50 protein-coding genes and 2 tRNA genes (1 of these 52 running past the window's edge) are annotated in these 57,671 nt (G+C 57.8%); 35 read left to right on the top strand and 17 right to left on the bottom strand.

Features of this window, described 5'->3' with window-relative positions; all coding sequences use genetic code 11:
- The 13 genes in view from AKL27_RS22450 to AKL27_RS22390 are tightly spaced (at most 12 nt apart) and all read left to right on the top strand, a layout consistent with a single transcriptional unit that may run on beyond the window.
- Nucleotides 1-2,110, top strand: partial view of a hypothetical protein gene (locus tag AKL27_RS22450; protein ID WP_050465101.1) — the 3' portion only. The gene continues 41 nt to the left of window position 1, outside the view; the window shows 2,110 of its 2,151 coding nt (coding positions 42-2,151); its start codon lies off the left edge, out of view; its stop codon occupies nt 2,108-2,110.
- Entirely contained in the window at nt 2,103-2,546 is a 444-nt protein-coding gene (locus tag AKL27_RS22445) for a GNAT family N-acetyltransferase (RefSeq protein WP_050465100.1), read from the top strand. Before AKL27_RS22450 ends, AKL27_RS22445 begins: the two co-directional genes overlap by 8 nt.
- Before the next feature lie 2 nt (nt 2,547-2,548).
- Complete coding sequence (locus tag AKL27_RS22440) at nt 2,549-3,028, top strand: hypothetical protein (protein ID WP_050465099.1); 480 nt, start codon at nt 2,549-2,551, stop codon at nt 3,026-3,028.
- Entirely contained in the window at nt 3,028-5,049 is a 2,022-nt protein-coding gene (locus AKL27_RS22435; RefSeq protein ID WP_050465098.1) for a hypothetical protein, read from the top strand. Before AKL27_RS22440 ends, AKL27_RS22435 begins: the two co-directional genes overlap by 1 nt.
- Nucleotides 5,039-6,868: a hypothetical protein gene (locus AKL27_RS22430; protein WP_157057056.1), complete on the top strand. Its 1,830-nt coding sequence runs from the start codon at nt 5,039-5,041 to the stop codon at nt 6,866-6,868. Before AKL27_RS22435 ends, AKL27_RS22430 begins: the two co-directional genes overlap by 11 nt.
- Complete coding sequence (locus tag AKL27_RS22425; protein ID WP_157057055.1) at nt 6,838-9,366, top strand: hypothetical protein; 2,529 nt, start codon at nt 6,838-6,840, stop codon at nt 9,364-9,366. Before AKL27_RS22430 ends, AKL27_RS22425 begins: the two co-directional genes overlap by 31 nt.
- A complete protein-coding gene (locus AKL27_RS22420) occupies nt 9,363-9,734 on the top strand; it encodes a hypothetical protein (protein WP_050465095.1) in 372 nt (123 codons plus the stop codon). The genes AKL27_RS22425 and AKL27_RS22420 overlap by 4 nt, the downstream gene beginning before the upstream one ends.
- Nucleotides 9,731-11,332, top strand: coding sequence for a phage terminase large subunit (terL, locus tag AKL27_RS22415; protein ID WP_050465094.1), 1,602 nt, complete (start codon nt 9,731-9,733; stop codon nt 11,330-11,332). The genes AKL27_RS22420 and terL overlap by 4 nt, the downstream gene beginning before the upstream one ends.
- Nucleotides 11,333-11,341: 9 nt before the next feature.
- Nucleotides 11,342-12,751 carry a hypothetical protein gene (locus AKL27_RS28550; RefSeq protein ID WP_050465093.1) on the top strand — a complete coding sequence of 470 codons (1,410 nt, stop codon included), beginning with the start codon at nt 11,342-11,344 and terminating at the stop codon, nt 12,749-12,751.
- A gap of 12 nt (nt 12,752-12,763) precedes the next feature.
- Nucleotides 12,764-13,027: a hypothetical protein gene (locus AKL27_RS22405; protein ID WP_050465092.1), complete on the top strand. Its 264-nt coding sequence runs from the start codon at nt 12,764-12,766 to the stop codon at nt 13,025-13,027.
- A gap of 2 nt (nt 13,028-13,029) precedes the next feature.
- Nucleotides 13,030-13,317 carry a phage holin family protein gene (locus AKL27_RS22400; RefSeq protein ID WP_050465091.1) on the top strand — a complete coding sequence of 96 codons (288 nt, stop codon included), beginning with the start codon at nt 13,030-13,032 and terminating at the stop codon, nt 13,315-13,317.
- Complete coding sequence (locus AKL27_RS22395; protein WP_050465090.1) at nt 13,317-13,715, top strand: DUF5675 family protein; 399 nt, start codon at nt 13,317-13,319, stop codon at nt 13,713-13,715. Before AKL27_RS22400 ends, AKL27_RS22395 begins: the two co-directional genes overlap by 1 nt.
- On the top strand, nt 13,712-14,176 hold the full coding sequence (locus tag AKL27_RS22390; protein WP_157057054.1) for a hypothetical protein: 465 nt from the start codon (nt 13,712-13,714) through the stop codon (nt 14,174-14,176). The genes AKL27_RS22395 and AKL27_RS22390 overlap by 4 nt, the downstream gene beginning before the upstream one ends.
- A gap of 44 nt (nt 14,177-14,220) precedes the next feature.
- On the opposite strand, the gene AKL27_RS22385 is transcribed toward AKL27_RS22390, so the two are convergent.
- Complete coding sequence (locus AKL27_RS22385; protein ID WP_050465088.1) at nt 14,221-15,159, bottom strand: tyrosine-type recombinase/integrase; 939 nt, start codon at nt 15,157-15,159, stop codon at nt 14,221-14,223.
- 113 nt (nt 15,160-15,272) lie between these two features.
- Nucleotides 15,273-15,365: transfer RNA gene (locus tag AKL27_RS22380), tRNA-Leu, on the bottom strand.
- A 249-nt stretch (nt 15,366-15,614) separates the two neighbouring features.
- On the opposite strand from AKL27_RS22380, the gene AKL27_RS22375 reads away from it, so the two are divergent.
- The 4 genes from AKL27_RS22375 (at nt 15,615) to AKL27_RS22360 (ending at nt 19,326) form a co-directional block, all read left to right on the top strand.
- Complete coding sequence (locus AKL27_RS22375) at nt 15,615-16,481, top strand: alpha/beta fold hydrolase (RefSeq protein WP_050465087.1); 867 nt, start codon at nt 15,615-15,617, stop codon at nt 16,479-16,481.
- Nucleotides 16,482-16,522: 41 nt separating this feature from the next.
- Nucleotides 16,523-16,873, top strand: a complete 351-nt coding sequence (locus AKL27_RS22370; protein WP_050465086.1) for a RidA family protein — start codon at nt 16,523-16,525, stop codon at nt 16,871-16,873.
- 6 nt (nt 16,874-16,879) lie between these two features.
- On the top strand, nt 16,880-19,138 hold the full coding sequence (locus AKL27_RS22365) for a RelA/SpoT family protein (protein WP_050465085.1): 2,259 nt from the start codon (nt 16,880-16,882) through the stop codon (nt 19,136-19,138).
- Nucleotides 19,139-19,249: 111 nt separating this feature from the next.
- Nucleotides 19,250-19,326 (top strand) — tRNA-Val (locus AKL27_RS22360).
- Nucleotides 19,327-19,519: 193 nt separating this feature from the next.
- Here AKL27_RS22360 and AKL27_RS22355 read toward each other — a convergent pair.
- Entirely contained in the window at nt 19,520-20,476 is a 957-nt protein-coding gene (locus tag AKL27_RS22355; protein WP_050465084.1) for a polysaccharide deacetylase family protein, read from the bottom strand.
- A gap of 954 nt (nt 20,477-21,430) precedes the next feature.
- On the opposite strand from AKL27_RS22355, the gene thrS reads away from it, so the two are divergent.
- The 8 genes from thrS (at nt 21,431) to AKL27_RS22315 (ending at nt 29,412) form a co-directional block, all read left to right on the top strand.
- A complete protein-coding gene (thrS, locus tag AKL27_RS22350; protein WP_050465083.1) occupies nt 21,431-23,338 on the top strand; it encodes a threonine--tRNA ligase in 1,908 nt (635 codons plus the stop codon).
- 56 nt (nt 23,339-23,394) lie between these two features.
- A complete protein-coding gene (gene infC, locus AKL27_RS22345) occupies nt 23,395-23,931 on the top strand; it encodes a translation initiation factor IF-3 (protein ID WP_083439218.1) in 537 nt (178 codons plus the stop codon).
- Between the two features lie 215 nt (nt 23,932-24,146).
- Nucleotides 24,147-24,344 (top strand): 50S ribosomal protein L35, encoded by a 198-nt coding sequence (rpmI, locus tag AKL27_RS22340; RefSeq protein WP_007882755.1) that lies wholly within the window; start codon nt 24,147-24,149, stop codon nt 24,342-24,344.
- A gap of 20 nt (nt 24,345-24,364) precedes the next feature.
- Nucleotides 24,365-24,727 carry a 50S ribosomal protein L20 gene (rplT, locus tag AKL27_RS22335; protein ID WP_050465081.1) on the top strand — a complete coding sequence of 121 codons (363 nt, stop codon included), beginning with the start codon at nt 24,365-24,367 and terminating at the stop codon, nt 24,725-24,727.
- A 136-nt stretch (nt 24,728-24,863) separates the two neighbouring features.
- On the top strand, nt 24,864-25,880 hold the full coding sequence (pheS, locus tag AKL27_RS22330) for a phenylalanine--tRNA ligase subunit alpha (RefSeq protein WP_050465080.1): 1,017 nt from the start codon (nt 24,864-24,866) through the stop codon (nt 25,878-25,880).
- Nucleotides 25,881-25,945: 65 nt separating this feature from the next.
- The gene (gene pheT / locus AKL27_RS22325; RefSeq protein ID WP_050465079.1) at nt 25,946-28,372 is read left to right on the top strand and encodes a phenylalanine--tRNA ligase subunit beta; all 2,427 of its coding nucleotides are present in this window, start codon (nt 25,946-25,948) and stop codon (nt 28,370-28,372) included.
- A gap of 245 nt (nt 28,373-28,617) precedes the next feature.
- Nucleotides 28,618-28,971 (top strand): integration host factor subunit alpha, encoded by a 354-nt coding sequence (locus tag AKL27_RS22320; RefSeq protein ID WP_050465124.1) that lies wholly within the window; start codon nt 28,618-28,620, stop codon nt 28,969-28,971.
- Between the two features lie 3 nt (nt 28,972-28,974).
- Complete coding sequence (locus tag AKL27_RS22315; RefSeq protein ID WP_050465078.1) at nt 28,975-29,412, top strand: MerR family transcriptional regulator; 438 nt, start codon at nt 28,975-28,977, stop codon at nt 29,410-29,412.
- Between the two features lie 75 nt (nt 29,413-29,487).
- Here the strand turns inward: AKL27_RS22315 and AKL27_RS28690 are convergent, their stop codons facing one another.
- Complete coding sequence (locus AKL27_RS28690) at nt 29,488-31,539, bottom strand: methyl-accepting chemotaxis protein (protein ID WP_198156057.1); 2,052 nt, start codon at nt 31,537-31,539, stop codon at nt 29,488-29,490.
- A gap of 95 nt (nt 31,540-31,634) precedes the next feature.
- Between AKL27_RS28690 and AKL27_RS22305 the strand changes: the two genes are divergently transcribed.
- Nucleotides 31,635-32,144, top strand: coding sequence for a GNAT family N-acetyltransferase (locus tag AKL27_RS22305; RefSeq protein WP_198156056.1), 510 nt, complete (start codon nt 31,635-31,637; stop codon nt 32,142-32,144).
- A 23-nt stretch (nt 32,145-32,167) separates the two neighbouring features.
- Here AKL27_RS22305 and AKL27_RS22300 read toward each other — a convergent pair whose 3' ends face one another.
- Nucleotides 32,168-34,651, bottom strand: coding sequence for an aldo/keto reductase (locus AKL27_RS22300; protein ID WP_198156055.1), 2,484 nt, complete (start codon nt 34,649-34,651; stop codon nt 32,168-32,170).
- Nucleotides 34,652-34,676: 25 nt separating this feature from the next.
- Nucleotides 34,677-35,621: a glycosyltransferase gene (locus tag AKL27_RS22295; protein WP_050465075.1), complete on the bottom strand. Its 945-nt coding sequence runs from the start codon at nt 35,619-35,621 to the stop codon at nt 34,677-34,679.
- 256 nt (nt 35,622-35,877) lie between these two features.
- Here AKL27_RS22295 and AKL27_RS22290 point away from each other — a divergent pair, with 256 nt between their 5' ends.
- The 3 genes from AKL27_RS22290 to AKL27_RS22280 are packed head-to-tail and all read left to right on the top strand — an operon-like array spanning nt 35,878 to nt 39,316.
- Nucleotides 35,878-36,669: a WecB/TagA/CpsF family glycosyltransferase gene (locus tag AKL27_RS22290; protein WP_232311069.1), complete on the top strand. Its 792-nt coding sequence runs from the start codon at nt 35,878-35,880 to the stop codon at nt 36,667-36,669.
- Nucleotides 36,666-38,072 (top strand): undecaprenyl-phosphate glucose phosphotransferase, encoded by a 1,407-nt coding sequence (locus AKL27_RS22285; RefSeq protein ID WP_050465073.1) that lies wholly within the window; start codon nt 36,666-36,668, stop codon nt 38,070-38,072. Before AKL27_RS22290 ends, AKL27_RS22285 begins: the two co-directional genes overlap by 4 nt.
- 29 nt (nt 38,073-38,101) lie before the next feature.
- Nucleotides 38,102-39,316 carry a GNAT family N-acetyltransferase gene (locus tag AKL27_RS22280; RefSeq protein ID WP_050465072.1) on the top strand — a complete coding sequence of 405 codons (1,215 nt, stop codon included), beginning with the start codon at nt 38,102-38,104 and terminating at the stop codon, nt 39,314-39,316.
- Here AKL27_RS22280 and AKL27_RS22275 read toward each other — a convergent pair.
- The 10 genes from AKL27_RS22275 to AKL27_RS22230 form a co-directional block, all read right to left on the bottom strand.
- Entirely contained in the window at nt 39,264-40,028 is a 765-nt protein-coding gene (locus AKL27_RS22275; RefSeq protein WP_050465071.1) for a polysaccharide deacetylase family protein, read from the bottom strand. The two genes, AKL27_RS22280 and AKL27_RS22275, sit on opposite strands and share 53 nt — an antisense overlap.
- A 13-nt stretch (nt 40,029-40,041) precedes the next feature.
- Entirely contained in the window at nt 40,042-41,154 is a 1,113-nt protein-coding gene (locus tag AKL27_RS22270) for an acyltransferase family protein (protein WP_050465070.1), read from the bottom strand.
- Nucleotides 41,151-42,488 carry a hypothetical protein gene (locus tag AKL27_RS22265; protein WP_232311068.1) on the bottom strand — a complete coding sequence of 446 codons (1,338 nt, stop codon included), beginning with the start codon at nt 42,486-42,488 and terminating at the stop codon, nt 41,151-41,153. The genes AKL27_RS22270 and AKL27_RS22265 overlap by 4 nt, the downstream gene beginning before the upstream one ends.
- Entirely contained in the window at nt 42,481-44,898 is a 2,418-nt protein-coding gene (locus AKL27_RS22260; RefSeq protein WP_157057053.1) for a glycoside hydrolase family 5 protein, read from the bottom strand. Before AKL27_RS22260 ends, AKL27_RS22265 begins: the two co-directional genes overlap by 8 nt.
- On the bottom strand, nt 44,895-46,247 hold the full coding sequence (locus AKL27_RS22255) for an O-antigen ligase family protein (protein WP_050465068.1): 1,353 nt from the start codon (nt 46,245-46,247) through the stop codon (nt 44,895-44,897). The genes AKL27_RS22260 and AKL27_RS22255 overlap by 4 nt, the downstream gene beginning before the upstream one ends.
- Nucleotides 46,231-47,169, bottom strand: a complete 939-nt coding sequence (locus tag AKL27_RS22250; RefSeq protein ID WP_050465067.1) for a glycosyltransferase family 2 protein — start codon at nt 47,167-47,169, stop codon at nt 46,231-46,233. Before AKL27_RS22250 ends, AKL27_RS22255 begins: the two co-directional genes overlap by 17 nt.
- A complete protein-coding gene (locus tag AKL27_RS22245) occupies nt 47,166-48,449 on the bottom strand; it encodes a lipopolysaccharide biosynthesis protein (RefSeq protein ID WP_050465066.1) in 1,284 nt (427 codons plus the stop codon). Before AKL27_RS22245 ends, AKL27_RS22250 begins: the two co-directional genes overlap by 4 nt.
- Nucleotides 48,422-49,315 (bottom strand): polysaccharide biosynthesis tyrosine autokinase, encoded by an 894-nt coding sequence (locus AKL27_RS22240; protein WP_232311067.1) that lies wholly within the window; start codon nt 49,313-49,315, stop codon nt 48,422-48,424. Before AKL27_RS22240 ends, AKL27_RS22245 begins: the two co-directional genes overlap by 28 nt.
- A gap of 65 nt (nt 49,316-49,380) precedes the next feature.
- The gene (locus tag AKL27_RS22235) at nt 49,381-50,763 is read right to left on the bottom strand and encodes a Wzz/FepE/Etk N-terminal domain-containing protein (RefSeq protein WP_050465065.1); all 1,383 of its coding nucleotides are present in this window, start codon (nt 50,761-50,763) and stop codon (nt 49,381-49,383) included.
- Nucleotides 50,764-50,785: 22 nt separating this feature from the next.
- Nucleotides 50,786-51,685: an SLBB domain-containing protein gene (locus AKL27_RS22230; RefSeq protein WP_050465064.1), complete on the bottom strand. Its 900-nt coding sequence runs from the start codon at nt 51,683-51,685 to the stop codon at nt 50,786-50,788.
- 524 nt (nt 51,686-52,209) lie between these two features.
- Between AKL27_RS22230 and AKL27_RS22225 the strand changes: the two genes are divergently transcribed.
- Nucleotides 52,210-53,259 (top strand): LLM class flavin-dependent oxidoreductase, encoded by a 1,050-nt coding sequence (locus AKL27_RS22225; protein WP_050465063.1) that lies wholly within the window; start codon nt 52,210-52,212, stop codon nt 53,257-53,259.
- Between the two features lie 123 nt (nt 53,260-53,382).
- Here the strand turns inward: AKL27_RS22225 and AKL27_RS22220 are convergent, their stop codons facing one another.
- The gene (locus tag AKL27_RS22220) at nt 53,383-54,534 is read right to left on the bottom strand and encodes a glycerate kinase (protein WP_050465062.1); all 1,152 of its coding nucleotides are present in this window, start codon (nt 54,532-54,534) and stop codon (nt 53,383-53,385) included.
- A 262-nt stretch (nt 54,535-54,796) separates the two neighbouring features.
- Between AKL27_RS22220 and AKL27_RS22215 the strand changes: the two genes are divergently transcribed.
- The 5 genes from AKL27_RS22215 to AKL27_RS22190 all read left to right on the top strand — a co-directional run bounded on the left by AKL27_RS22215 (nt 54,797) and on the right by AKL27_RS22190 (nt 57,644).
- On the top strand, nt 54,797-55,015 hold the full coding sequence (locus AKL27_RS22215; protein WP_050465061.1) for a hypothetical protein: 219 nt from the start codon (nt 54,797-54,799) through the stop codon (nt 55,013-55,015).
- A gap of 192 nt (nt 55,016-55,207) precedes the next feature.
- Complete coding sequence (locus AKL27_RS28685) at nt 55,208-56,068, top strand: hypothetical protein (protein ID WP_269749267.1); 861 nt, start codon at nt 55,208-55,210, stop codon at nt 56,066-56,068.
- 116 nt (nt 56,069-56,184) lie between these two features.
- A complete protein-coding gene (locus AKL27_RS22205) occupies nt 56,185-56,460 on the top strand; it encodes a hypothetical protein (protein ID WP_157057052.1) in 276 nt (91 codons plus the stop codon).
- A gap of 178 nt (nt 56,461-56,638) precedes the next feature.
- A complete protein-coding gene (locus tag AKL27_RS22200) occupies nt 56,639-56,896 on the top strand; it encodes a hypothetical protein (RefSeq protein WP_050465059.1) in 258 nt (85 codons plus the stop codon).
- Between the two features lie 415 nt (nt 56,897-57,311).
- On the top strand, nt 57,312-57,644 hold the full coding sequence (locus AKL27_RS22190) for a hypothetical protein (RefSeq protein ID WP_050465057.1): 333 nt from the start codon (nt 57,312-57,314) through the stop codon (nt 57,642-57,644).
- Nucleotides 57,645-57,671 lie beyond the last annotated feature (27 nt).

Raw genomic sequence — 57,671 nt, 5'->3', positions numbered from 1 at the left:
CGAACTGTCGCCACGCATCGCGATGGGTCGCATGGATGTGGCGAAATATGGAAACGGCCTGAAGCGCCTCGAAAATTGCGTCGTCACAATTCAAGGTGGCGCATATCGGCGGCCCGGTACCCGGTTCATTGGCGAAATCAAAGGGTCAGGGATCGGTCGCCTGGTCAGCTTCGTCTACAGCCGCAATCAGGCATACATCCTGCTGATGGGGGCAGGGTACATGTGGATGTACAAGAACCGCGCCCGCATTGGTGCTTTCGAAGTCGCCACACCTTACACCGTCGACCAGTTGGGCGCGATCAGCTACGTTCAGAAATCCGATACCGCGTTCTTTGCTCACGCTTCCGTTTATCCCCAGCGCCTGCAGCGCTTTGGTGACGCATCGTGGAAGCTGGCAAATACGCCATTCATCACAGAGCCATTTTCAGAAGTGGGTACCACGCCGGCGATTGCTCTTACGTTGAACTCGCTCGCTGTGGGCGCCGCCGTCGCTACCGCCGCATCTGCTGTGTTCCTTGCCGCCGATGTTGGACGCCAGTTTGTGTCTGGGTCGGGGGTTGCCGCTATCACTGGCGTTACCAGTGCCACGGTGGCGGCGCTCAATATTACGAGCAGCTTTGATGCACTGGCATTGCCGGCAAATAGCTGGACGCTGACCGGTTCGCCAAATGCGACGATCACGCCGTCCGCTGCCGGTATTCCCGATGCAGTGATCAGCCTTGGGCTGTCGGTGGCGGGCTGGCGCGCGGACGACGTGGGTAAATATGTATCTCTCAATTCCGGCCTGGTCAAGATCACGGCGTACAACTCGCCAACGAGCGTCACTGGCGTTGTGTTGACTGAAGTCACTACCGCCGTCGCAGCGCCGCCCAGCGCTTGGGAGTTGCAGGCCAATTCATGGAACGCGGTCCGAGGCTTTCCCCGGGCGGTGACCATCAACAAGCAGCGCCTGTATTTTGCAAACACCTTTGCCTATCCTCAGACCGTCTGGGGCAGCATCATCCGGGGTTATCTGAGTTTCCAGATCGGCGTTGCTGATGATGATGCCTTTGCGTTCGAGCTGGACGGCGCCAGCAATAGCCCGATCGTGCACCTCGCACCGTCGCGGAAAATGTTGGTGCTGACCGAATCCGACGAAATGAGTCTCACCGGCGGCCAGGACAAGGCGATTACGCCAACCAACATCGACAAAAACGATGAATCCAGCGCGGGATGCTCACCGGTGCGACCAATCAAGGTCGGCAACGAACTGCTGTTTTGCAGCGCAGACGGCCTGAAGGTGCACGCGATGGGATACCGATACGACATTGACGGCTTTCCCGCGCCGGACCGCACTGTCTTTGCCGAACACATCACCGCCACCGGATTGCGTGAATTTTCATTCGAAAAGAAAGATTCGACGCTGTACGCGGTCCGTAATGACGGCGTGATGGCGGTTTGCGCATATGACATCGATCAAGAAGTCATCGGCTGGGGCCGCTGGCTGACTCAGGGCAATTGGGAGTCCGTCAGCACAATACCCACCGCCACCGCTGAGGATACCTATGTGATTGTCTCCCGCAAGATTGGCGGTGTGACAAAGCGATATCTCGAAGTGTTCGACCGTGATGTCTTGCTTGATTCTTGCGTGGTCGGTTCCGACCCGGCCGGTAAAACCGTTTGGAGTGGGCTGGCTCATCTGGAAGGCAAAACGGTGCACGTCCGAGGCGACGGCGCATACATGGGCGAGCATACCGTTACTGCCGGCGCCGTCACGTTGTCGCAGGCTGCAAGGAACGTGCAAATCGGGCTTGGTTACAAAGCGGTGATCGAGTTGTTACAACCTGAACTGGGTAGCCAGGGCACCACAGCGCAGGGCAATCCGGTTTCGGTGGCATCGGTAATTATCCGCGTGCTGGATACACAGGCCGCCGTCGTCAACGGTACCCCCGTCGAGTTCCGCAAGTTTGATACCAACGTGCTCGACCTCCCGCCGCCGACGGTAGAGGGGGACTTCGCGACCATGACGCTGAGCGATGAAATCTACAAAACTCAGCAATTGATCGAGCAGCCGTACCCGGCGCCGTTCCATGTGCTGGACGTTATTCGAAAGGTGACTATCAATGATTAGAGCCGCTACCCATGCTGATGTTGAGCGAGTGGTCGACCTCGGACAAATTCTGCACGCATCATCCGATTTTGCGCCGATTTCGTACGACCGGGACAAGGTATCAAGCCTTATGCATAGCCTGATCAATGGTGCTGGCGTGCTGTTCGTCGCAGAGCGCGAGGGCGTGGTCATCGGTGGTATCGCAGGCGCAATTACGACATATTGGTTTTCTGAGGAATTCGTCGGCTTTGATTATTCCTTTTTCCTTGAACCAACCCAGCGCAACGGATTTACGGCTTTGAAGTTGATCAACGCTTTCAAAATCTGGTGCAAAGGCCGCGGTGCGACGCGGCTAAAAATGGGGATCACTACCGGATTGAACGTAGAAAAGATCAGCCGATTTTATCTGCTGGCCGGCTTCAATTATGCAGGCCCACTTTTTGAGATGGAGTTATAGACATGGGAACAGGTGCAGAACTGGCCGCCTACGCGGCGTTTGCTGCCGCTGCTGTTGGAACATATTCGGCGATCGAGCAGGGCAACGCCGCCAAAGATCAGAAGGACTACCAAGCGGCCCAAGCGCAAGCCGACGCCGACGCAGCAGCCGCGCAGTCTGAGGTTGAGGCAAACCAAATTCGGAAGTCGGTACAGAAGCAACGCGCTCAAGCACGCGCGGCACTGGCCGAATCTGGGGTGAATGTGGATGTTGGTACCGCAGAGCTGGTGCAGTCCGATATTGAGCAAGAGGGCGAAAAGGACGCTCTTACCACCATCTACAACGGCACCACCAAGAAACGCCAGTTACTGGCGCAGGCGCAGGGCCTGACCATCGCTGGCGCCAACGCGCAGAACGCGGGCTATTTCAATGCTGGGTCGTCTGCACTATCTGGCATTTCCAACGCGTCGGGCTGGAAGTCTAAAACCAATGGGGCGAAGTAATGGCAAAAATTCCACAGGGGGCGTTTGGCAACGTACTGCCGCAAGTGCAACAGACTGCTACCGTGAACACCGACGGCGGGATGGCAGCAGCCCAGCAGCACCTGTCCCACACCGTACAAGGAATATCGGATCGGCTGAACGCGCAGGCAGATTTCGAAAAGCGACAGCAGGATGCGGCAGACAAGGCCGAGGCGATCCGGATTTCCGATCGTAACGAGAAAGTGGCGACTGTTACCGCCCATTCGAACATTCAAAATGGCCTCGCCGATTCCTTGGACCAGATCACCAGCGACGTTACAGCCGGCAAAATTGATAACCTGGCTGCGATGGCTGCATGGAAAGATGTATCCAGCAAGGTAATTGAAGACAATTTGAAAGCGGTACCGGAGGCATTGCGGCCGGTCGTCAATGCCGACGTCATCAGATTCGCGGGTCAACTCAACAACAAGCTGACGGATACGTTCCGCGCCAACGATCAAAAGCAGGTTGGAGCGGGAATCCAGACCTATCTTGAGCAACAAGAGCGGCTGGGTCGTAGCGATCCGGCATTGGCCATCGAGCAGGCGCATAAGTACATCGATCAATTTGGCGGCGATGCAGGTATGAACCCGGAGCAACAGGCCAAGACAAAGCAGGCCATCTCCGAGAAAATCCGGTACACCCAAGCTTACAGTCTGATCAGCAGTACTCGCGACAGCATCGGCGGCTTGGAGGGATTGCGCAAGCGCCTGTCTACTGATGAATTTCTCGATGTGGATCCACAAAAACGGGCCGCGCTCGACAACACCATCAACACCCGGATTACTACGCTGGGTCAACGGGCGGAAGCGCAGGCCGCTGCCGCCGATCGGAAACGAGCTGCAGCATTTACGTCGTTCAATACCTTCATGGAGTCCGGTCGGGTGCCGACACCTGAATATGCGGTGCAGACCGCGACAATGTTCAAAGGGACGGCTTACGAGGGGGCAGTTCAAGCCATGCTGAAAGATGGTTCAGAAACTGCCGGCTTCGCTTCTGCATCGGTACAGAAACAGCAACAGATACTGTTGAGTGAATCGTCGAAATTGAATGCAGGCGGCAGTGACCCGACACTGAACAAGCGATTCCAGAAGCTGCAAAGCATTCATGACGCCACGATGGCGGCAATCAAGGAAGACCCGTTGACGGCGTCTGTCGACCGCAACGTCAATTCGACGTTAGCACCCATTGCGCTTGATCTGAAGACCTTGCCGCAGCAATTGCAAATACGCCAGGATGCCGCTGACCGCGCATCGGCATGGACCGGGAAGCCTGTGGCACCGCTTACGAAGGGCGAAGCGGAACAACTGGCGACCATGCTTGAATCGCTGGGGCCGCGCGAAAAAGCTGCAGCGCTCAAGGGCGTTTCGGATGTTGTAGGCGGTAAATCCATGCAGGCATTGGCGGTGTTGATGGGTGACAAGCATGCCTACCTGGCGACTGCTGTGGGCCTGGCTGGCTCGTACACAACACAGGGGCGGTACGTCGCGGAAATCTATCTGGATGGGAAAAATGTGCTGAAAGAAGGTCGGGCCAAGATGGACGCGGCCAAGGAAACCGGCACCAAGGCACAGATTTATACCGCGCTGGACGGCGTGTACCCCACACAAAAAGCCAAGGACCAAGCAGCCGATGTGATTTTCAGCGTGTACGCCAGCAAGAAAGCGACCGGTGACGACAATCTGAACGAGGCCATCAAACTGGCAACCGGTGGGGTGACCAAGTACAACGGCGCCAACGTGGCCCTGCCTTGGGGCAAGTCCGAAAGTGATTTGCGCGATGCGATCAAAGCGGTGACGCCGGATACGTTGCGATCACAGGGCGACTCTTTCCGTGTCGGTGGTGCCTCGCTGACACCCGAGCAGTTGGCAAAGCAGTTGCCGAACTTGCCGTTGCAGACGGTCGGCAACGGCGTGTATGCCGTCCGGGTCGGTGGCATCCCTGTCATGCGTGAGAACGGCCGGCCGCTGGTCTTGAATCTGGGAGGTGGCGATGTACGATGAAGACGGCGCCCTTGATGCGCTGACCGCGCAAGGACAATTGCTGAAGCCAGAAGCACCGGCCAAGCCGGGACTGTTTCAAGGATCATGGGCAGCGGCTGCGAAAGCTGTGCCAGCTGCTGCAGTCGAAACCATGCGAATGCTCAATCAGGTAAAGCGACCTCCGTTACCGGACGAGGTGCGGCAAGGCCTGGACCTTTCAGCGTCAGTAGTCGAACCCGCCGGCGCTCGATCCACTGATGACCTGAACGAAAGCGCGTCCGAACTTAATCGCCAGCTTGGCGCTGCTGGCCGGTCACTAGCGCCAGACCCGCAGGCATCAGGTAAAGCTGCCCAACTCATCCACGGCATTACCAAGGGGCTGACCAAGATTGGCATGTATGGTGCAGTAGGTGGACTCCCGGCGATTGTTGGTGGGTTTAGTGTCGATGAGGGCGTCAACGAATCCTTGCGCCTGCAAGACGATGGCGTTGATCCAGTCACAGCAAACAAAGTCGGGCTTGTCCGAGGGGCAACAGCAGCAATTGGCGCTGCCATTCCCGGTGTCGGTAGCACCATTATGCGAACAGCTGGGCTTGTTGCAGCAGCCGGTCCGGCGACATTTTGGACCGACCAATCGGCAATCAAGCATATTCTTGATAGTGCCAACTATCACGACAAGGCCGCCGAATATGACCCGTACGATATTACTGGTCTGCTGCTGGCATCGGTGCCGGGGGCGGTGGTTGGCGGTATTTCTATGCGCGGAAAGATTAAGGCCAACGCAGCCGCTGCCGTTGAAGTAGCGCGCACAGCGCAAGCTGCGCGCGAACTCGGCGCAGCCAATGATGCGGCTGCGGTGACAGCGATGGCCGATCGCGAAGCAGCGGCCAGAATCATGCAAACCGATACGCTGTTGCAGCGCAAGGCATTGACGCCGCATGACGATCTGGTGGGGCAGATATACCACCAGAACGCCGTTACTACCGCACTGCGCCAGCTTGATGATGGTGCGCCCATCGACGTGCGCGGTGTTCCAGGGCGGGCGGCGTCGGTGGAACATGTTCCACTGGAAACCCTCGCTAATTCGCGCATGCTTGACGAGACTGGCGCCAGACTGGAAGCGGAGCGAACCGACTTGCTGCCAACTGCCGGCAACGCTGCCAAGCTGGGCGATATCGCGGTGTTGCGCGAGCAGATGACAACGCTCGAGCAGAGCCGGGCAGCATTGACCGACGATGCGATCAAAGCGCGGGCTAAAGAAATTCAGGCGGATGATGGACTGAGCTATAAACAGTCGCTGTCCCAGGCGAAGAAAGAGCTTGGCACCCAAGGTGCTGACCTTGATGCACGTATGCGTGCGCTGGAAGATCAGATCAATACGAACCGTCAAGCCTCCCAGGCCGCACAGCGCTTGTCCGCAATTGATGAGCAGTTGCGCCTGGTGCGTGAGGAACGCGCCGGACTGGATACGCCGACACCTACTCGCGCGGCCTTGGCAGTCAAGCAAGCACTTTCTGATTTTGAAATGGTGCGACCGGAAAGTGCCAAAGCTGGCACCAAATCTGTTACAGCCCCGCTTGCTTCCGATGCTGCAAAGGCCACCGAAACCGCAACTGCAAAGCCTTCCGTACTTGATGAGCAGAAACCGACGCAGGTTATGCCAGACGATATTCCAGATACACCGATCGTCATCGGCCACGCTGATGACGGCACGCCAATTACCACCACCGCCCGCGCACTGATGGATGAAGCCAGAGCGCAGGAAGCCGTTGCACACACCGAATCAAAGGCATTTGAGGCAGCAATCGAATGCTTTATTTCCACTGGGGGCGTACTGTGAAAGATAAATGCAAACAGGCGGTATCGCAGGCCATTGGCCGCAATATCACGCAAGCTGAAGCAAAGGGCATTGAGGATCGTATCCGCGACAACATGCGGCAACTGGCGCGCACTGAACCGAACTGGTCGGGCATGTCTGCCAATGATCGACTGCGCGCGGCAGCAAAGACAGCCAGTCAGCAATTAATCGGTGAAGCAGCACTGAAGGTACAGCGTACACAGCAGGCCATCCAAGCGCTTGCCAGGGCGCAGGATTCACTCACCAGTGCCGCCGCCAGCGGTGAGCGCATGTTTGCCGGGCTTGCCGACGATATGCGCAAGTCTGAGGTGTATGTCAAAGGTGTACAGCGTGAGGCATGGTCTGGCATGCTTGATGCGATCAACGCCGCCGAACCTCGATTTCTTGGCATCTTGGAAAACACAGCGGCAGTCCGTGACTTCGTACATGAGGTGTTCCGGCCTAGTTCAACTGGTAATCAGATAGCTACCAAAGGGGCCAAGGCTTGGGCCGATCAGGCCGAATTGCTGCGCCAACGCTTCAACAGTGCCGGCGGCGATATTGGCAAGCTGGATTATGGTTATCTGCCGCAGCCGCACGATAGCGCTAAAGTCCGTGGCGATGGATCACCAGTGGCAAAACAGGCATGGGTTGATTTTATTTTGCCAAAGCTCGACCAGCGTCGCTATCTGAACGAGGATGGAACCCCATTCACACAGACCCAATTGAGCAACATGCTCAACGAAGTACACACGACTATCTCGACCAATGGCGCCAACAAGATTGCCCCCGGTGCAGGTCCGCAAGGGTCATCGATGCTTGCCAATCGCGGCAACAAAACCCGAGAAATCCATTTCAAGGATGCTGATTCATGGCTGGAATACATGGGCGAATACGGACGCGGGCAGTTGTTCGATTCGATGCAGTCACATATACACCGGGTTGCCAACGATATCGGGTTGCTGGAACGGTACGGACCGAATCCGGACCGGGCGTATGACACGCTGCGGCAGATTGCCAGCCAAGACGCCCAGTTAAAGGGGCAAAAAACTACAGACATGGTGAACATCGGCGGCGCTTTCTTCGCCTCTACCGATTCAATGTGGCACAACCTGACCGGCAAATCCAATGTGGTCAAACCTGAATATGCCAGCTTCGCCGCGGTGAATCAGGGTGCACGTAATTTGGCAGTAGCGGGCATGCTGGGCCGTGCGGTGTTTTCTGCACTCGGTGACTTCAGCACCTATTTTCTGACAGCGCGGTTTAATAAACTTCCCTTTACTGATACGGTGATCAATCTTGTGCGTGCTCAAGGGAAGGATGCAAGGGACTTTGCGAACAAGGCAAGTCTTATTCAGGAGGGATTCGTCGCCGATATACATACCACTGCGTCGGACAATATCACGCATGGATGGACCGGCAAGGCTGCCAGTAACACGAATAAGGCCACACTGCTGACCGGATTAACCGATGCTGTCCGGCGTGCCTTTTCCATGACCTATATGGGCGCGCTGGGCAAACTGTCGCGTACGGACTGGACGGCCCTTCATGCTAATGACCGCGCACGGCTGACGAAGCAGGGCATTGATCAAGCCGATTGGGATGTGGTGCGGCAGGCCGTGCCAGAAGATTGGCGCGGGTCGCAGATGCTGACGCCTGAATCAATTCGCGCCATTGCCGGTGTGGATGACGCTGTTAAAAACCGAGTTGTCGCCAAGGTGGTGGGCTTGATCACGGATGAATCCGAATACGCCTCTGTTGCCCCCGATCTCTATGCGCGGTCAATCGTTCTCGGTAAAAGTGAAAAAGGCTCCTACGGCGGCGAATTTCGACGCCATCTAATGTTGTTTAAGGGGACGCCGATTGCAATGGTTACGCGCCATTTGGAACGAGCATTGACCGCCAACGACTCGGGGGCATCGCGTGCTGGATACGCGGCACAGTTGATTATTGGTGGGACGATTGTGGGTGCAGGCATTATCCAATTGAAGGATATCCAGTCCGGTAAAGACCCTAAACATATGGACGACCCTAAATTCTGGCTGGCAGCAGCAGCCCAGGGTGGCGGCATGGGTATTGCCGGGGATTTTCTATATCAGGGCTTATCAGGCAAGAACCGGGCAGGCAATTCGATGATCGGCCAGATGGCTGGTCCCATTCTCGGCCAGGTAGAACGCGGCTGGGACACCTTGGGGTTTCTGGTCGACGGCATCAGCGAGTCGAGTAAGGGCCATACCCTCAAGGGCGAACAGAACATCAAGCATGCTGGTGACCAACTGTATCGGATGATTCGATCGATGACGCCAGCCGTCAATATCTGGTACGCGCAAACCGTTCTTGATCACGCCATCCTGATGGACATACAAGAATACCTCTCACCCGGATACGTCAGCCGTCTGAAGCAGCGCGCGGTAAAGGACGAGGAGCAACAGTATTTCTGGGAACCGAACGAGATCGCGCCACGCCGTGCACCGGACCTTGAAAGGGCTTTCAAAAAATGACTGATGACCAATACCAACGGCTGCAAGCGCTGACCGAAAAATTGATGGACGTGTTCCTCTCTGAAGCCGATCCCGATAGCTGGCCGGGTGCTGGCATCAAGCCGAATGCTATGGACAAGGAAACCCGAGGCAATCGCTACTGGTGCAAGAAAGATGCGGCGGCCACGTTGACCCTGAACATGCGCGCCATCACGATGATCGATGCGATCCACCGGCGCACGCCGGAGGACGGCGAACCGCTGGGTGCTGGTGCGCCAGAAGGCGCTGACGCGGAGGATTCGCTCGATTCCGATATCGCACGCGCCGAAAAGCAAGCAGAAAAGCTGATGGAAAAAATGCGCAAGAAAGGCCTGCACCCACAAGCATGAGCAACCGAAAAGTCAGCTTTCTCGTTTTCTTCCTGATATGGGCCGAGCACCAAGGGTGGGAGGTGCCGCTGCTGCACGTGCGCATTTGCATTTGGCTGGATGAATGCAAGTCCCTTGAGCGCGTGTTGATGGTGTTCCGTGGCGCTGCCAAGTCAACCATCTATGCGGTGTACAAGGCTTATCGACTGCGCTATGACAACCAGCTGCGGTCGCTGGTCTGGTCGGCAGACGGCCCCACCGCTGAAATGCTGACCTCGGATGTTATCAACGTTGTTCGGAATCACCCGCTTTGCGGTGGGATGCTGCCTACCAAGCCGGGGAAAAAGAAGTTTTGGGTATCTGGTGCGCGCGATCGCCGGAACGCAAATATGCGCGCCTCTGGCGTGGAATCGAACGTGACGGCAGCACGCGCCGACGATATCGATTTCGATGACGTCGAAGTGCCGGGCAACATCGAAACACCTGAGGCGCGTAAAAAGCTGCGCGACCGCATTTCAGAATCGACACACATTGGCGTACCGGGTTCACAGAAGACCTACATCGGAACGCCTCACCATCACGAATCGATTTATCCGGAGCGCATCGCCGCCGGGGCTGCTGTCCTGAAAATTCCTCTGTTCGAGCATGTCATCCGGCACCGCAAGACGGACAAATTGACGCGGTACCGTATCGGCTTCAAGCCAGATACGGATGGTCTGTATGTGATGCTCGGGATTTTCACGCAGGCGCGAATGCTGGTCGAGGGTGTTGATTACCGCGTAGAAGGTGACTTTGTTGTTTTTGATAAGCCGCCCGGTGCTGTGCTTGATATCTGCGCCGGCTGCGCTTGGCCTGAACGCTTCACCCGCGCCGATATCGCCCAGCGCCGCAAGGAAACCCGGACGCTCAACGCCTGGGATTCGCAGTATCAACTTGAAGCTAAGCCGATTACCGATGTTCGCCTGGATCCCGAGCTGATGATTGCATACGATGCGGTCCCAATCGTCAGGATCATTAACCGCCATCCGGTGATGTACCTAGGGAAAACACAGATTGTCGGTGCCGTTGCACGATGGGATTGCTCGATCGGAAAAATCACATCTGACACGTCGGCGTTCTGTCTGATATTGACCGACGCGCGCGGGCGGCTCTATTGGCAGTTTGCTAAAAGTATGACCGGTGATCTTGATGAGCAATGCGCAGGCGTCAAGGCGCTGGTGTTGCAATACCACATCCCAAATGTGACCGTCGAAACTAACGGCCCGGGCGGTTTTGTGCCGGCCACATTGCGTAAACATCTGGCCGGAACAGGCTGCGGAGTTACTGAAGATTTCGCCACCACCAATAAGAATAAAGACATCGTAGATGCGTTCGATGCGCCTCTATCGAACCGGTTTATGTGGGCGCATGTCGATGTGTTCGACGGTCCAGCGTTTGCTGAAATGCGGGATTTCAATCCCGGCGCCAAGAAGCAGGCGGACGACTACATCGACGCCGCCGCCCGCGCCATCAAAGCCACGCCAGTACGCATTGAGCAATTTGTCGGGATTCAGACAGATGACCGCCGCGATAATTGGAGGCCCCATTCTGAGGCGTACGAAGTCACAACCGAATACTGAGGTAACAGCATGTCAGTCAACAACACGCCGCCGGTTATCCAGCACGATGGGAACGGTGTCACAAAGTCGTTTAATTACCCGTTCAAAATCCTGAACGGGGCTGACCTTGTCGCGCAAGTCGGCAATGCAATCCTCGTCTATGGTGTCGACTACGTCGTGACTGGCGTCGGCGATGACGTCGGCGGCCAGGTCATTTTTGTAGTGGCGCCAGTAATTGGGGTGGCAAACGTAACACTGTTCCGACAGATCACATTTGATCGTTCGACGGATTATCAGTATCAAGGGCCATTGCCCTCGCTGGTCGTGAATCAGGATTTTGACCGCTTGACCATGATGTTGCAGCAGGTCGGCCAAGATATTAAGCGTTCGTTCAAACTACCGTTTGCCACCTTCACCAATCAGGAAATCAACCAGGCGTCGGCGCTGCGGGCGAACAAAGTAATTTTGTTCGATGGGGACGGCAACCTGAACATCGGTACCGACAATTATGTAGATCAGACAGCCGCTGTCGCTGCCAGTGCAGCAGCAGCGCTGGCGAGTAAACAGGCTGCTGCAGGGTACGCATCTGCATCGCAGGACGCCGCCACAGCATCGGCAGGGTCGGCGAATGCTGCGGCGAACAGTGCGCAGCAATCAGCCGCGAGTGCGGATACGTCAGCACAGAATGTTTTGCTTGCTGCAAAGTGGGCGACTTACCTTGGCGGCCCAGTCTCGGGCGGCGAGTACTCGGCAAAATATTGGGCGGGAAAAGCCGCCGAAGCTGCATCAGGCGATGCGATAAATATCAAATTCACCCCAGACGGGAATGTCTTCAGTACGAACGTACAGGCCGCAATTCAAGAACTCGATACCAAAAAGGCGAATGTCGCTGACTTGTCGGCTGCAATCCCCGTCGGTATGCGTGGCGAGTTTTTTACCAACACCGCGCCGGACAACTGGATCAAGGCAAATGGTGGCGCCATACCGGTAGCTTCATATGCCGTCTTGGCCGTGGTGCTCTATTGCGGCGACGCCAACAATGCAACGGCGGCATGGGGCTACCGCTGCACCAGTGCTGCCACACCGACCACTACGCGCAGCACGACTGGCGCATACATCGTATTACCGGATGCACGCGGCGAATATTCGCGAGGTTGGGACGATGGCCGGGGCATCGACGCCGGGCGCTCGTTGTGGGCGTGGCAGGCCGGCCAGGTGCTGTCACATACGCATACGGCGTCACAGGCGGCGCACAGTCATACAGTAAATCTTGTTGGTGGCGGCAGCGGCGGGGCTTTAGGCATTTCATACATGGTCGACCTTTTTCAAGGAACAACGCCCACATCAGCCGCACAACCAGCCATCACGGTAACAGCCACAGGCGGCACAGAAAACCTTGTTCGAGGGCTGGCAGCACTGGTCTGCATCAAATACAAATAACGGAAAGCACACATGCGCATTTTTCATTACCACCCGTATGCACTGATTTACATCGGCCAAGGTCTGGCAGACGCCGACCGCGAAACGCCGGGCGAATGGATCGTGCCGGCCTATGCCACGAAGATCGAACCACCTCCGCAAATCGAAAACAATCTGATCGTTTTTGATATCGAAGCTCAAGCATGGAAGTATCAGCCTATGCCCATCGTGGTCGTTCCGGATCCTGATACGAACGGCGAGGAAGTTCAACCACCCGAAGCCAGCGCCGAAGGATAAGCATGCAAGATCCTGAAAAAAGCCTGTGGACTCTGGTTGCAATGGGCGCTGTCATTGGCGTTGGAAAGCTGCTTGCAAGCGACGAGAAGCTTTCAATCCGGCTGGTGATCGGCCGCACCGTGCTGGGGTCCGCTACTTCGATGCTGGCCGGCGTGGTGTTGTTGCAGTTCCCGGACATTCCCCACCTGGCATTGCTGGGCATCGCGTCGGGTCTGGGCATTCTCGGATCGCAAACCGTTGAAGTTCTGTTGAGGCGCCGTGCAGGCAAGTTCATTGGTGGGGGTAAATAATGGAGATGTTTCTACAGCGCGGTCGCAGCACCAGCAAGAGCACCCCGGGCAAGTTGTTCATCGATGGCCGGTTTGAGTGCTACACGCTTGAGGATGTTGTCCGGCCTGCCGGCATCAAGGTCTACGGTGAGACAGCCATCCCGGCCGGCAAATACAGAGTGCAGCTCACCATGTCGCCACGGTTTAAGCGCGTGCTGCCGCTTCTGCTGGCCGTGCCCAACTTCGAAGGCATCCGGATTCATCCGGGCAACACCGACAAAGACACGGACGGCTGCATTCTGGTGGGTGATTCGGCCACACCGGATTTTGTCGGTCAAAGCCGGGTAGCATTCGACCGGCTATTCGCCAAGTTGCAAGGCATCAGCGATATCAGTATCGACATTCGGGCGGCATCGTGAGTGCCCTCGATCCCCGCTTGTGGATGGCATTCCTTCTGGCTATCGGCGTCGGCTTCGGCGCTGGCAAGTGGGACGAGCATCGCGTTTCTGCTGCGGCTGGCAAGGTGGCAGCGGCGACACTGAAGACGGCAACCGACCGGGCCGATCAGGCCGAGCTCAACATGAAAACCATAAAGAAAGCCAAAGATGAAGAAAAGACAAAATCTGATGCTGCTGTGCGCAGGCTCACTGCTGATCTTGCAGGGCTGCGGGACCGGGCCGAACGTCGTGCAAACGCCGATACCGACGGTGCCGGAACGGTCGGCGAGTGCGCGGGCGCCAGTGGTGCCGAACTTTCGCGACCAGACGCAGAGTTTCTTACAAGGGAAGCGGCCAGAGCAGACGATGCAGCCGAGCGATTGAACCAGTGCAACGCTGATTACGATACGGTGAGGGCGGCGATTAATGGGCTGGCGCGGTAAGCGATACCGGTATTCCGGCATCGGAGCAAAATCAAGGACTTAGGTTACAGCTTTGCTGCTATCGAATCCGCTGTTTCTCGATAGTAGACCCGGTGCAGCAAATTGATATCCTTGTGCCGGCTGATCCGTGCCAGAACCATGACGTCTACTTTCTTGGCAAGGTGGGTGAGGGCGGTAGCACGGCTGTCATGAAACGTCAGTCCTTGAATCATCAGTTGCCGGCAAAGCTTTGAGAACAGAACGCTGCCCTCGTTGGCCTCCACGGTGAACACATATCCCTTGAGCAACTTGGCCGCGATACGGCCAATCGGCACCTCGTCGCGTCCGGTTGTTTTTGTGCGGGCCAATATCACCACCCGGCGCCGCTCGTTAAAATTGTCCGGTGCTGCCAATACTTCAGACATACGCATTGCTGTGCGCAGTGCAATATGAAAGGCATGTGTGATCTGCCCGATTTTGCCGCCGGACTTTTCCCCAGCGCGAAGCACCTTTTTGATATCTTGCCAGCCCCAGAGTTGATAGCGCGATTCGTTATGTTCCGGAAGCCGAACACCCTTGAATGGGTGGCGATCCATCCAGCGCCATTCATCGACGGCGACGGTGAACAGGTTGCGTAGGAGGTTTGCCTCGCGCTGGACAGTGGATCCGGTGACAGTCTTCAGGCGTTCGTCGCGCCATTCGCCGATAACGGCGCTGTCGATGTCGGTAATTTTGGTCTCGGGTCCGAAGTGATCGAGCATGGCATCAAGCCGACGGCCTTCCCATTCAGGGCTGCGCTTTGTGATGCTGACGGTGTTCTTGTATTTTTCGACCGCATCAAGGAAGGTTTTGCCGCCACTACCTTTGAGGGCATCGAGTTCAGATTCCTTCTTCAGTGCCCATGCTTGCGCCTCCCGCTTTGTGTCGGTGACGTGGGTCGCGCGGTGACCGTGGCGCTGTACTTCTGCGCGCCACTTGTCACGATACTTTCTGATGTATGCCATCTTGTGCGGGATTCCTGTGCGGGCGTTGTGCGTGGGGCACAGTATAACGCAGGATGCAACAAGGGTATTTACATAGAGCAGACGGTAATCAAAAGTAGCTTAAATGTCTGTCTTGGTGCCTGAGACCGGAATCGAACCGGTACGCCCCTTTCCAGGTAAGCGGCGGATTTTAAGTCCGCTGTGTCTACCAATTTCACCACTCAGGCAAATCGTGAAGCATGTTCCGGCGGTGATTGCCGAAAGCGGAACGCATTATAGCAGCGACTTCGTGCGGATTGCGTTGATTAAAAGATCATTATTGCAATTTTGCATGAGGGCCGGTCATTGCTCGCGCCGGGTGCCGGTGTTTATCTTGCTGCGAGGGCTTATTGCCGGGCAGTGATTGATTGCGGCGCTGCGATTTCGCTCTGAGGGGGTAAAATGTGCGCATCCATCAACCCGAACATTCAGAAACCATGACACAAGCCGTATTGAAGTCTGTGCAGTGCATTTCTCCCGCCGGTTTGCATTCGATGGCCTATAAAGAGTGGGGCGATCCGCAAAATCCCAATGTATTGGTGTGTGTGCATGGCGTGACGCGCGTTGGCGATGACTTCGACCGTGTGGCGCGCGAGCTGTGCGATGTGTATCGGGTGATTTGCCCGGATGTGGTGGGGCGCGGCCGTTCCGGACGTTTGCGCGACCCGCAGTATTACGTGATTCCGCAATACGTCAGCGATATGGTGACCTTGCTGGCGCGGGCCGATGCCGAAACCGTGGATTGGTTCGGCACCTCGATGGGCGGCCTGATCGGCATGGGGCTGGCATCGCTGCCGGACAATCCGATTCGCCGCCTGCTGCTGAATGACATCGGTCCCTCGCTCAATGCCAGCGCACTGGCGCGCATTGGCGAATACATCGGTCAGGATATCCGCTTCGCCACCTTCGACGAGGCGGCACAATATATCCGTACGATTTCAGCGACCTTCGGCCCGCATACTGACGAGGAATGGCACAAGCTGGCCGCTGACGTGCTGCGGCAAGATGCCGAAGGCAAGTGGCAGCGTCACTATGATCTCGGGCTGGCAGTGCCATTCAAGAGTTCGACGCCGGAAGCAACGGCCATGGCCGAGCACATGTTGTGGGCGGCTTATGATGCGATCCGCTGTCCGACGCTGGTAGTGCGCGGTGCCTTGTCCGACCTGTTGTTGCCGGAAGTGGCACAGGCCATGACGCAGCGCGGCCCCAAAGCCAACGTGGTGGAGTTGCCCGGCGTCGGCCATGCACCTACCTTCATGCATGAAGATCAGATTGCCGTCGCGAAAGAATTCTTTTTGGCGTGACGGGTGTTAAGTGAAGCAAGTGAACAAATAAAGGAAATATCATGTCAGTCCAACGTCTCCATGTAGGAAAGCGTCTTTCGGAAGTTGCCATTCATAACGGTACGGTTTATCTGGCAGGTCAGATTGCCGAAGATGCGACTCAGAATATCGAAGGTCAGACGCGCGAAGTGCTGGGGCATATCGATCGCTTGCTGGCGGAAGTCGGCAGCGACAAGACGCAGATTCTGTCGTGCCAGATTTATCTGTCGGATGTCAAAGACTTCGCCGGCATGAATACCGTCTGGGACGAATGGGTTGCGGCTGGCAACGCACCGCCACGGGCTACGGTGGAAGCCAAGCTGGCGCGTCCTGAATTGCTGGTCGAAATTATCATTGTTGCTGCTCAAAAGTAAGGTTTCATGGTTTCTGTCGCTGGAGTTCAAGGTGAGGGTACGGCCGCTATCGTCGCCGGTTTGAGTGCCGAGGACAGCGCGCGCGTCAGTGCCGCGCTGGCCAAGGTTGAACCCATGTATGCCGGCAAGCCGATTCCGTCCGGTCAGGATGCCTGGCAATTTGTGCAGGGAGTGGTGACGGTGCTGGCGTCGCTCAATGCCGACGCCGAAACGCGGATCGCCGGCCTGCTGTTCGAGTTGCATGTGATCGCGCCGGATGCGGTGGACGATATCGAGACCAATTTCGGTCGCGAGATCGCTGATCTGGTGGCCGGCGTGCGCCAACTGATGCGCTTTCATGCCTTGACCTTCCAGCAACCGCAAGAAGTCTTGCGTGGCAAGAATGCGGCGCAGCAGGCCGCGGCGCAGATCGAAACCTTGCGCAAGATGTTGTTGGCCATGGCTTCCGATATGCGAGTGGTGCTGGTGCGGCTGGCGTCGCGCGTCAGCACGCTGCGCTATTTTGCCGAACAGAAGCTGGAAAACGAAGCCACGGCGCAGTACGCGCGCGAAACCTTCGATCTGTATGCGCCGCTGGCAAATCGTCTCGGTATCTGGCAAGTGAAGTGGGAACTGGAAGATCTGTCATTCCGTTTTCTGGAGCCGGCGACCTACAAGCGCATCGCCAAGATGCTGGAAGAAAAACGCATCGAGCGCGAAGGCTTTGTCGCCAGCGCCATCGAACATCTGCATGCCGAACTGGCGGCGGGTGGCATCAAGGCCGAAGTGTCGGGCCGGCCCAAGCATATTTACAGCATCTGGAACAAGATGCGCGGCAAGGCCATCGACTTTTCGGAGTTGTACGATGTACGGGCATTCCGCGTCATCGTGGATGACGTGAAGACGTGCTATACCGTGCTCGGCATCGTCCATAATATCTGGACGCCGATTCCCAAGGAATTCGACGACTATATTTCCCGTCCCAAACCGAATGGTTATCAGTCGCTGCATACGGTGGTGCTGGCGGAAGACGGCCGGCCGCTGGAAGTGCAGATCCGCACGCGTGAAATGCATCACTTTGCTGAATACGGCGTGGCGGCGCACTGGCGCTACAAGGAAAGCGGCGGCTCCAATTTTGCGGCACAAAAGTATGACGAAAAGATTGCCTGGTTGCGGCAGTTGCTGGCGTGGAAAAGCGAAGTTGCCGGCGCCGTGGTCGAGCAGGAAGAAGTGCGGCGCGATTGGGTCGAGAAACTCAAATCGACCACGCTGGATGAACGCATCTATGTATTGACGCCGCAGGCGCGCGTGATTGAATTGCCGAATGGCGCCACGCCCATCGATTTTGCCTACCACTTGCACAGCGACGTTGGCCATCGCTGCCGCGGTGCGCGCGTCGATGGCGTGATGGTGCCGCTCAATACGGTATTGAAGAACGGTCAGACGGTCGACATCATTACCGTCAAGGCCGGGCAGGGTGGTGTCGCTGCCGGGCCGTCGCGCGACTGGCTCAGCCCCGGCTATGCCGCCAGTGCGCGTACCCGTTCCAAGGTGCGCGCCTGGTTCAATGCCATCGAACAGCAGGAAACGCTGGCGCAAGGACGTTCGATTCTGGAAAAGACCTTGCAGCGGGTCGGCAAGACCGCCGTCAATCTGGAAGAGCTGGCGCACAAGCTGGGCTTTCCCAAGGTGGATGATTTGTTTTTGTCGCTCGGCAAGGATGAATTCAGTCCGCGTCAGATCGAACAAGCCTTGCAGGTCGACGAGACGGAAAAGAATGTCGAGCCGGATGAAGCGTCGATCACGCGCAAGAGCCGGGCCTCGAGCATCGTGCAGGGCGCCAAGTCGGGTGTGCTGGTGGTCGGCACGGAAGGCTTGATGACGCAACTGGCGCGTTGCTGCAAGCCGGCGCCGCCGGATCAGATCATCGGCTTCGTCACGCGCGGCAAGGGAGTCTCGATCCATCGGCTCAACTGCAAGAACTTTACCGAGATGAGCGCCAAGGCACCGGAGCGGGTGATTCAAACCACCTGGGGTACGCCGGTGCACGACACGGTGTACCCGGTGGATATATTTGTACTGGCCGGCGATCGCCAGGGTTTATTGCGCGACATTTCTGAAATCTTCCTGCGCGAAAAAATCAATGTGATCGGCGTCAGCACCCAAAGCGTGAAGGGGCATGCGCGCATGGCTTTTACTGCTGAAATCGGTTCGACGGCGCAATTGCAAAAGGCGCTGACCGTGATTCGCGAAGTCAAAGGCGTGCTGGAAGCCAGGCGCCAATAGGGTTTGCGGCGGTGTTGCAGGGTGAATTTTGCGGGGCATTAAAAAATCTTTAAATTTCTTTTAACGAATACTAGCCAAAAGAAAAAAATGCTCCTATAATCTCGCTTCTTTAGGCGCGTAGCTCAGCTGGTTAGAGCACTACCTTGACATGGTAGGGGTCGTTGGTTCGAGTCCAATCGTGCCTACCAATATTCCTGATGTTGTTGAATATTGGTATCGAAGCAGATGCAAGTGCTTCGCAAAAACAGCATCAAAAAAGCAAAATGAATAATGGAAGCGCAGTCCCGGCTTCCATTTTTGCTTTCTGCGTTCCGTGTTCTGCGGAGCGCTTTCTCTCTTTGCTTGTTTGTCGGGTGTACCGCTGGTGCAGTATGCGGACGGTTATTGCTTCGGCGTCGATGGCCACAACATGTTCCAGATGCCGGGGAAATGCGCCAGTTGCTGTTCGCTGCGAATGGCGCGCGCCAATAATGCGCGTTGCAGTTCGGCCTTGTCGTTGTAGAACGGCAGGGTGGCTACCTTGAGTTGCAATTCACTGGCGCTGTCGAGCAGAATTTGCAGATACTCCTGCATGTGGCGCGCGGTATAGCGGTTGGTGTCGTGGAAAGTCACGATGACCGGAATGCTGCCATCGATGGCCGGCAGTTCGTGGCGGCTGATCTGCTGGCGGACTTCGGCCAGCATGCGCAACATGTTGCTGCGTCGACGCAGGCTGAAATTGACGCCGTAAATTTTGCCGTCGTTGGCGCTGAGGTCGGTCAGGATGATGTGCAGTCCGTGGCGCTGATAGGCTTCGAAGGTGCGGGCATCGTAATGCCAGAACGGCGGGCGTAGCAACACCGGTGCGTGGCCGGTGAAGCGGGTGACGTCGGCAATCCCGTCTTGCAACATCTGTTCAAGCTGTGCCGGCGCCATATGTACCTGATCGGAATGGCCCGGGCTGGCGTTGTGCAGGCCGAGCAGATGTCCGTGGCTGGCTTCCTGTTGCATCAGTTGCTGACCCAGTGGGGTGCGGCCGCCATTGGTGGCGCGGGTCTGCACGAAAAACACCGCCTTGATGCCGGGCTGTACCGGATTGTTGTCGAGGTCGCGCAATATCGACTCGGTCGGGTTGGCATACTCGGACGCGCTGGGGCCGTCATCAAAACTCAATATGAAGCGGATTGGCGCGGTAACGCGTTGTTGCTGCTCGCTGAGTGGCGTGTAACTGGCGGGGATGGTGTTGCAGGCGGTCAATAGCAATGCTGCGCTCAGTGCCAGCAAGCCCAGTAAACTGCGGCTGTGGCGGCGTTGCAATGAGTGCAATGTCGAGATTCTGTTGGGGCTGGATGAATGCATGTCGGGGTCGCGCTGATCAGGGCGTGAGTGTATCCCGATGTGGATGCGCAGGAAGTAAGCAATCGTTTCAGGTAATCGAGAAATAAAAGCTTGCCATTGTTTTTGGTGTTGTGCTACATTTCGTGCCTGGTTGTTGCTGTGCAGTGATTTTCTTCCGGATTCCAGTAAAAAAATACAATGAATCCGGTTGGCAAAGAAAGTTGCAGAAGGTTTTGGTATTTAGTTGTTCTCCACATTGTGTTCCTCAAGCGAACATGTCTGTAGTAGCAATCCACCTGTAAATCTTCCTGTGTTGTCGTTCGTCATGCTTCTGCATTTTGCGGATTCGTGCACGTTGCTGGCATCCTCATGCGTAGTCCCACCCGGCGTGCTGATACAAGAGCAGGTTCACCTTTTGCCGTGGCCACTTCCCAGATAGGGTTGGGTTGCGGGAATCTTCTCTGGTATCGGCAGGTCAATAACATCAGTGTGCAATGTTGTGTGTCGATACCAGAGTGGGTTCACCTTTCGCCGCAGCCACTTCCCAGATAGGGTTGGGTTGCGGGAATCTTCTCTGGTATCGGCAGGTCAATGACATCAGCATGCCATATTGCGTGTCGATACCAGAGTGGGTTCACCTTTTGCCGCAGCCACTTCCCAGATAGGGTTGGGCCGCGGGAATCTTCTCTGGTATCGATATGCGCTTGCGGGCGGTTGCATGGATATTAATTTTGCTATAATGCGCGAATCCGTCGCGAGCTGTTATCGCCGATGGCAACGATTCATCACATCTGTAAGAGCGAGAAAGGCAATCCGGTTATGACACCGCGAACTACCACCGAGGTTGACACGCGACACTAGTCGGGTACTTTTTCGTCTTCAGGAAAAAGCGCGGCTAGCCGCGTTTTTTTTCGTCCGCATTTTCCCAATATCAATATCAGCTTCGGCACCTTGATCGCCGAGATGGAGCATTAAATGGTTTCAGTCAGACTTCCCGATGGTTCGCAGCGTCAATTCGATGCACCCGTTACTGTAGCGCAAGTTGCCGCCAGCATTGGCGCCGGTTTGGCCAAGGCGGCGCTGGCCGGCAAGGTCGATGGCAAATTGGTGGATACCTCTTTCGTGATCGAGAGTGATGCCGATCTGGCGATTGTGACCGACAAGGATGCCGATGGTCTGGAAGTGATTCGTCACTCGACCGCCCACTTGCTGGCCTATGCCGTCAAGGAATTGTTCCCGGATGCCCAGGTGACAATCGGACCGGTCATCGAAAACGGCTTTTACTACGACTTCGCTTACAAGCGTCCGTTTACACCGGAAGATCTGGTCGCTATCGAAAAGAAGATGGCTGAGCTGGCGAAGAAGGATGAGGCTGTCGTGCGCAAGGTATTGCCGCGCGATGAGGCGGTGGCGTATTTCAAGTCGATTGGCGAAGATTACAAGGCGGAAATCATCGCTTCGATTCCTGCCGATCAGGATGTCTCTCTGTATAGTGAGGGCAGCTTTACCGATCTGTGCCGCGGGCCGCACGTGCCATCCACTGGCAAGCTCAAGGTATTCAAGCTGATGAAGCTGGCTGGTGCCTACTGGCGCGGCGACTCGAACAATGAAATGTTGCAGCGGGTATATGGCACTGCCTGGGCCAAGAAGGAAGAGCAGGAAGCTTATCTGCACATGCTGGAAGAGGCGGAGAAGCGCGATCACCGCAAGCTCGGCCGCGCGCTCGACTTTTTCCACTTTCAGGATGAAGCGCCGGGCCTGATTTTCTGGCATCCGAAGGGATGGTCGATCTGGCAACAGGTCGAGCAGTACCTGCGCCGCGTCTATCAGGACAATGGTTATCAGGAAGTCAAGGCGCCCCAGATTCTGGATCGTTCCCTGTGGGAAAAAACCGGCCACTGGCAGAATTACCGCGAAAACATGTTTACTACCGAATCGGAAAATCGCGCTTATGCGCTGAAGCCGATGAATTGCCCGGGCCATGTCCAGATTTTCAATTCCGGTTTGCACAGCTACCGCGACTTGCCTTTGCGTTACGGCGAATTCGGTCAGTGCCATCGCAATGAGCCGTCTGGCGCGTTGCACGGCATGATGCGGGTGCGCGGCTTTACTCAGGATGACGGGCACATCTTCTGTACCGAAGATCAGGTGCAGGAAGAAGTCGCAGCGTTCGACAAGATCGTGCGCGAGGTCTATACCCATTTCGGTTTCGTGGATGTGCAGATCAAGCTGGCCTTGCGTCCCGAAAAGCGCATCGGTGAAGACGAGGTGTGGGATAAATCGGAAAGTGCATTGCGCGAGGCGATCCGCGCTTCCGGGTCGCAATGGGAAGAATTGCCGGGCGAGGGCGCATTCTACGGTCCGAAGATCGAGTATCACCTGAAGGATTCGATCGGTCGCTCGTGGCAGTGCGGCACCATGCAGGTTGATTTTTCCATGCCGCAACGTCTGGGCGCGGAATATGTTACGGAAGACAACAACCGCAAGGTGCCGGTCATGTTGCACCGGGCTATCGTCGGTTCGCTCGAGCGTTTCATCGCGATTCTGATTGAAAATCACGCCGGTGCCATGCCGTTGTGGCTTGCTCCGGTGCAAGTTGTCATTCTGAATATTTCCGATGCACAGAGCGAATACGTCAAAAACGTTGCGCAAACGCTGAAGAAACAAGGGTTTAGAGTGGAAACCGATTTGCGTAACGAGAAGATTACCTATAAAATACGGCAGCATTCGTTGCAGAAGCCGCCTTATATACTGGTGGTCGGTGACAAGGAACGTGATGCAAATACAGTGGCCGTGCGAGCGCGGGGCAATGTCGATCTGGGTGTAATGCCTGTCGATGTATTGGTGGAACGCCTCAGATCAGAGGTTGAAACCAAGGCCTGAACGGGGAAGCCGAGTGCTTCCTTGCAGCGCAAGAGCACGGCTTAATTATTGGATTTATTAAGGAAACTGCAATAGCTACTGACAAGTCGCATCGCATCAACGGTGAAATTACAGCACCGGAATTGCGTTTATCCGGGGTCAATAACGAGCCGCTTGGCATCGTGAATTTGGCAGAGGCTTTCCGTCTGGCGGAAGAGGCGAACGTGGACCTGGTGGAAATTGCACCAACGGCCCAGCCGCCCGTCTGTCGATTGATGGATTACGGCAAGTTCAAGTATCAGGAGCAGAAGAAAGCTCACGAAGCCAAGCTGAAGCAGAAAGTCATTCAGGTCAAGGAAGTCAAATTCCGCCCTGGCACGGATGACGGCGATTACAACATCAAGCTTCGTAACCTGATCAAATTCCTTGAAGAAGGCGACAAAACCAAGATCACACTGCGTTTTCGCGGTCGTGAAATGGCGCATCAGGAAATCGGCATGCGCGTGCTTGAGCGTCTGAAGCTGGATCTGGAGCCGCATGGCCAGGTCGAGCAGTGGCCGAAAATGGAAGGGCGCCAGATGATCATGGTCCTGGCGCCGAAAAAGAAAAAATAAGGAGTCTCTGGAGTCCTGTGCGCAATGTCTCTGACCTTGCGCATTCCGATTCATTGTGAGGTCCGGAATTTTGCGGGATGCAGCCGTCGGGCATCCGGCAAAAGCAGCGATGAAAATCTGCTGCCAATAAGTGAGAGCAGGCATCAAAGAGTAGCGTATTGCTGCCACCTGCAATCATCAAAAAATGGAGCTGTCCAAAAAGGACAGATAGTGTCATGCCAAAAATGAAGACGAAAAGCAGCGCCAAAAAGCGCTTCCGCGTCCGTCCGGGCGGTACCGTCAAGCGTGGTCAAGCGTTCAAACGCCACATCCTGACCAAGAAAACAACCAAGAACAAACGCCAATTGCGCGGTGCAGTGGGAGTCCATGAGACTAACATGACATCGGTACGCGCAATGTTGCCGTTCGCTTAACCTCACACTAAGGAGCTACTATGCCTAGAGTTAAACGTGGGGTAACAGCACGTGCCCGTCATAAAAAAGTCCTGGCGCAAGCCAAGGGTTACCGTGGTCGCCGCAGCACCGTCTACCGTATTGCCAAGCAAGCAGTCATGCGCGCTGGTCAATATGCGTACCGTGACCGTCGCAACAAGAAGCGCGTATTCCGCGCATTGTGGATCGCCCGTATCAACGCTGCTGCCCGTGAGCATGGCGTGACATACAGCGTATTCATGAACGGCCTGAAGCGTGCCTCGATCGAACTGGACCGCAAGGTTCTGGCCGATATGGCCGTGACTGACAAGCCAGCGTTTGCTGCGATTGTCAATCAGGTGAAAGCCAACATCGCTGCGCAATAACAAGCTTTGTTGAAGCAGTTGCCGCCTGCACGGGCGGCGCTGCGAAATCCTGCGGGGCAGAGGTGAAATACCTGTGCCCCGTATTGTTTTTGATCTTCTTCTTTTCGACTTCGTCGTCAGATTCGAGACATATCGCATGAATCCCCTAGAACAAATCGTCGTACAGGCTCGCACCGATTTTGCCGGCGCGCAGGATGCCGCCGCACTGGAAAACGCCAAAGCGAAATACCTTGGCAAGACCGGTCAGATTACCGAGCAGATGAAGGCACTGGGCAAGCTGGCACCAGAAGAACGCAAAATCCAGGGCGCGGTCATCAACGCCGCCAAGGTGCAGATCGAAGACGCGCTGACGGCGCGCCGTGACGCACTGGCCGATGCGCAGATGCAGACCCGCCTGAATGCCGAAGCGATTGATGTGACATTGCCAGGCCGCGGTCGCGGCGTTGGCGGTATCCATCCGGTCATGCGCTCATGGCAGCGGGTTGAAGAAATTTTCCGTTCGATCGGATTCGATGTGGCCGACGGCCCTGAAATCGAAACCGACTGGACCAATTTTTCGGCGCTCAACAGCCCGGAAAATCATCCTGCGCGTTCGATGCAGGATACCTTTTATATCGACGGCAAGGACAGCGACGGCAAGCAACTGCTGCTGCGCACGCATACCAGCCCGATGCAGGTGCGTTATGCCCGCATGAATAAACCGCCGATCAAGGTGATCGCACCGGGCCGCACCTATCGCGTTGACAGCGATGCCACCCATTCGCCGATGTTTCATCAGGTCGAGGGTTTGTGGATTGCCGAAGATATCAGCTTCGCCGACCTCAAGGGCGTGTACCTCAATTTCGTCAAGGCCTTCTTCGAGACCGATGACTTGCAAGTGCGTTTCCGTCCTTCGTATTTTCCGTTTACCGAACCGTCGGCGGAAATCGATATCGCCTTTGGCAGCGGTCCGCTGAAAGGCCGCTGGCTGGAAGTGTCGGGCGCTGGTCAAGTGCATCCGACCGTGGTGCGCAACATGGGACTCGACCCCGAACAGTATCTGGGTTTTGCGTTCGGCTCCGGTCTGGAGCGTCTGACCATGCTGCGTTACGGAATCAGTGACCTGCGCCTGTTCTATGAAGGCGATCTGCGTTTCCTGAAACAATTCAATTAAACAATGCAGACGGAGCAGATTGCTCCGTCTGCAGACTGTCTGGCCGATAGCCGAAGGTTTTAATCATGCAATTCTCTGAAAACTGGTTGCGTACCATGGTCAATCCGAAGATGAATTCGGATGAATTGTCGCATTTGCTCACCATGTCCGGCCTGGAAGTGGAAGAGGTGGAAGCTGTCGCACCGCCATTCACCAACATCGTCGTCGGTGAAGTGCTGGAAGTGGCCAAGCATCCCAATGCGGATCGCCTCAATGTCTGCCAGGTCGACGTCAAGACCGGCACCATTCTCAATATCGTGTGCGGCGCACCGAATGTGCGGGTCGGCATGAAAGTGCCATGCGCCATGGCCGGTGCGGTATTGCCGCCGGGTGCCGATGGCAAGCCGTTTGAAATCAAGGTGGGCCAGTTGCGTGGCGTCGAATCGCAAGGCATGTTGTGCTCGGCCCGCGAATTGAAATTGTCGGAAGATCACGGTGGTTTGCTGGAGTTGCCGGACGACGCACCGGTCGGTCAGAATTTCCGCGATTACTATCAGCTCAACGATCTCAAATTCACCATCAAGCTGACGCCGAACAAGGCCGACTGCCTGTCCGTGCTGGGTGTGGCGCGTGAAGTGTCGGCGCTGACCGATACCCCGCTGAAAATGCCGGTTTATCAGGTGGTTGCCGCCAACTCCGATGAAAAGCTGCCAGTCAAAATTTCCGCGCCCGATTTGTGCGGACGTTTCGCCGGTCGCGTCATTCGCGGTCTCAACGCCAAGGCCGAAACGCCGCAATGGATGAAGCGTCGCCTCGAACGCAGCGGCCAGCGTCCGATTTCGGCACTGGTGGATATTTCCAATTATGTGATGCTGGAACTCGGTCGTCCGACCCACGTGTTCGATCTGCACAAGATCCACGGCGGTCTCGATGTGCGCTGGGGTCGCAAGGGCGAATCGCTGAAGCTGCTGAACGGCAATACGGTCGAGGTTGACGAGTGGATCGGCGTGATCGCCGACGACAAGGAAATCGAATCGCTGGCCGGCATCATGGGCGGCGACGCCACGGCAGTGTCGCTGGACACCACCGATATTTATCTGGAAGCGGCGTTCTGGTTCCCGAACGCGATTCAAGGCCGCGCCCGTCGTTTCAACTTCTCGACCGATGCTGCGCATCGTTTCGAGCGCGGTGTCGATTTCGCCAGCATCGTTGAACATATCGAACGCATTACCGCCCTGATCGTTGAAATCTGCGGCAAGCCGGATACCAAAATCGGCGTCATCGATGACCAGAGCGTCAATCTGCCGCGCCGCGATCCGGTGACCTTGCGTACCGCCCGCGCCACCAAGGTGATTGGTGTGGCGTTTGACGATCAGCAAATTGCCGCTATCTTCACCCGACTCGGTTTGCAATTCACGCAAGCAGACGGCGTATTTTCGGTCACGCCGCCGTCTTACCGTTTTGATATTGAAATTGAAGAAGACCTGATCGAAGAAGTCGCGCGCGTATTCGGGTTTGAAAACATTCCGGCCTTGCCGCCGGTGGCGGCCAGCGCCATGCGCATTGCACCGGAAAATACCCGTTCACTGTTCGACATCCGTCATCTGTTGGCTGATCTGGATTATCAGGAAGTCATCAATTTCAGTTTCGTCGACAGCGCATGGGAAACCGATTTCGCCGCCAATGATGCGCCGATCAAGTTGCTCAATCCGATTGCCAGCCAGATGAACGTGATGCGCTCGTCGCTGATCGCCAGCCTGGTGGCCAACGTGCGTTACAACATCAACCGCAAGGCCGCGCGCGTGCGCGTGTTCGAAGTCGGTGCCGTGTACAGCCGCAGCAGCGCCGTGCAGGACGGCCCGTTGTCGGTGGCCGGTTACGAACAACCGAAGCGGGTAGCGGCGCTGGCATATGGTGCCACGGTCGAAGAGCAATGGGGCCAGGCCGCGCGCAATGTCGATTTCTTCGATGTCAAGGCGGATCTCGAAGCCATGTTCGCACCGCGTACGCTGCGCTTTACCAAGGCCTCCAACCCGGCCTTGCATCCGGGGCGCTCGGCCAGCGTCTCGCTGGATGGTCAGGAGATCGGCTTTATCGGTGAGTTGCATCCGCGTCTGCAGCAGAAATACGACCTGCCGCTGGCACCGGTAGTATTCGAAGTCGATGCGCATGCATTGCAGCAACGTCCGTTGCCAGACTATGTCGAAATTTCCAAGTTTCCGGCCGTCACGCGCGACCTTGCACTGGTGGTGAAACAGACTGTCGCGGTACAGGATCTGCTCGATGTTTTTGCTGCCGAAAAGCAAACCAATGCGGCCTGCGCTATCATCCAAGCCATTGTTTTATTTGATGAATATCTTGGCAAAGGTCTGGAAACTGACGAAAAAAGTCTTGCTTTCCGATTCACCTTGCAAGATACTCAAAACACACTCCAGGACGACACCGTCGATGCTGCAATGAGTGCCGTGATAGCAGCGGCAACCGGCAAGCTGGCCGCCAGGTTGCGTGCTTAGAAACGGTTCACGAACGATAGCGAGATGTCCGCCGGCAGCATGGCAGTACCAGGGGCCGCAGGTACCGGAATGCAAGGTACATGCGGCGCCGGGCAGCGCATTGCGGCTGGTAATTCGTTATCGGATCGTGAGCAGTTTCTTGGTAATAAATAAAAACAAGTATTGAACAGGGCAACCCATCCGTCATGAACAACGTGAATTCAAGCGAATTTCAATCCGTGTTAGATGCCGATCTGCAGCGCGCCATGCTGGAGGCGCAAGTGCGTTCGCAGGCAGAAAAGAATCTGCCGACGCTGACCAAGGCTGAGCTGGCTGAACTTTTGTTCGAGCAGGTTGGTCTGAACAAGCGCGAAGCGAAGGACATGGTTGAAACTTTCTTCGATGAAATTCGCAACGCGCTGGAACGTGGCGAAGCGGTCAAGTTGTCCGGCTTCGGCAATTTTCAGTTGCGCGACAAACCGCAGCGTCCCGGACGCAACCCGAAAACCGGCGAGGAAATTCCAATCACGGCGCGGCGCGTGGTTACCTTCCACGCCAGTCAAAAACTCAAGGAAATGGTCGAAGTGTCCAGCAGCAAACCATTCGCACTGGCTGTCTAATTCATGAATGAACGTGTCAACAAACCTGCGGTAATCGTATTGCCGCCAATTCCTGCCAAACGTTATTTCACCATTGGTGAAGTCAGCGAGCTGTGTGGCGTCAAGCCGCATGTGCTGCGCTATTGGGAACAGGAATTCACCCAGCTCAAGCCGGTCAAGCGACGCGGCAACCGGCGCTATTACCAGCATCACGAAGTGCTGCTGATTCGCCGCATTCGCGAATTGTTGTATGAGCAGGGCTTTACCATCAGTGGCGCCAGAAACAAGCTGGATTTCCATTTGCACGAAGAGCCGGCGGTCGAACTGGTGCCCGAGGTGCCTGAAATTTCAATGGGCGAGGCCGAGATCGAAGCCACGCGCGCCGAATTGCTGGCAATCCTGCAAGTGCTCAAGCCATATGGCGCCGCAGATGCCGGTGCCCGCGCCGAGACCGGCGTGTAACTGTCATTTGCCCAAAACAAAAGGCCGCGATTGCGGCCTTTTTTACGTCTGTCGGAAATGCATTGATACCCCGACTCAGGTCAATGCCGATTGCACCTGATTGCGTATTCTCGGGACCTGTCGCTGACGACTGCTGATTTGCGGCGGTACCGGCGGCGCATAGTGCGGCAGCGCGTCGTCATCGTCTTCCGCGTGTTCCAGCTTGAAGACACTGACGGCCCGCGCCAGCATGTCGGCCTGCTCTTGCAGGCTTTCAGCCGCAGCGGCCGCTTCTTCTACCAGGGCCGCATTCTGCTGGGTAATTTCATCGATCTGGGCCACCGCGTTGTTCACTTCAGCGATGCCGCTGCTTTGTTCCTGGCTGGCGGCGGTGATGTCGGCCATGATGGTGACCACATGCGAGATGGACGTCACGATGTCGTTCATGGTGCGTCCGGCTTCGTGCACCTGTTTGCCACCGGCATCGATTTTGCTGACCGAATCGTTGATCAGGGTTTTGATTTCCTTGGCCGCACTGGCAGAACGCTGGGCCAGCCCGCGCACCTCGGTTGCCACCACCGCAAATCCGCGTCCTTGCTCACCGGCACGGGCGGCTTCGACTGCCGCGTTGAGCGCCAGAATATTGGTCTGGAAGGCGATGCTGTCGATGACGCCGATAATATCCACGATCTGGCGCGAACTCTGCTTGATCGAATCCATCGTCACGACCACATTATTGACGACCGTGCCGCCCTTGAGCGCAAAGTCGGAAGCCGACAGCGCCAGCCGGTTGGCCTGTTGCGCATTGTCGGCATTCTTGTGGACAGTGGCGGTGAGTTCTTCCATCGATGACGCCGTTTCTTCCAGGCTCGATGCCTGCGACTCGGTACGGTTGGACAGGTCGCCGTTGCCGGTGGCGATTTCGCGTGCGGCCACGGCGATGATCTTGCCGCTGCTGCGCACATCCGCAATCAATTGCGCGAGACTGACGCTCATGCCGGTGAAAGCGCCGCCGAGCAGGGCGATTTCATCTTTGCCGCGCGGTGCGCCCTGATGGCGCAGATCACCGGCCGCAGCGCGCTCGACCGCACTGCCGAGCAAAGTGATTTCCTGGCGGAAGGAAAAATAAAATCCGGCCAGCAAATAACCGGCAATCAGCAACACCAGCAGAATTGCGGCCATCATCAGATTGCGATGCAACGAGTGGTTGGCGATGCGTTCGTCGAGTGCGCTTTGCAGTAATTGTGATGAGGCATTCGACAATTCCTGCAGTGCTTGTACGGTATTGCCGGCGGCCAGGAAAAATTGTTCGCCGGAAGTCTGTTCCAGCGATTTCAATACTTCATTGGTGGCGCGCTCCAGAAAGACATTAGTGGCAGGCAGTGCCGTCAATTGTTTTTGCAGTTGGGTTTTCCATGCTGGCGTTTCATAAAACAGGGCATCCAGTTTGGCCGACAGTTGCGTCAATTCGAACTTGCTCATGGTTACCGTGGAGGCCAGCATCACTTCTTCATTGGCTTCCAGCAGACCGGTATCGATATACGAAGCGCCGCGTCCGGCAATGGTCAGCAAGTCGCTGTTGAGTGCCGGAATGGAATCCAGCAATGCCAGCGCCAGGTAATGGGTATTGGTTTCCGGATCAAGGCGCAGGCGCGTGCGGTCGGCGATTTCTTCCTTGAGTTTTTGCAGTTGCACGATCAGTGCTGAATAGGCAATGTAGCTGTCTTTCGGTTTGATCTCGGCCGGCGGGTTTTGTACTGTCGTCCATGACTTCTTGATGGCGGCCAGCGTGTCGCTCAAGCCGAGCTGGTCGAAGGTGTCGTCTTGTTCGCTCAGTGCCTGCAATTGTTTGCTGATACCGGCCTGGGTTTGCGCGGCGACCGGCGCCATCTTGGCGTTGCCGCCCAGCGTCATGTGGCGCAAAGCGCGCTGTTGCTGCACCTGGATGATCAGCGCTTCGGTGCGCGATACCAATTGCAGGCCGGTCTGTTCCTGTCTGGCGAAGGCAATCGACTTTTCCAGTTCATTGAACAATAATCCGGTGACCAGCAAGAGTGGCAACATGAACATCAATGTCACCAATAGAAATTTGGGCAACAGACGTAATTGTTCCATCAGCCGGATGGCCGGTAAAAGAGCGAGCTTCACGCGTTTCCTTTTCACTGAGTGGGTGCGGCATGCGAAAATGCTTTCTCAGTATGAGCAACAATTGTGACGGCTCTATGAACATGGGAGGCAGGGCGGTGAGTGTAGTCTGGCGCAACATGCGCGATCAGGATTTGAGTACGGTGGTGGCGATTGCCGACCGCATCCATCTGGACTATCCGGAAGCACCGGCGATTTATGCCGAGCGCCTGCAATTGTTTGCCGGCGGTTGTCAGATTGCGATGGCGACCGGCGGTGCGGTGCATGGTTATGCAATTGCGCACCCGGCGTTGCTGGGGCAGCCGCCATCACTCAATACCTTGCTCAATGCATTGCCGGTCAGCGCCAATTGTCTGTATCTGCACGACATTGCCTTGTTGCCCGAGGGGCGGCAATACGGCCTCGGCGGCACGCTGATCGATTATCTGAAATTACTGGCGCAGACCATGCAGTTGGATTATCTGGCGCTGGTGGCGGTCAATAACTCGGCACCCTACTGGCGGCGCCAGGGCTTTGCGCCGTATGCCGGCACCGATGCAGGATTGCGCCGCAAATTGGCCAGTTACCATGCGGCGGCAGAATATCTGGTGCTGGATTTGCAGGCGTAATCCGGATCTGCCGGCAGATCTGTTTATTGCGCCACGCGCGCCAGTTCCGCCACACGTTCCAGGCGCCGCGTCGATACCAGAACCGCACCGCTGCTGTTGCGTTGCAAGGCCTGGCGCAAGGTATCGGCCGAACCACCTTGGGTGCCGGCCAGGTAGCCATACGTGAATTGCATCGGCCGCGCGTGGGGCAACAGGATATCGGCCTGACGCTGATTCAGACTGTCTCTGACCTGAACCACTTCGGCCAGCGCCGGACAATGCTCCAGCATGGCCTTGATCAAGGGTGCCTCGCCGGCAATGCCGAACTGTTTGATCTTGCCTTCCTGCACCAGCGAATGCAGCCATGTCAGCCACTCATCGCTGGCGATCAGCGCCGCGACCGGTTCGTGCAAAAACAGAATGTCGAGCCAGCCGCGGCGCAGCCGGCGCAAACTGTTATCCAGACTGCTGCGGGCGCGCGCCAGATTCCAGTCGACATCGGCTTTGTTCAAGGCCGGCAGGGCTTTGCCGGCGACCTTGCGCAACAGAATGTCGGCGATGTTGGCGGTGGCGCCGGGCGGACCATACAGGCCCACCTTGCTGGCAATCGTGATGCGTTGCAGATCGGCGATGGGCAATTGTCCCAATGACTGCTCGGCCAGTCCGAAGCCGTAGAGCGGCGACGTGTCGAAGTGGCTGAAGCCGTGGTTGATCGCTTCCGATAACAGCGCTTGTCGCTGCGCGCTGCGAAACAGATGATGCAGGCTGGCGGTGCCGAAGGCGAGGCGGCTTACCGTAAGCGAAGTGCCGGGCAGGCTGATGGTTTGCATGGTCTGGCTTTCGTGTGCCGTTGCGGGCGTGCGGGAGGTGGGGGCGATGGTGTTGGTGGCAACCGGTGCGGTCGCGGCCAGGTCGGCCAGCTTGGCCGCCAGCCGGGCTGCCAGCGCCACTGCCATGAAGGTCGGATTGGCCTCGCCGGTGGTCGGGAACACGCTGCTGGAGGCGATGAACAGATTATCGATTCCATGCACGCGACAATCGCGGTCCACCACGCCGAGCCGCGGATCGTGGCTCATGCGGGTAGTGCCGGCCTGATGGAAACCATCGGTGGCTTGCTCCATGATGTGGGCGATGCGTTGATCCGGTGGCCGGTGATAGTCGACCTGTCCCTTGCCGGCGGCGCGCAACTGGCGGTCCAGTATCGCATGTGCCTGCGCGACCGATTCCGCGTCGGCCGGCAGATAACGAAAGTCGATGGTCAGGCGCGGCATGCCATACGCATCCCGTTCTTCGTTGAGCGTGACGCGGCTGTCCGGGTTCGGAATTTGTTCAGCATGGTAATTCAAGGCATAGGCGCCGCCTTGGTTGTGCAAGACGAAGCCGGGCTTGCGTACCGGTGAAAAGTAACGCAGCCGCAGGATGGTCCAGATATCCGTTGCTGCTTGCCACGGCCGGCGCAGGATATTCATGAGATGCGCGCTGTAATGCCACGGCGGCGGGCCGATGTGGCGCAGGCGGATCGCTTCGGTAATCACGCGGCGGCCGATGGCCGGAATCGAGAGCCCGAGAAATACCATCGACAAGGTGGCGTTGCGATGGCGCTGATCGTAGAACGGCGGATTGTCGGCAAAGAATGAAGTGTTCAGCAAATGATGCTGACGTTGCGCCGCTTCTGACAACGTGAAGCGGCGACGGACATAGGTGCCGGTAGCATCGCAACTGAAATCGAGCGCGGCAAAATCCTCCGGCTGTTGCAAGACGATGCTGGCGATGCTGCCGAAAATATGCCCCATGTAATAGCGTCCGAGCGGCCCGTCGCTGGCGCCGAACATGGCCGGATGCGTTTGCTGGACGCTCAGCAACAGTCGCGTGGTTTCGAGGCCGCCGCCGGCCAGCACATAGCGTGCCGCCTGTACCGCGATGGTTTGTTCCTGATGCCGCGCTTGCAAACTGCGCACGCTTTTGCCGCCGCTGTCGAAGGTGATGTCGGTCACGGTGGCGTTGAACAGGAGGTGAATGCGCGGTGACGCCAGTACGCGTGGCGCCAGTTTTTGCGCCAGACGCGGTTGTCTGGCCCAGCGTTCCAGCTGGCTTAATTCAATCTCGCCGAGATCGGGCCAGTGCGGCGCAGCGGAGCGGAAATTTGCGCTGCCGCAATCGAGATAGGCGGCCGCTTTGGGGTACCAGGGCAGAATGTCTTCGCGGCCGATGGGCCAGCCGGAGTGCGGCACGTAATCGCGGGCTTCGAAATCGATGGTTTCGAACGGCACGCAGCGCCCACCCCACAACCAGGAACTGCCGCCGAGCGTACGTCGTGCCGCCAGCGTCATCGGCGCATGGGTCTGCTGATTGAGCACCTGCGCGCGCGAGGCGTCATGCTCATCAGGCGCTTCTTCGGGTTGCCCCGATTCCAGCAGCAATACTTGCAGACCGAGTGCTTCCGCCTCCAGCGCCAGCGCCAGTCCGACCGGGCCGGCACCGACGATGCAGACGTCGTACCCGTGATCGACCGGGGCAGCAGACAACATGACCATAAGAACCTTGCGAGGAAGTTTATTTTTTGCCGAGCACGAAATTTTTCAGCCGGGCCATTTGCCATTGGCGCAGGTAGCGGCGGAACTCCAGATTTTCATAGCGCGGCAAACCACGGATGGCAGCCCAGAAATAACTGAAGATCATCAACAGGCCGCCGATGACCACCGGCTTTTCGCGCATGCGATTGATGCCGGTGGCGATGGCATACAAGGGGTGATAGCCCATGTACCAGTTGCCGCGTCCCCAGCGCAAGCGGCCTTCGTAGATATGCTTGTCGGACGAACCCATGATGCGGTGATGCCACAACCAGGCTTGCGGGTCGTAATAGCAATAGGTTTTCCAACCCTTCATCCACGCCGTGTGGACGTCAATGCCATCCCACGACAGATGCTGGACAAAGCCGCCGATATCTTCGAAGGCATCGCGCCGGTACAGTTTGAACTGGCCGGCGACTTGTTCGTCGATATGGCTTTCTTCGATGTACTGGCCGTTTTCGTGGCGATAGACTTTGCCGGAGACTGCCGCCAGCCGGGGGTCTGCATCCAGCTTTTGAAACATGTGTTCGAGATACAGCGGACCGAATGACATATCGCCGTCGAGTTTGGCGATATAACGGTAATCTTTGTTGATGATATGCCCGACCCCAAAATTGAAGGCGGCAACCACGCCGCCGCCGAGCTTGCGAAAGCCGCGATCCTGTCGCGGCACCAGCCGGATGAACGGATATTTTTCGGCGTACTCGCGAATGATGTCGGGGGTGGCATCGGTGGAGCCGTCATCGACCAGAATCCATTCCACCGGACGACAGGTCTGCGCCACCATCGAATCCATCGTCAGGCGCAGATACTGGGCCTCGTCGCGCACCGGCGAGATGATGACCAACGGAACAATGCGGGGCGAAAGGGCCGGTGGTGCGGCGACCGGTTGCAGTTGCAGTGCTTGCTGTTGCCGGACATCGTGCATGGGGCAATCCTTTTATGTTTATCTTTGCAGAAGCAAGTTGAAGTGGTTCAAATGCCGGTTCAACGATCTTTCACCTATGCCTGACCACCCAGCAAGTGTTGCATGCCGGACGCAGCCAATGTGGGAATTCTAAGTACATACTGTAAATTGAATTGTATCGATCATTTTCAATTGCTAAAATGACATCGAATTTTTGCTATTGTACTATCCAATTTATTCTAAGCAATGCATCCTCGGGGGGGAAATGAAAAATCAGGTGACATTCCCGACAGTACATTTGTTCGGTCTGGATATTTGTGCCACCACGTTTGCCGATGCCGCATCCGGCTTGCTGGACGTGGCCTCGACCGACGGCGGCGCGGCCCGCATCGTGGTCACGCCCAACGTCGATCATATCGTGCGGCTGGATGCTGATGCCGACTTCAAGACCTTGTACCGCCGGGCCGACTATATCTTTGCCGATGGCATGCCGCTGATTTGGGCCAGTCGCCTGGCACCGGCCAGATTGCCGGAGCGGGTCACCGGCTCGGATTTGCTCGTGGCGCTGGCACGTGTCGCAAGTCAGCAACATATCCGCATATTTGTCATCGGCGGCATGCCGGGGCAGGAGAGTATGTTAACGGCAGCGTTTGCCCGCGTGTATCCGGGGATTGAACTTGAGATTTACTGTCCTTCGATGAAGTTTGACCCGCAGGGCGAAGAGGGGCAGGAAGCATTGCGCCGGGTGAATGCATTCAAGCCGGGTATCGTGTTTGTCTGTCTGGGCATGCCGAAGCAGGAGCGCTGGGCCTTTGCGCACCGGGATGCGATGCAGGCGCAACTGGTGATGTGTGTCGGCGCTGCGATGGAGTTTGCGCTAGGTTTCAAGTCGCGCGCGCCGCTCTGGATGCAGCGTGCCGGGCTTGAATGGTGTTGGCGTCTGGCTTCCGAGCCACGGCGTTTGTGGCGGCGTTACATCGTACAGGGATCACGTTTCGCGGGTTTGCTGCGGCGCGAATGGCAGCAGCAAAAGGGTGTCACAACTAATAATAAAGGGGGCGTCAAGTGAGCTTTTATGGCGATAAAAGCAATCATCACACCACATTGTTTGGCGTGATCGTCGGCATCATCTATGCACTGACCATCGTTCTTACACTGGAAATCTGCGTGGCGCTTTACGACCGCGCCCATTTTTCCACTTTCAATTCGGTTGCGCTGGTGGCCGCGCTGGTCGGCTTTGTGGTGTTCAGCAATTTGCGCCGCTATGCGATCCACAATGTGTCTTGGACCATCCACGGTTTTGGCACCATCGTGCGCTTGTGGGCCGGGACTTTTTTTGTGGTGGTGTTTTCGGTGTATCTGACCAAGAGCAGCACCGAATTTTCCCGGGTCGTGATGACCGCATGGATGCTGGCGACGCCATTTTCCCTGATGCTGGTGTCCTTGCTGTGCCGCTTGTGGGCATTGCGTCTGTACAGTTCCAAGGGGGAGCGGCGGAGCGCCGTGTTCGTCAGCTTCAGCGACGATGCGCAACGGCTGGCCGAGACTTGCCTGAAGTCGAAAATGCTGGGCATCAAGGCGCTGGGATTTTTCGATAACCGGCAGGAGGTACAGCGCTTCAATTCGACGTTGCCGCGCCTGGGCAGCCTGCATGAAGCGATTGAATGGGTGCAGCACAATCCGGTGGACGTGGTGTTTGTCGGTCTGGTGCACACCCGCAGCGCCGATATCGCGCCGGTGGTCGAGGCGCTGCACGATTCGGTGTCATCGGTCTATTTTGTGCCGGAGTCGCGACTGTTCGGGCTGGGTCATATCCAGTATGGCGAGATTGCCGGGACGCCGGTGCTGGTGGCGTATGAAACCCCGTTCCTCGGGGTTGCACGCTGGCTCAAGCGCTTGTTTGATGTGGTGTTCTCGGCATTGATTCTGGTGTTGCTGAGTCCGGTGCTGGCAGTCATCGCGATTGGCGTCAAGTTGTCGTCGCCGGGACCGGTATTGTTCAAGCAAAAGCGGTACGGCGTCGGCGGGCAGGAAATCGTGGTGTCCAAATTCCGCTCGATGCGCAACGATCCGTTGCCGCAAAACGGTGAAGTCAAGCAAGCTACGGTCGGCGATGCCCGCGTGACGCCGTTCGGACGCTTCTTGCGCAAATCCTCGCTGGATGAATTGCCGCAGTTTTTCAATGTGCTGGAAGGCTCGATGAGCATCGTCGGACCGCGTCCGCACGCGGTGCAGCACAATGAGTTGTATCGCAAACAAGTCAAGGGCTACATGCTGCGCCACAAGGTCAAGCCGGGAATCACCGGCTGGGCACAGGTCAACGGCTTGCGCGGCGAAACCGATACGCTGGACAAGATGCAGAAGCGGATTGAATACGACCTGTATTACATTCGGAACTGGTCGCTGGAGCTGGATGTCAAAATCATCTTTCGCACGGTCGCGGTGGTCTTCCGGGACCGCAATGCCTATTGACTGGACGTCGTCCTGGAAGGTGAACCGGTATGCCGGATAAGGTGCAGCGCTATTTGCTTGCAGGATTGCTGAACGATCCGGCAAGTTGTTTTCCGGCCGGATCGACCTTGCAACAGTATGCTTCGTTTGCTGCCGCAGAAACCCGCTGGCGGGCGGCGCAGCAGGATTGTCGCGCGTATGGTTTCCAGGCGTTCGACTGGCTGCATACCTGGCAAACGCAACTGGGGCAGCGTCAGGGCTGGCAAGTCTGTCTGTTTGAACTCAGCGACGCGCAAGACCGCACGCTGCTGTGGCTGCCACTGGGCTTGCATCGCCGGCGCGGCATGTGCGAGCTGAGCTTTCTCGGCGGCGAGATCACCGATTACAATGCGCCGCTGATTGCACCCGGATTCGCCCGAGAACTGACGCCGGTGGCGTTTGCGGCATTGTGGCAGGCCATCCTCAAATTGGCCGGGCGCGTCGACGTGGTGCGCTTTCGCCGCATGCCGGCGCATATCGAACAACTCCCCAATCCCTTCATTGGACTCGCCGGCATGCAGCCGACCGAGCAGGCGCATGCGGCCATGCTGCCCGCAACGTATGCCGAATTCCAGAAAAGCCGCAGCGCCAAAATGTTTGCCGATACCCGGCGCCAGTTGCGGCGCTTGCAGGAAACCGGCGCGGTACGGCTGGTACGCGATGCCACCGGCGCTGAGCGCACCGAAGTGATCAACGGCATGGCGCGCCAGAAAGCACGGCGCTGGATTGAAACCGGCGGCCATGACCTGTTTCTTCAGCCCGGTTATCTGGATTTTTATCAGCATCTGGCCGAGCATGGCTTGCAGGGCGGGGCGGTGCAGGTGTCCGCGCTGTATGTCGATCAGCATCTGGTCGCCACGCATTGGGGTATCCGTTACGACCAGCGTTGTTACTGGCTGATGCCGGGTTATGAAGATGGCGAATGGCGACGCTATTCAGTCGGCCGCATCCTGATGGATGCAATCTTGCAGCAATGCATCGAAGAACAGATGCGGGTATTCGATCTGACGGTCGGTGATGAAGCCTACAAGTTGCAATGGGCCGACCATACGCTGGCTTTGTATGCCGGTGAGCAGGGTTTGAGCTGGCGCGGCAAGATCTTGCTGGCGCTGGAACACGCGTATGCGAACCTGCGGGCGCGGGCGCGCGACAATCAGCAACTGCGCAATCTGGTCAGGCGTTTGCGCGGTGCGCGTTCTGCTGCCAGTAATCAATCGCCGCATTGACCGGCAATACCTTGCAGCCAGCGGCCAGAGCGGCGCTGATGGCCTGTTCCAGTCGTTCCGGTGTATAGCCGAAGCGACTGGCCGGGTTTTCAATGTCGTGGGTATTGATGATCAGCCAGCCGCGCTGATCGGCGGCGCGCGCCAGCAGCGTTTCATAACTGTCGGCATCGACCGCGACATCATACAAACGATGTGTCTTGAGCGCATTCAAATCAGCCTGGCCGGTATGCAAGCCGCCGCCGGTGATGCGGCTGGAGCGGAAGCGCGCACTGCAGATGCGCTTGGCGCCAAACGCAAACGCGCCGAACGGATAGGCAAAATTCAAGGCCCGGATATCCACCCCCAAGTCCCCCAGAAACTGCGCATTGCGATCCAGTTCCTGCACCAGCCCGCGCTGGTTCAGCAGATCGCAGCGGACGTGCGAGTAACTGTGACAACCGAGTTCATGGCCGGCTTGCAATAGCTGACGCAAATGGGCCAGCGTATGGCAGGGCTTGCCTTCTTCGTGCTGATCAGTAAGGCCGCCAGCCACATAAAAGGTGCCGCGCACGCCATGCCGCTCCAGCGCCTGGGCGCCGGCTTCGCAGGCCGAGGCCGGGGCATCGTCGAAAGTGAAACTGACGACACCGGCAGCGGCTTGCAACGGCAGGATATTTTTCAGTGCGTGACGGGCAAGTACTCGACTGAGGCGCAAGGCGAAAGGGTTGGACATGGCGGGCTTCCGGTCAGGTACTGACAATGTGTGCGCCAAACCGACGGCGCCATTGCATGAACGGTTTTTCGATGAAGCGATACGAGGCAGGGGCCAGGATAAATGTCAGCAGCAATGCCGTCACGGCGAAACCGGCCCAGGCCCGGCCACTGATTTCATGCGGCCCGAGGCTGCCCGGTCCCCACCAGGTTTCCGCCATCACGATGGCGATCGGATGGTACAGATAGAGCGAATAAGACCACGCGCCGATACGACGAAAGCCTTTCTTTTCAAGCAGGGTCGTCAATGGCGTCACGGCATCGGTGAAACAGATGGCGGTCACCAGCGGCATCAGCGCCAGGCCTTGCAGACTGTAACGCAGGGTATCGCGATAACCGGGATCGCGGATCAGGAAGGTCGACAGCAACAACAGCAGACTGGCAGCCTGCACCCGGTAACGGCTGGCAAAGCTGAGCCAGCGCTGGCGCACATCGGTGGCCAGAATCAAGGTCAGCCACGCCCCATACAGAATCGAATCGATGCGGGTATCGGTGCCCATGTAGATGCGGTCAGTGGTGGCGCCGTTGACATGCAGGATGATGCGCCATGCCAGCACCACGATGACGCTGATCACCAGCACCCAGGTAAAGCGTTTTGGCTTGGCCGCCAGGGCCAGGCAGATGAACGGAAAGATCACGTAATACTGTTCTTCGACCGCCAGCGACCACAGGATGCTGAAGGGGTCGAAGCCATCACGGCCCTGACCGAAATTGACGTAGATACCGTAGTAATTGGCGTAGTAGAACAGCGCCGAAGCCACCTTGCCCCAGGTCATGATGCCGCCGTCGGCGCTGAACACCAGTGCCGCCAGCGCCACCGCCACCAGCAACGCCGGATACAACCGGAACATGCGGCGCGCGTAAAAACGCATGACGGCAATGCCACCAGCCAGCGCATGCTCTGCCAGCAATAGACGGGTGATCAGCATGCCGCTGATGAAGAAGAACAGGGTGACGCCGAAGCCGCCCGGAATCGTCGCATGAAAGCCCAGGTGCGCGAGGATCACGATCATTACGGCGCAGGCACGCAAGCCGTCCAGGCCGGGAATGTAATCAAATGACGGTGCGGCGCTGGCAAACGGTTTCATCGCAGATTCTCGATTTGTTGCCGGGCCCGGTTCCAGCCTTGTTGATTTTCAAACGTAAATTTGCCCGGCACGTTTTCGAACGAATAGCTGATGCTGATCTGCACCATGCTTTGCGGATAATCAAGGCCGGAGCCGGTCGACAAAGTCTTTTCGCGTGTACCTTCAACCCGCAATGCCAGCCGCGGCGTAATGTCATAGTCGAAACGCAGGCCGAGACGTGAAATCCGGTCTTTGCCGCTGCTGTCGTTGACGGTAGTGCCACTGATGAAACTTTGGTATTTCTGATTTTCCAGCGACGCCAGCAGGGAAAAACGGGTCTTCGGTGTCGATTGCCAGATCATGCGTCCGAGAATCCCGGTCGATACCACATACAGCCGGTTGCTGGCTTCGATATTGGCTTGCGGTTGATCCCAGATGCGGGCGATGAAGGTGGTCTTCGGCGAATAGTGCCAGTCGGCGCCGATTTCGGCCGAAATCAGATTGCTGTTGCGATCGGCGTAAGTGGCAAAACGGCGGCTGACGGTACCGAGATGGCCGATCACCACGGTATCTTCGGAGTAGCGCCAGGCGGTATCGAGAAACAATTCCTGATCGGTATAGCCGGAATCGAGGGCGACGATATCGGTGGCGCTGCGGAACGGGAAATTGACGCGGGTGCGCTTGATCCCCGCCGACAATGTGGATTTGGTGCCGGACTCGTAGCGGATGGCTACTTGTGCTGCATTGCTGTCCATGTTGAAGGGCTGGGCATTCGACGGCACCATATAGCGCAGCGTCTGTTGCGTCAGCGTGACCGGCAGGTCGAAGCGCGACGACACGCGCAAGGCCAGTTCGGCCTGATCTTCGCGGATGTGCGGCACTTCCAGTTGCGGCGCCGGTGAATTGCCGCCGAAATAACTGTAGAGCCGGTCATCGATGCGATGGCGCAGGCGACCGCGAATCCAGGTGTCGTATTCCCAGACATACATGCCTTCGAATTGCTTCTTGGTGTAGTTCAGGTTGTCGAAGAAGTTGTAATGCATCTGCGACGCCGAGGCGGTCAGTTCCAGATGGCTGCGCTCGGTCGGCAGCGGCAGAAACAGCGCCGCCCGGATATCGGTAGACCACGCCGTGTCGGAGGCCTTGAGCGGATTCGGGTCGCTCGAGGAATACAAAAATGGATTGAAGATGCGATACCAGCTGGTGCCGCCTTGCAGCGCATATTCGGCAGTGGCATTGGCCGTCAGCGGCAGAGCCGACGCCAGACCCAGCGTCAGGCCAAGCAGGCATAAGCGCTGCAGCCGGCGGCAGATGCGCTTTGTCGCGGAGAGAGTGTCGTCGCGTCGCTTATTCATTGGTAATCACTTCATACCATGGACTTGCCTGTGCGGCTTCGGCCTGAAGGTAGACCGACACCATGCCATTTTTCAATGTCACTTGTTCAGTGCCGAGCGCGCGCATGCGCTGGCCGCTGCCATCAAGCGGATACACCGTCACCTGTCGCGCCACCGTCTGCCAGCTCACGCGTGCTTCGGTGCGCTCCATCCAGACCGGTCCCTGAACGTCGCGTGGACCTGAGGGTTTGTTGGCGTCGGCAGCGTCGGCTTCCAGTGTCTTCCATTGACTTTCATTCTTGTAGCGCACCAGTTCTTTGGGGCGTTGCGGCAGCGATCCCGGTTGGGTGCCGGTGACCGCATTCGGTGCCGAGATCAGAATCTGACGCGACGATGCCAGCGGGCGATTGTCGAGCGCGGTCAGCAAAATCGTGGCGAAGCCGCGTCCCTTGCCGAGCAATTCAACACTGGCGAGGTTGTCGCCGAGACGGCGATTGGTCATCAGGAAACCGAAAAAGCCGCGTGCTTGTGACGTGCGCAACAGGATCGTGCGCTGCTGCGGCTGAAATTCGATGCTGCCGTCCGGCGACCGCATCGTGGCGGTCGGCGCGATTGCCGCTTGCGTACCGAGTTTGCCGTTGCCCGATAAATCCAGTGCCAGCCGCGCCTGCAATGCCAGTTCCGGACTGATACCGTAACGGACGGCCAGATGCGTTTCCAGCGCGCCGTAGTCGCGCGAAGCGGCAATCGCCAGCCGTGCCGGTGCTGCCAGCGGCACGTTGATCTGGGTCGGCAATGCCGGTATCAGGCCATTGCGAAACAGCAGGGCGCTTTGCCCGGTGAGCGCGTATTTGCCCCAGTCGCCGCTGAGCGTGAAGGCCGACGGCGTGTCGGCCCAGTTATCGCCATCCATGTAATCAAAGAAAAACAATCCATCCCAGTCTTGCATGGCCGCCACGATCGCCATCAAGGGCTGGATTTCGGTGCCTTGCCGGTTCGGAAATGGCTGGTTGAATTCGCTGACCACGAATGGCTTGCGCATATCGCGCCGCAATCCCAGGTTCAGCAATTGCCGCAGTTCACCGCCGGCGGCCGAGGTATCGTGGATGCGCCAGTCGTTGCGGTCCCAGGCCGGGCCGGGGAAGTCGGGATGGTCGATGTAAAAGTGTTCATCGATGTAATCCATCTGCGCCTGCGAATCGTAATTCAGGACGCCGCCGTAACTCATCTGGGTGCCGGTGACCGGCACCATGCTATCGGTTTCTTCTTGCACCACGCGCCGCAGACGATTGAAATAGGCGCGGTCGGTATCGCTCAAAAAGCTCAGGAAATCGCGGATCCGCAGCGCCGCGCCGGCCTCGTCCGGGGTGCCGGGATCGGTGGCGCCGAATACCTTGGTGCTGAGGGAGCGCAGCTTGCCGTCGAGACGATCACGCCATTGTCCGATCTTGCCGCTTTGGGCATAGGTGGCATCCGTCGGCGTCAGCAACTGGATCGTGGCATTGTTGTCGGCGCAGGTTTTCCAGGTGGCGCAGGCATTGGCGCCGGAGCCATAACGCTTGATGACCCAGGCTTGCCATTGCTGGCGCAAACTCGCTTCATAGGCTTTCGGCACGGCGTCGTGCCATTCGCGCCGTTGCCAGGCCGCCATCAGGGATGATTCGTTATTGATCTCGACCATCGCCAGCGCCGGGTTGTTGCGCAGTCCGAGAGCGCGGATCAGTTGCCGCGCATAGTCTTCCTGCAACGCCACCATGCGCGGGTAGTACACGTGCACCGGTGCGCCGAGGGCAGTGGCGTCGGCCTTGCCATCGAGCGGCGGCAATTGGTCAATCGCCGGCCGGAAGCGATAACCGACGTGCAGGTTCAGATTGACGTAGATGCCTTCCTGTTTGAGCACGCCGATGAAATTGCGCAAGCGGCTCAGCGCCACTTGATTGAAACTCGGATAAGGACCGGGCGTCAGCAAACTGCGCGGCGGATTGTCTGCGGTGCCGGGGCTGGTATCCATGTGATGCAGGCGCACCGCATTGATGCCGAGCTTGCGCAGGCGACGGGCGATGCGCACGGCATCGGCTTCGGACGGAAAATTGGTGGCGAAACTCAGATTGATGCCGTACAGGCGCACCCGTTTGTCATCCGCGGTATTCGGTTTGCCATCGGTACCGATCCGGTAAAAATGGCCGTCGCGGATAAAGATGCGGGCGCTGGCATCCAGCGGTTGATTGAGCGCTGAGCGGTCGGGCGCGCCGGCCAGCTTGTCTTCATCAATCGCCACATTGAAATATTGGGTGCCGTTGTCACCGCTGGTGAAGGCGGTATTGGCGGCGCTGCTCTGGATGACGCTGGTGGCTGCCGGCAGGCTGCCGCTGGCCAGCAGCAGCGCCAGCATGCCGGTGGCATGGCGCAGGAAGGAGTGTCGACGCATCATGCCGCCGTCCCTTTGAGCGCAGCCGCAGCCGCCGCTTTTTCCATGCGGTCGACGGTGAGCCGGGCCGAGATCGCCGTGGAGGAATAGATAAAGAAAATATTCTGGAACAACACCCCGCGAAACACTTCACTCTCCGACAGATTGCTGATCAGGATCAGGATCAGCATGGCCCAGTGAATCGCCGCTTCTTCGCGGTCAATCCGCGTCAGCCGCACCAGATTGCGAATGTGAAACAGGAACACGCCAGCCATCAGCGTGACGCCGACAATGCCAAGCTCGTTGAGGATGTCGAGGTAGCCGTTATGCGCTTGCAGCGGAATCCAGTGCAACGCGTCAATGATCATTTGCGACGGGCTGCCTTCACCGAGCCAGAAGGCGCCGTAACCGATGCCGAACACCGGATGCCGCTGCACTTCCAGTAACACCAGACGCCAGATATCGGTACGGCCGGTCAGATCGGTCGACTTGTTGAATACCTTGCCGAACGGTGCGAACAGCTCGCTCCATTGCGGCAGACGGCCTTCGCTGACATAAAACATGTGCAGCCCGAGCAGCGCGATGACCACCAGCGCCAGCGTCAGCCGGCGGCCGTCGAACGGACCGCTGAGATAGCGCCGCCGCACCAGCAGATAAATCGCGGTGCCGAGCGTGGCGACCAGAATCGCGGTACTGCTCTTGGCCATGACCAGCATGAACAGGCTGAACAGGATGCCGGAAAAACACAAGGAGCGCGGGAAGGTTTTGCCGAAACATTCCTTGATCCACATCACCACGCACAGGCCGGAAATCGCACCCAGCGTATTTTTTTGCGTCAGGATGCCGCGCCAGGCGCCGCCGAGTTCGTAATCAACGCCGATGCGCGGCATCACCAGCGACACTACAAACGAAATGGCCATTAGCGTCATCAGCGTGCCGAGCATGGTGCGGATCAATTGATGCTTGCCGCCAATGGGCGGTGAAATGGCAATGCCGACCAGCACCAGGCCGCCCAGTTGCACCACCCGTTTCAGGGTCACCAGCGGATAGGGCGACCACAGCATGCTGGCGGCGCAGTACAGAATCAGCAAGATCAGCAGCGGATTGAGATGGCGGATATGCAGGAAGGTCCAGTAACGCGTGCGCCAGGCTTGCCAGGCGCCGAGCAGAAAGACCGAGCCGAACTGCAACTGGAAAATGAACGAGCCTTCGATGTAGCTGCCGTGCGCTTCCACATTGCTCCAGTCGAAGCCCGGCGGCAGCAGCGAAAATGTCATGCTGAGCACGATCAGCAGGCGCACCACGTAGGGATTGATATCGCCGAACGTGGAGGCCCGCGGTGGTGGCTGATACTGTTCAGTGGCCGTATTCATGATAGCGATGTCCCAGCAAGGCACTCAGTTTGCCACATTGCGCCACCGAAGTGCGCAACCAGCGGATAGCCTTGATGCGTGAAAAAGGAAAATAAACCAGACTCAAGGCGGCGGCGATCAACAGTTGAAGCAACGCCCGCAAGCCGAGCCGGGCACCGCGCATCAGACTTTGGGCGCGACTCAGGCGCGCAATCTCCGACAGCACGTAGGTTTGACCGAGCCGGTAGGAACGGCGCAACAGCCAGTTGAGATTGGCGCGTTGCGGCGGCACCTCTTCGCTGACAGTGGCTTCGTCGCACCAGATGAATACCGCGCCGCGCGCCAGCATGTCGCGAAACAGCATGGTATCTTCAGCGCCGGTACGACCAAAGGCCAGATCGAACGGCCCCGGAATTTCCATCAGGGCGTTGCGCCGGATCAGGACGTTGCCGGTGCGGCTGTCCTTGGTGGTGATCACGGTGCCGGTGGCGAAGCGCGGCCGGTTGAAAAAATCGCCTTGGCGAATCCAGTCCGGCGTGTCGTCGCGATAGCGCGGGGTGACCGGACCGAAGACGGCATCGGCGTTATAACGACGCTGGGCGGCCAGCATGCGCAATATCCATTCGGGATCGGGCGCTTCGTCATCGTCGATAAACAACACCCATTCACCGACCGCCGCATGGACTGCGGCATTGCGGGCGAGGGCGATATTGGGCGTGCGTTCATTGAGGGCGCGCAACGGAAACGGCAATTGCGTGCGCCAGGCCTGCAACACCGGCGTCGCCGAGGCGACCGGATCATTGTCGACCACCACCACTTCCAGTCGCAGATCCGCGCGCGATTGCACGGTCAGCGCTGCCAGCAGGGTATCCAGCAACCCGGGCCGGCGGAAGGTACAAATGCAGATGCTGATATCGATGTTGTTATCGTTATTGTGGCTCATGCATTTCTCCGTCTCACCAAGGGCAGGAACACCGCCCAGATCAACACCAGGTCGAAGACTTCGACGATGATCAGTGCCAGCACTGCGCCCCAGGCGCCATACAGCGGCAGCGCGATCGAGGTGGCGATCAGCATGATGATCAGGCTGGCAATGCCGCTCAACAGCAACAGTTTGTACTGGTCATTGCTGGTCAGCCAGGAAGAGCCGATCCAGCGCGCGGCGTTGATGGCGAAGTAGCCGCCCCATGCCAGCACCAGCGGTTCCAGTCCGTGATACTTTTCGCCCAGCACATGGGCTTGCAACCACGGCAGCGCCAGCCACAGCACGGCGACATAGCCAATGGTCAGCAATTCGATGCCGGCCACTGAAGCCCAGGCCAGCCGGTCCAGATGTTTCCAGTCGCGCGCGATGAACAGCCGGCTGACCATCGGCCGCGCCACCCGCGACCATGCCAGCACGGTCAGCGAGATCGGCATCAGCAACAAGCGCGAGGCGTTCAGTTCGGCGGTCGCGGCCACGCCCAGTGCGGCGGCGGCCAGATACAGGTAGCTGTAATTGGTGGCCCAGGCCACCATCGCGCCGGGCAGTGCCCAGCGGCCGCGCCGCAAGACTTCGGTCACGGCTTCACGAAAGGCGATACGGTCTTGCGGTTGCTTGCCGGCGGCCGGGTATTCGGCGCTGCGCCACATACCAACCACATTGGCCAAGCCGAGCACCAGCAACACGGCCGGTACGGTCAGATAGCCCAGTAGCAGCAGCACGCCGACGCCGGCGGCGACGCCGAGCGCATAGGCGATATCGGTTTGCAATACTTCGCGCGGCTTGGCTTCGATGAAGCTGACGCTGCGATGGTATTCGCGCTGGGCATTGGTAAATACGTAAATGGCGAACGACAGCGCCAGCAATACCGGATGCGTGTCGATGCCGGTGAGGCTGGCGACGACGCCGGTGCCGAGGCCGAACAGCAGCGCCAGCGCCAGACTGAGCATCCATTGAAAACGCAGCAGCAAGCCGATCAGACGCGCGCGTTCCTGCTCGGTCTTGCCCGGCGCAATGGTGGTCAGCGGGCCGGTGATCAGCGCTTCAATGAAGGTCGAGGCGAAGATGCCCGCCACGTAGAGTTGTGCGTAGACGCCGTACGCTTCCTTGGTGGCCAGCCGTACCAGAATCAGGCCCAGCGCAAAATTCAGACCGCTCAGCAGGGCCTGGTCAATCAGCGAAGCCAGCGAGTGAATGAGCAGCCGGCGGCTGCTCAGTTCTGTCGTGGACCGTTCAGCCATTTGCGTAGACGATTCCAGAATTTGTTGCCGCCGACCGGGGTGGTGTCCTCGGAGAATTCGTTGTACACGGTGCCGAGAATTTGCGCGCCGGCAGTTTGCATTTGCGTCTGTGTCTGGCGCAAATCATCGAGCGTGGTGTAATGCTGACGCCCGACCAGCAGGCACATGCCGACTTGCTGGGCAATCGTTTGTGCATCCGACGAGGTCTTGGCTGCCGGCGTATCGACGATGAACACATCGAAGTCGTCAGCCAGTTGCTTCATCAGGTTGCTCAGTGCCGGTTGCAGCAGGATTTCCAGCGGATTCGGCGGCTTCGGTCCGGCGCACAGGACGCGCAAATGCGGAAAGCCTTCGGCGCCGACACCGGCGGCAATCGGCGTGCGACCGGCCAGCATGGTCGACAGGCCGGTCTTGTTATCGAGTCCGAACAAGCCGTGCTGGCGGGCCGAGCGCATGTCGGCATCGATCAGCAAGGTGCGCTTGCCCATTTGCGAAAACGCCAGCGCCAGGCTGGCGGCCAGATAGCTTTTGCCTTCGCGTTCGTTGGCGCTGACCAGCGCGACCGAGATTCTTTCCAGATCGCTCAGGCGAATCGACAATTCGGCGCGGATCTGACGGATGGCTTCTGACTCCAGTCCGAACGGCGCATGGGCAATCGCCAGCGTCGGGTCCAGATTCTTGCTGGGGAACAGGGCAGTGGCGTAATTGAATTGCTCCGACAACACCGCCTGCACGTTTTGCTCGGTCAGCAAGCCCAGTCGCACGGCCGCTTCGCCGAAGCGGATGTTGGCCGAGTTCTGCAACTCCACCACATGCGCTACCTGGTCTTGCGTCAACAATCCCGCTTCGACGAAGCGGGCGCCCATTTTGTCTGCTGCAGCGCTGCTGGCTGCGGTCTGAGGTCCGGTTTCCTTGGTCATAGGTTCGAGTATTAGCGAATGCCGATGTGGCCGATGAGCGGAAGATGTATGCCGCGGACCAGATCATCCTGGCAGCGTACACGCCGTTGACTGAGTTCATACAGCAAGGCCAGGCAGAGGCCGAGCGCCAGACCGACCAGGATGCTGGCGGCGATGTTCTGCATCATCAGCGGCTTGGAGTGCGAGGTCGGCGCTTCGGCTACGCGCAGCACGGTCAGATCCAGCGTGCTGATATTGCTGGCCATGAGGATTTCATCGTACTTTTGCAGCGCGGTGTTATAGACCCGTTCCACGCTGTCGAGCTGACGCTGATAGGAGGTGATGGTGTCGCGGTGTTGTTTCTGCTCCAGCAGTTTGTCGCGCTGGGCGTCGACTTCGCGTTGCAGCGCCTGTTCTTGCATCGCCAGCCGCTTGGCATCGGTTTGCAGCGCATCCAGCGAGCTGCGCGACTCGCGCACGACGCGGGCCTGCAATTCATTGCGTTCGGCAATCAGCGACAGCGTCTTCGGGTGTTTGGGGCCGAGCACTTGCTGCACTTCTGCCAACCGGTTATTGGCATCGTTGAGCTTGGACTTCAGATCATTGATGTTGGGCCGCTGTGCCACTTCCGGCAATTCGTCGGGCGCGATGCCGCTGCGCAGCAGATTCTCGGTGGCGGCCTTGCGGGCCTGGGCTTCCTGCTGCTGATTCTTGACGGCCATCAGCGAGGTCATCAGATCACCCAATTGGCGCGACTGGAAGTCATTGCGCTCGTTCGGATCGAGAATGCCGACTTCCTGCTGGTAGCGGGTCAGTTTTTCTTGCAGCGAGTCGGCTTCCTTGCGCAGATGTTCGAGCTGCGCATTGTATTGCTCGCGGCGCGAACGGGCCGACGACGAGGCGATCTGCTGGTTCAGTTCAATGTAGGCGCGCACCACGGCATTGGTAAAGTCGCGTGCTTCATCCGGATTGCCGGCGGCATATTCGACTTCCACCACGCGGCTGGAGCGGCGCGTCACCACCATGGTCTGGTCGTTGATGCGCTTGACCAGTTGCGAGTGGGCGCGTGCCTCGCCGCGCCGTTCCACGGTTTCACGGTAATCGGCGGTACGGGTCAGGTCCATGGCTTCGATGACCCGCTCGGCCACGGCCTGGCTCTTGACCATGTCGAGCTGCGTCTGGATATAGCTTTCATCCATCATCGGCGAGAACATGCGGCCGTTGATCGGATCGTTGCCCTTGTAATCAAGGTAGACGTCGGAGGAGGCCGTATACGTTTTCGGCAAGATCAGCGTTACCGCCACCGTCAGCGCCACGGTGGCCAGCAGGGTTTTGTAGATCAGGCCGCGCCGGGCCGAAATCATCGCCGCCAGTTGGGTCGACGACAGGCCGGATTCAGGAGTCTGGAAGTTCAAGATGTAACCTCGTTGTCATTCATCAGAACAGACTTTCGTTGACGTAGAGCACGTCACCGGGAAGTATCGGATCGGCCAGTTTGGCCTTGATGACCTGCATGCCGTTGTCAGCCGAATTGCGGTTGATCACGATGCGACGCTGCGAGGCGCGCTGGGTCATGCCGCCGCCCAGTGAAATGGCGCGCATCACGTTCATGTCGGGTTCCATCGGATAGGCACCGGGGCGATTGACTTCGCCGTGGATGTAAAACAGTTTTTTCTTGCCGACATACACCACGTCGCCATTGCTCAGATCGACATCCAGCGAGGCCCGTTCGGTAGCGTGCGTTTCGCCGAGCAGGATCGGGATGCGGATATCGCTGCCATCGGTGCCGTCGCTGTTGGTATCGGTCTTGCGGCGCAACAGCGTGACGGTCGTGTCGGCTTGTGCCGTCAGGCCGCCGGCGCTGGCCAGCAGTTCCAGCACCGTCATGTGGCCGGGAATCGGATAACGGCCGGGCCGGGTGACTTCGCCCAGTACCGATACCATCTGGCTGCGCAACTGGACCACTTCTACCGACACTTCAGGATTGCGCAGATATTGTCCCTGACGCAGGGCATTGGCAACCTTGACGGCGATTTCGCTGGTGGTGAGACCGGATACTTCGACGCCGCCGATCAGCGGCAAGGTGATGAAGCCCTTGTCGTTGACGCCGATTTCCGCTGACAGGTCAGGCTGGCCGAACACGGTCACGCGCATGACGTCGCCGGAACCGACCCGGGTATTGGTGACGGCAGATGATGGCAGGGAGAGTGTGGACAGGGTGCCGGGCGGGGCCGACATCAATTCTGTGCCGGCAGTGGGGACTTGCGCGAAGGTCGGCGACACCAGTCCGGTCAGCATGACAATCGCGGCAATGATAAACAAAATGAATCGGCGCAAGCTTGGCTCCTGGAATTGTTCACAAATACATCTGGCGGGTCCTGTTTGCCATGAGACGCAGCGCTTGGCCACAGCAGGAAAATGCCAGAGTATAAATTTTGTAAGTATGACAACTTCTGGGCAGCATCTTAATCGAAAAATGCTTGTATATAGAAAAAATTCTACATAAATACGGAAATCTTGACCTGTCTTTACATGACACATCCCTCGTTACCAATGGATGGGAATGCCGTTTTTATTATTGTGTTGTGACAAATACCGCCCGGATTCGAATTGCAGGCTGAATATGAATGCACGATCGACGAAGATGGAATCGCAATGCATGAAGTTTCCCTGATGCATCCATTTTTCCCATGCCCCCCGGCTGCGGTCTGCCTGCTATCGCGTGTGCCGACAATTGTGTCGGCGATTGTGTCGAGTTAATCACACTACTTGCATGAGATCAATTTTTATCTGAATGGCAGCAGAAAACAGTGTGTCGTAATTTCGTCTATCCTTGCACATTTACTCTCCTCACCATTTTCATGACCGCGCTCAACCCCCAATCCGGCAGCCAGGCCCACGCAGATACCTTGTTGCTCAGTGTGCTGGATCAGGCGCCGGTGTCAGAAGGTACCAGCGGCGCCCAGGCATTGCGCAATGTACTCGATCTCGCCAGCGACGCCGATGCGCTTGGTTATTACCGCTATTGGGTGGCCGAACATCACGGCACCATGTCGCTGGCCTGCGCCAGTCCGGAAGTGTTGATCGGGCCGATTGCGGCCGCCACTTCGCGCTTGCGGGTCGGCAGCGGCGGCGTGATGCTGCCGCATTACAGCCCGTTGAAAGTAGCCGAATCATTCAGCATGCTGAGCGGTTTGTATCCGGGGCGCATTGATCTCGGGCTGGGCCGTGCGCCCGGCAGCGATGGCTTGACGGCATCGGCCCTGCAGCGCGACCGGCGCCACCGGCCGGCAGATGATTTTCCTGAACAATTGACGGAATTGCTGGCGTACTTGTGGGATGAAATGCCGGCCGATCATCCGTTTGCGCGCTTGTCGGCGCTGCCCGGCATGCCGGAAACACCGCAACCGTGGATGTTGGGATCGTCGGCGCAGAGCGGTATCTGGGCTGCGGAACTGGGTTTGCCTTACATGTTTGCCGATTTCATTCACGCCGCCGGCGAACCGATTGCGACACGTTACCGGCAGGATTTCGTGCCTTCCGGGCATCTGGACCTGCCGCGTCAAGGCGTAGCGTTACAGGTGATCTGCGCGCCGACCGATGAAGAAGCACAACTGCTGGCGACCAGCTACGGCATGCGCCTGATTCATATGCACAATGGTCGCCGGCTCGACAAAATCCCGGCCGTGGAGACTGCCATCCGTTTCTTCGAACAAAACGATTTGCCGCTGGATACCTTGCCGCCCGGCAGGCGCGCGGTCATCGGCTCTCCCGACAAAGTGCGCACCGAAATCGAAGCACTGGCGCAGGCCTATGGCGCGCAAGAAGTGATGATCGTGAGCATCATTCACGATCATCAGGCGCGCAAGCGTTCTTATGCATTGATTGCCCAGGCGTTCGGGCTGAGCTGAGCCGGGATAAGTCTGCTCAGGTACTCCACTTTGATCAGTTTGATAAAACCGTGTGTTATCAATGAGATAGCGAGAAATCGTGATGCTTATCCACAGACTTGCCCACGGTTTTTGTGGATAAGTTTATTGCTGGTGGCGCGCGCTTGACCACAGGCGCGCCATTTGTTCGGCACTCGCGCTCAACAATGGCGCGGCATTGCTGATGGCATCTTGCAGACTGGCCGGCCCGAACACGATGGAGAAGCAACCATCGAATCCGGTTTGCAGCGCGGCCAGTGAACCGCGATCAATCCCGCCCGACAACAGGCTGGCCGACACACCGGCTTTGCGCGCGCGCTGGGCGGCGATGAAGGGCGCTTTGCCATGCAAGGTTTGGGCATCGCTGCGACCTTCGCCGGTGATCAGCCAGTCGGCACCGGCCAGCGCCGTATCCAGTCCGATGTAATCGGCCACGGTTTCGGCACCCGACTGGAATTGCGCACCCAGCATCAACAATGCGTAGCCGAGTCCGCCGGCGGCTCCGGCACCGGGCAAGTGGGCAGCCTGACGCCCGCTGGCTTGTTCGAACAGCGTCGCAAAGTGACCCAGCAGGGCGTCCAGCGGTTGGACCTGATCCGGCGTCACGCCTTTTTGCGGACCGAAAATGGCCGTTGCGCCGTGCTCGCCGCACAAAGGATTATCGACATCGGACATGGCGATGATGGTGATCTGCTGCAAGCGCGGATCGAGACCGCTGACATCCACCCGCGCCAGTTGGCCCAGCAATTGCGGTGTCGGTGGCAATTCGCGGTTGTCGGCGTCATAGAGTTTGAGACCGAGCGCCACCAGCATGCCGATGCCGCCGTCATTGGTGCTGCTGCCACCCAATGCGATCAGGAACCGTTTGGCGCCGGCGTCGAGCAGCGCCAGCAAGGCTTCGCCGATGCCACGGGTGTTGCGTTGGTCGACCGCCAGCGCAGTGCCGGCGGCATCGGTCAAGCCGACGATTTCCGCCGATTCGATCACCGCGCTGCCATCGCTGAGCACGCCGGCCTTGGCATCGAGCAAGGCGCCGGCGGCGCCGCGCACGCGCAATAGCCGCCATTCGCCGCCGGCTTGCAACAGCGCATCGAGCGTACCTTCACCGCCATCGGCAATCGGACACAGCAACACCTCGGCCTCGGGAATGGCGGCGCGAATGCCGGCGCCGATGGCGCTGGCAACTTCTTGTGCTGACAGAGAACCTTTGAATGAATCAGGGGCGATCACAATGCGGGGCGGGCGTGCTGTTGTCATGAGTCAATATTTGTCAGGAAAGGCGTGCTCTCGGGCAATCAATCGTTGCCGGTGAGGCTGCCGGGTCTCGGATATGTTGTGGTTGACGTGTCTGGCGGGCACGTTGCGGGGGATTATATAACGTCAGGATAGTGGCGCCGGCCGGACCCTGCGTGTCGTCATGTATCAGTCTTCACCGCGGCGTAACAGTTGGTAATGTCGCTGGCGGGGGCGACGCCATGCGCGCACTATCAAATCGCAGTCAACATGCACGGAGGTTGCGATGAAACGTCTCTTATTACTGATACCCGCATTGATGCTGGGTGGTTGTGTGGCAGTACCGTATGACCCGTATGGCGGAGCAGTTGGCTATCCCGGTGCGGTCTATGCCGCGCCGGCGCCGGTGTATGTTGCTCCCTATGTTGCCCCGAGCGTCTATTTCGGTTTCGGCGGCGGCTATGGTTACGGTCGCGGCTGGGGTGGCCGGGGCTGGCGCCACTGATCGCGCAGGCGATGGTTTGCCCGGTTAATAATGCGTCCGCCGGACGCATTTTTAATGGCGGCATCTATTTCATCGGGGGAAAACGACGTCGGGTGGTAGTCGGTGGCATAATTCCTCTTTTGCCGATCTGGATTGACAGCGCTCACGACAGCCGGCGGCAACGCCCGCTGCTCCCGCACATCAAAGTATGATTTGCCCCAACCTCAAGGTGATACGCTGCTGCTGCAAGGTATGACGATTTTCAAACTATTTTCTCCCGCTACGCCAAAAGCACGCGCCCGCAATCGTATCGTCATCGGTCTGTTCTTGTCGGTTGTGATTCACGTGCTGCTGTTTGTCGTCCTGCAGCCGAATCTGAAGAAAATCGACATGACGCCCGTCGGTGATCGTGCGCCGCTGGAAGTGACCTTCGTCAAGCCCACGACGATCGCCAAGCCAACGCCGGAAAAACCGGCACCAGCCAAGCCGGTCGCCAAGAAAGCACCGACCCCCAAGCCGCGCCAGATAGCGCGCGCCAAGCCGCAGCGCGCATCGCCGGCGCCGTCTGCGGTACCGGTCGCACCGTCACCGACGGCCATCACGCGGGCGCCGCCGGAAATGGATATGTCGACCATGATCAACGCCAACCGTGAGCGCCGCCAGGCCGCAGAAGCTTCCGCGGCCCAGGAAAACGCCGCCGCGCGCGCCGCCGAGCAGGGACCATCGGGTGACGACATCGCCCGCGCCAATATTGCCTGGCAGTCGCGCAAGCGTGGCGGCACCAATGGCGTGTTTGAAATCGTCAGCAAGGGTCCGCGCATCGCGCAATACATTTTCCGCGGCTGGACCACCGACGCCCGCAACAATACCCGGCAAACCATTACGGTCGATGCCGGCCCCAACGGCAATGTGGAACGCGCCATCGTCGACAGCATCATCAGCGTCATCCGCAAGTACTACACGGGCGATTTCAACTGGGATTCGCAGCGGCTGGGCCGGGTGGTGCCGCTATCGGCCAGGCCGGAAGATACAGCTGGCCTGCGTGCCTTTCTGATGGACGAATTCTTCAAGTGACGCCGCCGGGGCAGGGCGTTGCTCTGCTCCCTCCTTTTGAGACTAATCCCATATCGCGCGCTGGCCGCAAACCGGAAAATCATTAACCTCTCATCGTTAATTGACGGATTGTGGTCATGGCTATTTTTATCGTGTTGGCTGCCTGCGTGGCACTGGCTTTCTTTTTCAGGCGCCCCTATACCGGCAAGCGCGCGTCGTTGCCCACGGTGCAGGAGCAGCGTTATCAATTCATCGTGGATTTTTGTGACGGCAACGAGCGTCAGGCCCGGCGGCTGGTCGACGAGCGGCAACTGCAGCATCCCGATATTGCCGCAGATTTGATTGTGTCGATGGTGTATCGCGAACTCCAGTACCTGTGCCAGGATATTCGCAGCAGCGCCTGCAGGCGCTGAATGCGTGTTCCGGTGACGGCGAAAATGGTCGTCGTCAGCCGCGTTTGCCCGGCGCCGCGAGCGCTGTCGCCGGGCTTTTGTTGACAAGCCTGCAAGCCTTGCGTTGCGGGCATTTGCGGCTTGCATCAGGGTTTATTTTTTGTGCTAACATCCGTTTTATTTCCGCACGGAAACTGCAATGGATATTGAACTCACGGGTGAAGAATTGCGCTGGATGTACAGCGTTTTCAAAGGCGACTTCCGTTTTATTCCACGCCGGGTAGTCACCAGCGTCATCGAAAAGGGACTGGGCGTACCGAATCTGGGCGGCGCCTTCAACCTGACCAAAGCCGGCCGCGCCGTATTCCGCCGCGCCGCGAAAGACCCCCGCGCTGAAGAAGATCTGCACATCATCAAGTCGCGTGCGCGGCATCGCAGTAACTGGCGGCTGGGTTAAGCGCCAATCATCATTAGCATTATCTGTACGCTGGCGGTATCGGGCTCCTCATGTCATTGGCATGGAGGGGCTTTTTTTCGTTTGATGGACGGGAGCTGCGACCACGCGACCGACATCTTGTTTTGTGACTGGTTGCCGCTGATAATCACCCTCAACGCCGATCAAATCAGACTCGTCAGGGCCGGACAGCTTATCGGTCTAAATCGTTGGGTTTATGACAGAAACGGAAGCGGATTTTATGTTCGCCCCGATGTATATTTTGATTTGGGGCCTGGTCATCGAGACTGGCTCGATGGAAAATTATCTATGGGGGCTGTGAAGCAAAGTATTGAGCAAACGAAGACTTTTTCCAGTTATATTGGTGCGCCAGGGAAGATGGTGATGCCTGAGAGAATGTTGAATTTGAAAAAATAGTATGAAAAAAAAATCTAAACCAGCGAAACAATTGTGCGGAACGTTGGATGGCTTGCAAGGATCCATAGTGGCTTTCTCTCGCGGACAGAGTGAGCACTTGTTGACAGTCGGCTATCCAATTTGCTATGAGGAGTTGGAGGCCGTCAGAGGCGGTCTTGAGCGTCTTGGACTTTATGAAGAAATTCAGAGTGTCTTGGTGCGATCGGAGGCTATGGTGCGAGAAGGTAAATACCATGATGCTGAAATGCTAGTTCTTGATGCGAATCGAAATTTGTCGGAGGCGTCAGGGGCCAACGCAGATTTGCGGCGTTTATACATGCCACAAAAAAAATAATTGTTCTCTAAGTGAGTGATGACGGAC

This window comes from Herbaspirillum autotrophicum (genome assembly GCF_001189915.1).
Classification (GTDB): domain Bacteria; phylum Pseudomonadota; class Gammaproteobacteria; order Burkholderiales; family Burkholderiaceae_D; genus Herbaspirillum; species Herbaspirillum autotrophicum.
The sequence above is the reverse complement of the archived record's forward strand: the minus strand, read 5'-3'. Positions and strand labels throughout refer to the sequence as shown.

Bases quoted from the DNA above. Each gene is read 5' to 3' on its own strand.
- AKL27_RS22445 (WP_050465100.1), top strand. From the start codon at position 2,103: ATGATTAGAGCCGCTACCCATGCTGATGTTGAGCGAGTGGTCGACCTC.
- AKL27_RS22440 (WP_050465099.1), top strand. From the start codon at position 2,549: ATGGGAACAGGTGCAGAACTGGCCGCCTACGCGGCGTTTGCTGCCGCT.
- AKL27_RS22435 (WP_050465098.1), top strand. From the start codon at position 3,028: ATGGCAAAAATTCCACAGGGGGCGTTTGGCAACGTACTGCCGCAAGTG.
- AKL27_RS22430 (WP_157057056.1), top strand. From the start codon at position 5,039: ATGTACGATGAAGACGGCGCCCTTGATGCGCTGACCGCGCAAGGACAA.
- AKL27_RS22425 (WP_157057055.1), top strand. From the start codon at position 6,838: ATGCTTTATTTCCACTGGGGGCGTACTGTGAAAGATAAATGCAAACAG.
- AKL27_RS22420 (WP_050465095.1), top strand. From the start codon at position 9,363: ATGACTGATGACCAATACCAACGGCTGCAAGCGCTGACCGAAAAATTG.
- terL (WP_050465094.1), top strand. From the start codon at position 9,731: ATGAGCAACCGAAAAGTCAGCTTTCTCGTTTTCTTCCTGATATGGGCC.
- AKL27_RS28550 (WP_050465093.1), top strand. From the start codon at position 11,342: ATGTCAGTCAACAACACGCCGCCGGTTATCCAGCACGATGGGAACGGT.
- AKL27_RS22405 (WP_050465092.1), top strand. From the start codon at position 12,764: ATGCGCATTTTTCATTACCACCCGTATGCACTGATTTACATCGGCCAA.
- AKL27_RS22400 (WP_050465091.1), top strand. From the start codon at position 13,030: ATGCAAGATCCTGAAAAAAGCCTGTGGACTCTGGTTGCAATGGGCGCT.
- AKL27_RS22395 (WP_050465090.1), top strand. From the start codon at position 13,317: ATGGAGATGTTTCTACAGCGCGGTCGCAGCACCAGCAAGAGCACCCCG.
- AKL27_RS22385 (WP_050465088.1), bottom strand. From the start codon at position 15,159: ATGGCATACATCAGAAAGTATCGTGACAAGTGGCGCGCAGAAGTACAG.
- AKL27_RS22375 (WP_050465087.1), top strand. From the start codon at position 15,615: ATGACACAAGCCGTATTGAAGTCTGTGCAGTGCATTTCTCCCGCCGGT.
- AKL27_RS22370 (WP_050465086.1), top strand. From the start codon at position 16,523: ATGTCAGTCCAACGTCTCCATGTAGGAAAGCGTCTTTCGGAAGTTGCC.
- AKL27_RS22365 (WP_050465085.1), top strand. From the start codon at position 16,880: ATGGTTTCTGTCGCTGGAGTTCAAGGTGAGGGTACGGCCGCTATCGTC.
- AKL27_RS22355 (WP_050465084.1), bottom strand. From the start codon at position 20,476: ATGCATTCATCCAGCCCCAACAGAATCTCGACATTGCACTCATTGCAA.
- thrS (WP_050465083.1), top strand. From the start codon at position 21,431: ATGGTTTCAGTCAGACTTCCCGATGGTTCGCAGCGTCAATTCGATGCA.
- rpmI (WP_007882755.1), top strand. From the start codon at position 24,147: ATGCCAAAAATGAAGACGAAAAGCAGCGCCAAAAAGCGCTTCCGCGTC.
- rplT (WP_050465081.1), top strand. From the start codon at position 24,365: ATGCCTAGAGTTAAACGTGGGGTAACAGCACGTGCCCGTCATAAAAAA.
- pheS (WP_050465080.1), top strand. From the start codon at position 24,864: ATGAATCCCCTAGAACAAATCGTCGTACAGGCTCGCACCGATTTTGCC.
- pheT (WP_050465079.1), top strand. From the start codon at position 25,946: ATGCAATTCTCTGAAAACTGGTTGCGTACCATGGTCAATCCGAAGATG.
- AKL27_RS22320 (WP_050465124.1), top strand. From the start codon at position 28,618: ATGCTGGAGGCGCAAGTGCGTTCGCAGGCAGAAAAGAATCTGCCGACG.
- AKL27_RS22315 (WP_050465078.1), top strand. From the start codon at position 28,975: ATGAATGAACGTGTCAACAAACCTGCGGTAATCGTATTGCCGCCAATT.
- AKL27_RS22300 (WP_198156055.1), bottom strand. From the start codon at position 34,651: ATGTTGTCTGCTGCCCCGGTCGATCACGGGTACGACGTCTGCATCGTC.
- AKL27_RS22295 (WP_050465075.1), bottom strand. From the start codon at position 35,621: ATGCACGATGTCCGGCAACAGCAAGCACTGCAACTGCAACCGGTCGCC.
- AKL27_RS22280 (WP_050465072.1), top strand. From the start codon at position 38,102: ATGCCGGATAAGGTGCAGCGCTATTTGCTTGCAGGATTGCTGAACGAT.
- AKL27_RS22275 (WP_050465071.1), bottom strand. From the start codon at position 40,028: ATGTCCAACCCTTTCGCCTTGCGCCTCAGTCGAGTACTTGCCCGTCAC.
- AKL27_RS22270 (WP_050465070.1), bottom strand. From the start codon at position 41,154: ATGAAACCGTTTGCCAGCGCCGCACCGTCATTTGATTACATTCCCGGC.
- AKL27_RS22265 (WP_232311068.1), bottom strand. From the start codon at position 42,488: ATGAATAAGCGACGCGACGACACTCTCTCCGCGACAAAGCGCATCTGC.
- AKL27_RS22260 (WP_157057053.1), bottom strand. From the start codon at position 44,898: ATGATGCGTCGACACTCCTTCCTGCGCCATGCCACCGGCATGCTGGCG.
- AKL27_RS22255 (WP_050465068.1), bottom strand. From the start codon at position 46,247: ATGAATACGGCCACTGAACAGTATCAGCCACCACCGCGGGCCTCCACG.
- AKL27_RS22250 (WP_050465067.1), bottom strand. From the start codon at position 47,169: ATGAGCCACAATAACGATAACAACATCGATATCAGCATCTGCATTTGT.
- AKL27_RS22245 (WP_050465066.1), bottom strand. From the start codon at position 48,449: ATGGCTGAACGGTCCACGACAGAACTGAGCAGCCGCCGGCTGCTCATT.
- AKL27_RS22240 (WP_232311067.1), bottom strand. From the start codon at position 49,315: ATGGGCGCCCGCTTCGTCGAAGCGGGATTGTTGACGCAAGACCAGGTA.
- AKL27_RS22225 (WP_050465063.1), top strand. From the start codon at position 52,210: ATGACCGCGCTCAACCCCCAATCCGGCAGCCAGGCCCACGCAGATACC.
- AKL27_RS22220 (WP_050465062.1), bottom strand. From the start codon at position 54,534: ATGACAACAGCACGCCCGCCCCGCATTGTGATCGCCCCTGATTCATTC.
- AKL27_RS22215 (WP_050465061.1), top strand. From the start codon at position 54,797: ATGAAACGTCTCTTATTACTGATACCCGCATTGATGCTGGGTGGTTGT.
- AKL27_RS22205 (WP_157057052.1), top strand. From the start codon at position 56,185: ATGGCTATTTTTATCGTGTTGGCTGCCTGCGTGGCACTGGCTTTCTTT.
- AKL27_RS22200 (WP_050465059.1), top strand. From the start codon at position 56,639: ATGGATATTGAACTCACGGGTGAAGAATTGCGCTGGATGTACAGCGTT.
- AKL27_RS22190 (WP_050465057.1), top strand. From the start codon at position 57,312: ATGAAAAAAAAATCTAAACCAGCGAAACAATTGTGCGGAACGTTGGAT.